General features: G+C 72.0%; 42 protein-coding genes and 1 pseudogene (1 of these 43 cut by a window edge). 26 read left to right on the forward strand and 17 right to left on the reverse strand.

The genetic code is table 11. The features are described 5' to 3' along the window. The 4 genes from APR04_RS17550 to APR04_RS17565 all read left to right on the forward strand — a co-directional run. Window positions 1–3,959, forward strand: the 3' portion of a protein-coding gene (locus tag APR04_RS17550) for a hypothetical protein (RefSeq protein ID WP_253872379.1). It extends 385 nt beyond the left edge of the window; 3,959 of the gene's 4,344 nt are visible here — the last part of the coding sequence; the start codon falls outside the window, past its left edge; its stop codon occupies window positions 3,957–3,959. Between the two features lie 10 nt (window positions 3,960–3,969). Further along, the gene (gene serS / locus APR04_RS17555; RefSeq protein WP_253872381.1) at window positions 3,970–5,241 is read left to right on the forward strand and encodes a serine--tRNA ligase; all 1,272 of its coding nucleotides are present in this window, start codon (window positions 3,970–3,972) and stop codon (window positions 5,239–5,241) included. A gap of 126 nt (window positions 5,242–5,367) precedes the next feature. Beyond that, entirely contained in the window at window positions 5,368–6,171 is an 804-nt protein-coding gene (locus APR04_RS17560; RefSeq protein ID WP_253872383.1) for an HAD family hydrolase, read from the forward strand. A 103-nt stretch (window positions 6,172–6,274) separates the two neighbouring features. Further along, on the forward strand, window positions 6,275–7,126 hold the full coding sequence (locus tag APR04_RS17565; protein WP_253872385.1) for an HAD family hydrolase: 852 nt from the start codon (window positions 6,275–6,277) through the stop codon (window positions 7,124–7,126). 93 nt (window positions 7,127–7,219) lie between these two features. On the opposite strand, the gene map is transcribed toward APR04_RS17565, so the two are convergent. Continuing rightward, window positions 7,220–7,999 (reverse strand): type I methionyl aminopeptidase, encoded by a 780-nt coding sequence (gene map, locus APR04_RS17570; RefSeq protein WP_253872387.1) that lies wholly within the window; start codon window positions 7,997–7,999, stop codon window positions 7,220–7,222. Between the two features lie 286 nt (window positions 8,000–8,285). Here map and APR04_RS17575 point away from each other — a divergent pair, with 286 nt between their 5' ends. From APR04_RS17575 to APR04_RS17585, 3 genes are all read left to right on the forward strand, one after another. Further along, window positions 8,286–9,686, forward strand: coding sequence for an ABC transporter substrate-binding protein (locus APR04_RS17575; RefSeq protein ID WP_253872388.1), 1,401 nt, complete (start codon window positions 8,286–8,288; stop codon window positions 9,684–9,686). A 129-nt stretch (window positions 9,687–9,815) separates the two neighbouring features. Continuing rightward, on the forward strand, window positions 9,816–10,802 hold the full coding sequence (locus APR04_RS17580; protein WP_372496126.1) for a carbohydrate ABC transporter permease: 987 nt from the start codon (window positions 9,816–9,818) through the stop codon (window positions 10,800–10,802). Next, window positions 10,799–11,725, forward strand: coding sequence for a carbohydrate ABC transporter permease (locus APR04_RS17585; protein WP_253872389.1), 927 nt, complete (start codon window positions 10,799–10,801; stop codon window positions 11,723–11,725). The genes APR04_RS17580 and APR04_RS17585 overlap by 4 nt, the downstream gene beginning before the upstream one ends. Window positions 11,726–11,824: 99 nt before the next feature. Here the strand turns inward: APR04_RS17585 and APR04_RS17590 are convergent, their stop codons facing one another. Next, on the reverse strand, window positions 11,825–12,376 hold the full coding sequence (locus APR04_RS17590) for a methylated-DNA--[protein]-cysteine S-methyltransferase (RefSeq protein WP_253872390.1): 552 nt from the start codon (window positions 12,374–12,376) through the stop codon (window positions 11,825–11,827). Between the two features lie 68 nt (window positions 12,377–12,444). Then, entirely contained in the window at window positions 12,445–14,115 is a 1,671-nt protein-coding gene (locus tag APR04_RS17595; RefSeq protein WP_253872391.1) for a DNA-3-methyladenine glycosylase 2 family protein, read from the reverse strand. Window positions 14,116–14,264: 149 nt separating this feature from the next. On the opposite strand from APR04_RS17595, the gene APR04_RS17600 reads away from it, so the two are divergent. After that, the gene (locus APR04_RS17600; protein ID WP_253872392.1) at window positions 14,265–20,033 is read left to right on the forward strand and encodes a zinc ribbon domain-containing protein; all 5,769 of its coding nucleotides are present in this window, start codon (window positions 14,265–14,267) and stop codon (window positions 20,031–20,033) included. Between the two features lie 9 nt (window positions 20,034–20,042). On the opposite strand, the gene APR04_RS17605 is transcribed toward APR04_RS17600, so the two are convergent. The 6 genes from APR04_RS17605 to APR04_RS17630 all read right to left on the reverse strand — a co-directional run bounded on the left by APR04_RS17605 (window position 20,043) and on the right by APR04_RS17630 (window position 26,054). Then, window positions 20,043–21,077, reverse strand: coding sequence for an alpha/beta hydrolase (locus tag APR04_RS17605; RefSeq protein WP_253872393.1), 1,035 nt, complete (start codon window positions 21,075–21,077; stop codon window positions 20,043–20,045). Between the two features lie 96 nt (window positions 21,078–21,173). After that, on the reverse strand, window positions 21,174–22,079 hold the full coding sequence (locus APR04_RS17610) for an LppM family (lipo)protein (protein WP_253872394.1): 906 nt from the start codon (window positions 22,077–22,079) through the stop codon (window positions 21,174–21,176). 105 nt (window positions 22,080–22,184) lie between these two features. Further along, complete coding sequence (locus APR04_RS17615) at window positions 22,185–23,543, reverse strand: MFS transporter (RefSeq protein WP_253872396.1); 1,359 nt, start codon at window positions 23,541–23,543, stop codon at window positions 22,185–22,187. Beyond that, a complete protein-coding gene (locus tag APR04_RS17620; RefSeq protein WP_253872398.1) occupies window positions 23,540–24,166 on the reverse strand; it encodes a winged helix-turn-helix domain-containing protein in 627 nt (208 codons plus the stop codon). The genes APR04_RS17615 and APR04_RS17620 overlap by 4 nt, the downstream gene beginning before the upstream one ends. Window positions 24,167–24,582: 416 nt before the next feature. Further along, window positions 24,583–25,344, reverse strand: coding sequence for a sulfite exporter TauE/SafE family protein (locus APR04_RS17625; RefSeq protein ID WP_253872400.1), 762 nt, complete (start codon window positions 25,342–25,344; stop codon window positions 24,583–24,585). Further along, a complete protein-coding gene (locus tag APR04_RS17630; protein ID WP_253872403.1) occupies window positions 25,341–26,054 on the reverse strand; it encodes a FadR/GntR family transcriptional regulator in 714 nt (237 codons plus the stop codon). The genes APR04_RS17625 and APR04_RS17630 overlap by 4 nt, the downstream gene beginning before the upstream one ends. 107 nt (window positions 26,055–26,161) lie before the next feature. Here APR04_RS17630 and APR04_RS17635 point away from each other — a divergent pair, with 107 nt between their 5' ends. From APR04_RS17635 to APR04_RS17645, 3 genes are read left to right on the forward strand one after another with little or no spacing between them, the layout of a single operon-like run. Continuing rightward, entirely contained in the window at window positions 26,162–27,493 is a 1,332-nt protein-coding gene (locus tag APR04_RS17635) for an SLC13 family permease (protein ID WP_253872404.1), read from the forward strand. A 5-nt stretch (window positions 27,494–27,498) separates the two neighbouring features. Continuing rightward, window positions 27,499–28,695, forward strand: coding sequence for a CaiB/BaiF CoA transferase family protein (locus APR04_RS17640; RefSeq protein WP_253872406.1), 1,197 nt, complete (start codon window positions 27,499–27,501; stop codon window positions 28,693–28,695). After that, complete coding sequence (locus APR04_RS17645; RefSeq protein WP_253872408.1) at window positions 28,692–30,140, forward strand: carboxyl transferase domain-containing protein; 1,449 nt, start codon at window positions 28,692–28,694, stop codon at window positions 30,138–30,140. Before APR04_RS17640 ends, APR04_RS17645 begins: the two co-directional genes overlap by 4 nt. Before the next feature lie 75 nt (window positions 30,141–30,215). Here the strand turns inward: APR04_RS17645 and APR04_RS17650 are convergent, their stop codons facing one another. Further along, window positions 30,216–31,010: a sulfite exporter TauE/SafE family protein gene (locus APR04_RS17650; RefSeq protein WP_253872410.1), complete on the reverse strand. Its 795-nt coding sequence runs from the start codon at window positions 31,008–31,010 to the stop codon at window positions 30,216–30,218. Further along, complete coding sequence (gene cpt / locus APR04_RS17655) at window positions 30,994–31,551, reverse strand: chloramphenicol phosphotransferase CPT (protein WP_253872412.1); 558 nt, start codon at window positions 31,549–31,551, stop codon at window positions 30,994–30,996. The genes APR04_RS17650 and cpt overlap by 17 nt, the downstream gene beginning before the upstream one ends. 118 nt (window positions 31,552–31,669) lie before the next feature. Here cpt and clpB point away from each other — a divergent pair, with 118 nt between their 5' ends. Further along, window positions 31,670–34,297 (forward strand): ATP-dependent chaperone ClpB, encoded by a 2,628-nt coding sequence (gene clpB, locus APR04_RS17660; protein WP_253872414.1) that lies wholly within the window; start codon window positions 31,670–31,672, stop codon window positions 34,295–34,297. Window positions 34,298–34,447: 150 nt separating this feature from the next. Further along, the gene (locus tag APR04_RS17665; protein ID WP_253872416.1) at window positions 34,448–35,470 is read left to right on the forward strand and encodes an ArsR/SmtB family transcription factor; all 1,023 of its coding nucleotides are present in this window, start codon (window positions 34,448–34,450) and stop codon (window positions 35,468–35,470) included. Here APR04_RS17665 and APR04_RS17670 read toward each other — a convergent pair. Beyond that, window positions 35,448–37,331 (reverse strand): septum formation family protein, encoded by a 1,884-nt coding sequence (locus APR04_RS17670; RefSeq protein ID WP_253872418.1) that lies wholly within the window; start codon window positions 37,329–37,331, stop codon window positions 35,448–35,450. The two genes, APR04_RS17665 and APR04_RS17670, sit on opposite strands and share 23 nt — an antisense overlap. 145 nt (window positions 37,332–37,476) lie before the next feature. Then, window positions 37,477–38,301: an exodeoxyribonuclease III gene (locus tag APR04_RS17675; RefSeq protein ID WP_253872419.1), complete on the reverse strand. Its 825-nt coding sequence runs from the start codon at window positions 38,299–38,301 to the stop codon at window positions 37,477–37,479. A gap of 327 nt (window positions 38,302–38,628) precedes the next feature. On the opposite strand from APR04_RS17675, the gene APR04_RS17680 reads away from it, so the two are divergent. From APR04_RS17680 to APR04_RS17710, 7 genes are all read left to right on the forward strand, one after another. Next, window positions 38,629–40,149 (forward strand): ABC transporter substrate-binding protein, encoded by a 1,521-nt coding sequence (locus tag APR04_RS17680; RefSeq protein WP_253872422.1) that lies wholly within the window; start codon window positions 38,629–38,631, stop codon window positions 40,147–40,149. Between the two features lie 25 nt (window positions 40,150–40,174). Further along, window positions 40,175–41,122: an ABC transporter permease gene (locus tag APR04_RS17685; RefSeq protein WP_253872425.1), complete on the forward strand. Its 948-nt coding sequence runs from the start codon at window positions 40,175–40,177 to the stop codon at window positions 41,120–41,122. Next, entirely contained in the window at window positions 41,119–43,665 is a 2,547-nt protein-coding gene (locus APR04_RS17690) for an ABC transporter ATP-binding protein/permease (RefSeq protein WP_253872428.1), read from the forward strand. Before APR04_RS17685 ends, APR04_RS17690 begins: the two co-directional genes overlap by 4 nt. A gap of 104 nt (window positions 43,666–43,769) precedes the next feature. Further along, complete coding sequence (locus APR04_RS17695; protein WP_253872431.1) at window positions 43,770–47,201, forward strand: S8 family serine peptidase; 3,432 nt, start codon at window positions 43,770–43,772, stop codon at window positions 47,199–47,201. Between the two features lie 85 nt (window positions 47,202–47,286). Next, window positions 47,287–47,964: an alpha/beta hydrolase family protein gene (locus APR04_RS17700; RefSeq protein WP_253872434.1), complete on the forward strand. Its 678-nt coding sequence runs from the start codon at window positions 47,287–47,289 to the stop codon at window positions 47,962–47,964. A gap of 68 nt (window positions 47,965–48,032) precedes the next feature. After that, window positions 48,033–48,260, forward strand: coding sequence for a hypothetical protein (locus tag APR04_RS17705; RefSeq protein ID WP_253872436.1), 228 nt, complete (start codon window positions 48,033–48,035; stop codon window positions 48,258–48,260). An 84-nt stretch (window positions 48,261–48,344) separates the two neighbouring features. Next, entirely contained in the window at window positions 48,345–48,764 is a 420-nt protein-coding gene (locus APR04_RS17710) for a rhodanese-like domain-containing protein (protein ID WP_253872439.1), read from the forward strand. A gap of 105 nt (window positions 48,765–48,869) precedes the next feature. Here APR04_RS17710 and APR04_RS17715 read toward each other — a convergent pair whose 3' ends face one another. Beyond that, window positions 48,870–49,625, reverse strand: a complete 756-nt coding sequence (locus APR04_RS17715) for a response regulator (RefSeq protein WP_253872441.1) — start codon at window positions 49,623–49,625, stop codon at window positions 48,870–48,872. Further along, the gene (locus APR04_RS17720; RefSeq protein WP_253872444.1) at window positions 49,622–50,998 is read right to left on the reverse strand and encodes a sensor histidine kinase; all 1,377 of its coding nucleotides are present in this window, start codon (window positions 50,996–50,998) and stop codon (window positions 49,622–49,624) included. Before APR04_RS17720 ends, APR04_RS17715 begins: the two co-directional genes overlap by 4 nt. A 195-nt stretch (window positions 50,999–51,193) precedes the next feature. On the opposite strand from APR04_RS17720, the gene APR04_RS17725 reads away from it, so the two are divergent. From APR04_RS17725 to APR04_RS17740, 4 genes are read left to right on the forward strand one after another with little or no spacing between them, the layout of a single operon-like run. Then, entirely contained in the window at window positions 51,194–52,195 is a 1,002-nt protein-coding gene (locus APR04_RS17725; RefSeq protein WP_253872447.1) for a Bug family tripartite tricarboxylate transporter substrate binding protein, read from the forward strand. After that, window positions 52,192–52,797 (forward strand): tripartite tricarboxylate transporter TctB family protein, encoded by a 606-nt coding sequence (locus APR04_RS17730; protein ID WP_253872450.1) that lies wholly within the window; start codon window positions 52,192–52,194, stop codon window positions 52,795–52,797. Before APR04_RS17725 ends, APR04_RS17730 begins: the two co-directional genes overlap by 4 nt. Beyond that, on the forward strand, window positions 52,790–54,292 hold the full coding sequence (locus tag APR04_RS17735; RefSeq protein WP_253872453.1) for a tripartite tricarboxylate transporter permease: 1,503 nt from the start codon (window positions 52,790–52,792) through the stop codon (window positions 54,290–54,292). The genes APR04_RS17730 and APR04_RS17735 overlap by 8 nt, the downstream gene beginning before the upstream one ends. A 9-nt stretch (window positions 54,293–54,301) precedes the next feature. After that, window positions 54,302–55,078, forward strand: a complete 777-nt coding sequence (locus APR04_RS17740; RefSeq protein ID WP_253872455.1) for an SDR family NAD(P)-dependent oxidoreductase — start codon at window positions 54,302–54,304, stop codon at window positions 55,076–55,078. 43 nt (window positions 55,079–55,121) lie between these two features. On the opposite strand, the pseudogene APR04_RS17745 reads toward APR04_RS17740, so the two are convergent. Beyond that, window positions 55,122–55,328: pseudogene (locus APR04_RS17745) on the reverse strand (CorA family divalent cation transporter); the annotation flags it as partial. A 101-nt stretch (window positions 55,329–55,429) separates the two neighbouring features. Here APR04_RS17745 and pyrE point away from each other — a divergent pair. Together pyrE and APR04_RS17755 are read left to right on the forward strand one after the other, a co-directional pair. Next, complete coding sequence (gene pyrE / locus APR04_RS17750) at window positions 55,430–56,005, forward strand: orotate phosphoribosyltransferase (RefSeq protein ID WP_253872458.1); 576 nt, start codon at window positions 55,430–55,432, stop codon at window positions 56,003–56,005. Window positions 56,006–56,086: 81 nt separating this feature from the next. Next, window positions 56,087–56,815, forward strand: a complete 729-nt coding sequence (locus APR04_RS17755) for a type III secretion system chaperone family protein (protein WP_253872461.1) — start codon at window positions 56,087–56,089, stop codon at window positions 56,813–56,815. 24 nt (window positions 56,816–56,839) lie between these two features. Here APR04_RS17755 and APR04_RS17760 read toward each other — a convergent pair whose 3' ends face one another. Next, a complete protein-coding gene (locus APR04_RS17760; protein WP_253872463.1) occupies window positions 56,840–57,616 on the reverse strand; it encodes an HAD-IIA family hydrolase in 777 nt (258 codons plus the stop codon). Between the last annotated feature and the right edge of the window lie 55 nt (window positions 57,617–57,671).

The raw sequence follows: 57,671 nt of genomic DNA on the forward strand, positions 1-57,671 counted from the left end.
AGCGCGCGGACGCGCCCGCCCCCGAGCAGCGGGACGGCCAGCCGCCCGAGGCGCGCGGGGCGACGTCGTGCACCCCGGTGCCAGAGGCGGTCGGAAGGGCCGGCGACGAGCCGACCACCGCCGCGACGGTGGACGGCTGGGCCCAGCTTCCGGAGCAGGAGGAGGACCCGGAGGAGGGCGAGGAGCCTGTCGGCCTCGCGGAGGTTCCGGCCCCGGGCCTCCTCGGCGAGATGCTCGCCGAGGCCGACACCTGCTCGACGGCGGTCGGACCCGGCGCCGCCGTGATGCTCGCCAGGGAGGACGGGACGGTCGAGCGCTACGTCCCCTCGCTCGAGGCGCTGCAGGCGACGGCAACCTCTGCGTCGACGGACACGGCAGGGTCGAGCGACACCGGCTGGAGCGACGTCCTGGCCGAGTGCCCAGTGACGGTCGTCGACGCAGGCAGCCTGCCCGAGGGCCCGGAGCGGGCCGATGCGCTCGACGAGCTCGACAGCACCCTGAGCACCCTGCGGACCGGCCTGCCGGACGGCACCCGGGTGCTCGTGGCGGGTATCGCGGACACGCCGCTCACGCAGCAGGGGCTGCAGGTGGTCGTCGACTGGGTGGTCGACGTGCCGCGCGTGCGCTGGCTGACGTCGGACGCGTCGCGCAGCACCGGGTTCGTCCAGCTCACGGACCTGACCGCTACCGCGGCCGAGGCGGGCGGTGCCCTCCCTGGTCCCGAGGTGGAGGAGCCCGGTCTCGGACCGGTCGTCGAGGAGCCGGCGATCGACGGCATGCCGATCGAGGTGGGTGAGCCGCGCCGGACCACCGTCGCCCGCACCGTCGAGAACCGGCAGTACATCAACGTGCTGGCCGGCACGATCCCCGCGGAGGCACCCGCGTTCGCCGGCGCGATAGCTCTGTTCCTGCTGATCGCCGTGCTGGTGCTCGTGCTGCCGCGACGTACGGGGCGTCCGCGCAGGGGCCCTGGCCCCTACCGGCAGCGGATCGCGCTCGGCGCGGCGCTCCTCGCGGTCTCGGCCCCGGCGGCGGCGAGCCTGGCGACCCTGACCCACTGGTGGGTCTGGCCGGCGCCCGACTTCGGCCTGGCCCTGTCGCTGACCGCAGCCACGGTTCTCGTCGCACTCGTCGTGCGGGGCGTGTCCCGCCTGCTCCCCGCGGCCCCCTGGCGCAACGCCGTCGCCGCTGCGGGGGTCACCTGGCTGGTGTTCGTCGTCGACGGGGTCACCGGGTTCACGCTGCTGCAGGGGTCGCTGCTGGGCTCGTCGCTCGCCACCGCCGACCGGTTCTACGGGTTCTCCGACGTGGCCTTCCTGGTCTACGCAGTGGCCGGGCTCGTGCTCGCGGGCGGCCTCGCGGCCTACGTGGTGCGCGGCCGCACGCGCGCCGGCGCCGGCCTGGGCGACGGCGCGCGTCGTCCCGATCCTGAGGAGTCGGCCCGGCCGGTGTGGCTCGCGGGCGGTGTCGTCGCGTCCGTCGCGCTCGTGACCGTCGGGGTGGATGCCGCGCCGTTCCTCGGGGACCGCCTGCGCGGGCTCCTCCTGTTCGTGCCGTTCGCCGTCGTCGCGCTGTTCGCGATCCGGTCCGACCTGGTCGTCCGGCTCCTCGACGCCCGCGGCTGGCTGCGCGCCTCGCCCCGCGAGCTGTCCGCGCTCCCCCCGGGGACCTCGCGGAGGGCTCGTGGCGCAGGCAGGCTCACCGAGCCGGTGCGTGGTGTGCCGTCCGCCGTGCTGGCCCTGTCGGGCGCACTGCTGCTCAGCCTCCTGTTCGCGGCGGCGGTGCTGCCTGCGCCCGGCGCCGACGCGGCGGGCGAGGAGTCCGGCTCGCTCAGCACCGCGGACCCGGTGGTGCCGCCGGGCGGCAGCGTCGTGGTGATCGGCACCCAGGGCCTGCGCTGGACCGACGTCCAGCCGTCCTTGGACACCGGCACGGCACCCGCACCGACGCTGTACGGCCTCCTGACCGACGGCGCGGACGCCGCAGGCCTCACCCTGCCCAACGGGCGCGCGGCACGCTGCCCGGAGAGCGGCTGGCTCAGCCTGTCGGCGGGACGCCTCGCCGAGGTGGCCGACGAGCGCGACGCCGACAACCACTGGATCTGCTCCGACATCTCCGTGACGCCGGCCAAGGGCGACCGGCCCGCCGTCGTCGACCAGTGGGACCGGTTCATCGAGCTGCAGCGCGGGTCCGGCTACGCCGCGCACCTCGGCACGCTCGGCACGGCCCTCGCGGACGAGTGCGCGACGGCAGTCGGCCCAGGTGCCGCGGTGGCGCTCGCCGAGCGGGACGGTAGCGTCGGCAGGTACTTCGACTTCGACACGGCGGTGGCCCAGGGGTCGGGCGCGTGGGACTGCCCCGTCACGTTCGTGGACGCGGGGTCCGCGCTGCTGGACGTCACGCAGCGCGCGGAGCTGGAGAAGGAACCGGACGGTGCGGAGCAGATCGAGGCACTCCGGGCCGATCTCGTCTCCGCCGTGGACCTCGCGGTGTGGCGCGTGCTCGACGCCGCCCCGGCGGACACCACGGTGCTGGTGATCGACGTCGCGACCGTGCCGGAGCACCCGCTCGAGCTGGGCCTTGCGATGACGCGCCCGTCCGCTGCGAACGAAGGCCTGCCGCGCTACCTGGCCAGCACGGCGACCCGTACGGAGGGCGTGGCCCGCCTGATGGACGTCCCGGCGGCCGTGCTCGACGCCGCCGACGTGGCGCTGCCCGCCGACATCGACGCGACGCCGCTGCTGCGCGGTGGGCTGCGTCCCGCCTCGGCATGGCTCACCGCCGACGAGCTCGCGGACATGACCGCCCGGGACCACGTGCGCCGCGACGCGTACATCTGGCTCGTGGACATGCCGTTCTGGCTGGGCCTCGGTCTGGCGGCGGTCTGCTGGTGGGTGCAGCGCCGGCTACGGGCACGAGGTCGTGGCGACGTGCCGAGCGGATGGCGCCGCGTCGCGGAGGTCGCCGCGACAGCGCTGGCCGCGCTCCCTGCCGGAGGGTTCCTCGCCTCGCTGACGGGCTGGTGGCGGTTCGACCTGCCGGTGCTCGCGATCGTGGGTGCCACGGTGCTCGCGACGGCGGCCGTGGCCGGGCTGAGCCTCCTCGCTCCACGCCGGCCGCTGTGGGCGGCACCCGCTGTGGTCGCAGGCATCACGTTCGCCGCGCTCACGCTGGACGCACTGTTCGGCACGCCCCTGAACCGGGCCGCGCCGCTCGGCTCGGCGCCGACGTTCGGGGCTCGGTTCTACGGCTTCGGCAATCCCACGTTCTCGGTGTACGCGGTGGCGGCGATCGTGCTCGCGGCGGCGCTGGCCCAGCTGCTCGTCACCCGCGGACGCCGGGTCCTGGCCGCCCTCGCCGTGACGGTCGTCGGCGTGGTCTCGATGGCGGTCGTCGTGTGGCCGACGCTCGGCGCAGACCTTGGCGGCGGACTGGTGCTGGTCCCGGCGTTCGTGGTGATCGGCACCGCGGCCGCGGGGCTACGGCTGACGTTCTGGCGGTTCGTCGGGGTGGCCGCGGCCGGCGTCGGGCTGGTGGCGCTCGTCGGGGTCCTGGACTGGATGCGACCACCCGACTCCCGGTCGCACCTCGGCCGGTTCGTCGGCCAGGTGATCGACGGCGAGGCGGTCTCCACGGTGCTGCGCAAGGCCCTGTACGCGCTGAACTCGATCACCGGCGGTCCGGCGGTGTGGGTCACCGTGCTGGTGCTCGTGGTGGTAGGGCTGGCCCTGTTCGGCCCGGCCACCTGGCGAGCGCGGCTGAGTCCTGCCTGGTTCGACCGTGCGCAGGAGCGCTGGGAGTTCCTGCGACCGGCTCTCGTCGCGATGTGGGTGATGGCCGTCCTGGGCTCCCTGGTCAACGACTTCGGCCTCCGGATCGCGATGATCGCGCTCATCCCGGCCGTGCCGCTCCTCACGATGGTCGCGCTGCGGGCCACGCCGACAGGGCGGCGCCGATAGGCTCACCTCCGTGATCGATCTCCGACTTCTGCGCGACAACCCAGACGTCGTCCGCGCGAGCCAGGTGGCCCGCGGCGACGACCCCGACCTCGTGGACAGGGCGCTCGACGCCGATGCGCGCCGCCGCTCCTCCCTGTCGGAGTTCGAGAGCCTGCGCGCGGAGCAGAAGGCCAAGGGCAAGCAGGTGGCCAAGGCGCAGGGCGACGAGAAGCAGGCACTGCTGGCGCACACCAAGCAGCTCGCCCAGGACGTCAAGAGCCACCAGGCTGCCGCGACGGAGGCCGAGCAGGACCTCGACCGGGTCCTGTACTCCATCTCGAACGTGATCGAGGGAGCGCCGGCGGGCGGTGAGGACGACTTCATCGAGCTCAAGCAGGTGGGCGAGCGCCGCGACTTCGCGGCCGAGGGCTTCGAGCCGAAGGACCACCTGGAGCTCGGCGAGGGCCTGCGTGCGATCGACACCAAGCGCGGGGCCAAGGTCTCCGGGGCGCGGTTCTACTTCCTCACCGGTATCGGCGCGCGCCTGGAGCTGGCGCTGCTGAACATGGCGATGGACCAGGCGGTGCAGGAGGGCTTCACGCCCATGATCACGCCGACCCTCGTCAAGCCGGAGACCATGCAGGGCACCGGGTTCCTCGGGGCGCACGCCGACGAGATCTACCGCCTGGAGAAGGACGACCTGTACCTGGTCGGCACCTCCGAGGTGGCCCTCGCAGGCTTCCACAGCGACGAGATCGTCGACCTGTCCGACGGGCCCATGCGCTACGCCGGCTGGAGCGCCTGCTACCGCCGCGAGGCCGGCTCGGCGGGCCGCGACACGCGCGGGATCATCCGCGTGCACCAGTTCCACAAGGTGGAGATGTTCAGCTACTGCGCTCCCGAGGACGCGGAGGCAGAGCACCAGCGCCTGCTGGGCTGGGAGGAGGCCATGATGGCCAAGGTGGAGCTGCCGTACCGGGTCATCGACACGGCGGCGGGCGACCTCGGCTCGTCGGCGGCCCGGAAGTTCGACTGCGAGGCGTGGCTGCCCACCCAGGAGCGGTGGCTGGAGCTCACCTCGACGTCGAACTGCACCACCTTCCAGGCTCGCCGCCTCGGCGTCCGTCAGCGGACGGAGGACGGCTCCACGCGGAACGTCGCCACCCTGAACGGCACGCTCGGCACCACGCGCTGGATCGTCGCCATCCTCGAGAACCACCAGCAGCCGGACGGCTCGGTCTATGTCCCGGAGGCCTTGCGCCCCTACCTCGGCGGCCTGGCCCTCCTGGAGCCCACCGCCTGACCCCTTGGCTGTGGGTGTGACCGTTGCGCCTATGACGGACACATAAGCGCAACGGTCACGCCCACAACCAGGTTTCGATCACGGGTGGACGGTTGGCGTTCATGTTCCTGTCGGTAGGCTGCCGGTGTGCCCAGCGACATCGATCCAAAGCTCGTAGCCCTCGACATCGACGGCACGCTCGTCACCTATGACGATGTGCTCTCCGATGCCGCCCGAGACGCGGTAGCCGCCGTCCGGGCGGCAGGGCACCACGTCGTGCTGGCTTCGGGCAGGTCACTCATCGCCATGACGCCCGTCGCGGCGGAGCTGAAGATCGAGGAGTCCTGGATCGTCGCGTCGAACGGCGCGGTCACGGCGCGCCTCGATACGACTGCGGACATGGGGTACACCCTGGAGCGGGTCGAGACGTTCGACCCGCAACCGGTGCTCCGCATGCTCAAGGAGGAGCTCCCGCACGCGCGCTACGCGGTCGAGGACGTCGGTGTGGGCTTCCGGATGACCGAGCTCTTCCCGGACGGTGAGCTGAACGGGGAGCACCGCGTGGTCGACTTCGAGGAGCTCTGGGCCGGCCACGTCACACGCGTGGTGGTGCGCAGCCCTGGCGAGACCAGCGCGGAGTTCCACGAGATCGCCGCGCGGCTCGGGTTCGACGACGTCACCTACGCCGTCGGCTGGTCCGCCTGGATGGATATCGCGCCGCAGGGCGTGACCAAGGCGTCCGCGCTGGAAGAGGTACGCAAGGAGCTCGGCATAGCGGCCAAGAACACCGTCGCCGTGGGTGATGGCAGCAACGACATAGACATGCTGCGCTGGGCCGGTCGGGGTGTGGCCATGGGGCACGCGTCGGACACCGTGCGGGCCGCGGCCGATGAGGTGACCGCCTCGATCGAGGACGACGGTGTTGTGGAAGTGCTCAGATCCCTGCTTTGAGGGTAAAAATGACCAGCGACCGAAGTCGCAGGTGAAAGTTATCCGTGCAAAGGTATGGATCACTCGGCGAGTGCCTGTACATTTGGGCTCGATCCGTCGATGAGTGACGGCGCTCACGGTGCCATGGGGGTACGTGATGATCCTGGACGACCAACCGGTGTCCATGCGGGTGCGCAACGACGCGCCTTACCTGGTCGCCCTCGACATCGACGGGACCCTGCTGGTCACCGGGCAGCGAGTGCCCGAACCGACGGTTCTGGCCGTTCAGCTGGTGCGTAGCCAGAAGCACCACGTGGTCCTGGCGTCGGGCCGGTCGCTGACGGGCATCCTGCCGGTCGCCAAGGAGCTGGGCATCACCGACGGCTGGGTCGTCGCGTCCAACGGCGCTGTGACGGCGCGGCTGTGCGACACCTGCACCAACGGCTACATGCTCGAGGACGTGCTGACGTTCGACGTCGGGCCGGTGGCCCGGATGGCGCTGAGCCGCTTCCCGGACGTGCAGATCGGCGTCGAGGAGATCGGCGTCGGCTACCGCGTGAACCGCACGTTCGAGCCCCACGAGGTCAACGGAGCGCAGCGGGTGGTGGCGGTCGACGGGCTGGGGGCGCTGCCCGCTTCGCGTGCGATCCTCCGCGGCCCGGGCGTGCTCGAGCTGCTGGAGCCGCTCCGCCGGCACGGCGTCACCGCCACGCAGGCCGCGGCGGACTGGATCGACGTGACACCGCGGCACCTGAGCAAGGCGACGTCGCTGGAGAACGTCCGCTCCGCGCTCGGCGTCCCGCAGCTCAACACGTTCGCCGTCGGCGACGGTCTGAACGACATCGAGATGCTGAGCTGGGCCGCACGCGCCGTCGCGATGGGGCACGCCCCCGACGAGGTGAAGGCGATCGCCAACGAGACCGTCGGCGACATCACCCAGCACGGCGTGATCCAGGCGCTGAAGACCCTTATCTGACACCGCTGGTCAGACGCTGCCGCTGGTCGAGCGGGACCTGGACGGGCCCTGACCGGCTCGACCTGCGGCAGGCGGGCGTGACCGGCCCGGAGGTCAGTCCCGAGCCGTCAGGATCAGCGGGCCGTCCTCCGTGATCGCGATCGTGTGCTCCGAGTGGGCCCCTCTGGACCCGTCCGCAGAGCGCAGCGTCCAGCCGTCGGCGTCGGTGTAGATCTCGTCGGTGGTCTCGAGGAACCACGGCTCGACGGCGATCACGAGGCCTGGCTTGAGCGGGAAGCCCCGGCCCGCGCGTCCGTCGTTCGGCACGTGCGGGTCGCCGTGCATGGTGCGGCCCACGCCGTGCCCGCCGAAGTCGGTGTTGATCGAGTATCCGGCGGCGTGCGCGACCTCGGCGATCGCAGCGGAGATGTCGCCGACCTTCTTGCCCGGCTGCGCTGCGGCGATGCCGGCGTCGAGGGCGAGCTCGGTCGTGCGGATCAGCTTCGCGTCCGCCTCGGCGCGGCCCGGCGCGGGCGTACCCACCACGAACGACAGCGCGGAGTCGGAGACCCAGCCGTTCACCGACGCGGCGAAGTCGATGGACAGCAGGTCGCCGTCCTTGAGCCTGTAGTCGAACGGCAGGCCGTGCAGCACGCCGTCGTTCACCGAGGTGCAGATGGTCTTGCCGAAGGGCATGGCGCCGAACGACGGGTGGTAGTCGATGTAGCACGACTCCGCGCCGCGGTCGCGGATCATCTTGTGCGCGATCTCGTCGAGCTCGAGCAGGTTCGCCCCCGTCCCGGCGGCAGCACGGACGGCGAGCAGCACGTCCGCGACGAAGCGTCCCGCCGGGCGCATCTCCTCGATCTCGCGCGGCGTCCTCAGCTCGATCATGTCCGTCCTTCCGTAGGGGAACCAGTGATCTGGCGGCACAAGCCTACGTCCCGCCACCCACGGCCGTTCCGGGACGTGAGCCCGCGTTGCACGAAGGCGACCCTGGGTTTCACCCGACATGGGTCGTACGGGTTATTGCAACGATTTCGTAATGCAAGGTGATGCTGTATGGGCTTGCATTGGGCGGTAAACCACGGTTGCGTTGAGGAAGGGCAACCTGGCAGTCTGCCGGGCCGTACCCGCACGTCAGAGGGTTTCAGCCCACGAAGCAGTGGAGGAGCACGAGATGAGTATCCGGATGGCTTCCAAGCGCCGCACGGTCGCCCTTGCGGCGGCCGGCGCGAGCCTGGCCCTGATCCTGTCGGCCTGTGCCGACACCGATGATGGTGGGGGCAGCGGCGACGGCGGAGGCAGCGACGCCGCGGCACCCGCGCTCGACTGCAGCGTCTATGAGGAGTTCGGCGACCTCGAAGGCAAGACGGTCTCCGTATACACCACGATCGTCGAGCCCGAGGCGGAGACGCAGGTGGCGTCCTACGAGCCGTTCGAGGAGTGCACGGGCGTCACCGTCGAGTACGAGGCGTCCCGCGAGATGGAGGCGCAGCTCCCCGTGCGCGTCCAGGCAGGCAACCCGCCGGACATCGCGATCCTGCCGCAGCCCGGGCTGCTGAACACCCTGGTGTCGCAGTACGACGCCGTCCTCCCCGCACCGGAGCAGGTCGAGGCCAACGTCGACGAGTTCTGGTCCGAGGAATGGAAGGAGTACGGCACCGTCGACGGCACGTTCTACGCCGCGCCGCTGGGCTCGAACGTGAAGTCCTACGTCTGGTACTCGCCGTCCATGTTCGAGGAGGCCGGCTACGAGGTCCCGGAGACCTGGGACGACATGATGGCGCTCACCGAGGAGATCGCCTCGACCAACGAAGGCGCGACCCGGCCGTGGTGCGCGGGCGTGGAGTCCGGTGACGCCACCGGCTGGCCGGGCACCGACTGGATCGAGGACGTGGTGCTCCGCACTGCGGGCCCCGAGGTCTACGACCAGTGGTACCAGCACGAGATCCCGTTCAACGACCCGCAGATCGTCGAGGCGTGGGACACCGCGGGCGAGATCCTCAAGAACCCGGACCACGTCAACGGCGGCCTGGGCGGGGTCGACTCGATCGCAACGGCTCCCTGGACGGACGCCGGCTACCCGATCCTCGACCGCAGCTGCTGGATGCACCGCGCCGCGAACTTCTACGCGACGCAGTGGCCGGAGGGCACCGAGGTGGCACCCGACGGCGACGTCTACGCCTTCTACCTGCCGTCGATGAGCACTGACGAGCGCCCGACCCTGGTGGCCGGCGAGTTCATCGGCGCGTTCACCGACCGCCCCGAGGTGCAGGCCTTCCAGACCTACCTGTCGAGCCCGGACTGGGCCAACGCCAAGGCGGCGGCGACACCGGCCGGCGGCTGGGTGAGCGCGAACAACGCGCTGGACCCGGAGCTTCTCGCGACGGACTTCGACCGCCTGTCCGCGGAGATCCTGGCCGACCCGGCGACGGTCGCCCGGTTCGACGCGTCCGACCTGATGCCGTCCGAGGTGGGCACGGGCTCCTTCTGGGCCGGTATCACCGAGTGGTTCGCCTCCGACGCCAGCAGCCAGGAGGTCACGGACACGATCGAAGAGTCCTGGCCCAAGAACTGACACACGGTTCTCGGTCGTGAGTGACGCGCGGAGGCGCGGGACCTCGTGTCCCGCGCCTCCGTCGCCCGCGGACCGCGAACGGGCCCGGGCGGCGACGACCGGAGCCGACAACCAGGATCTGGAGGATCCGTGGACTGGTTTCTGAGTGCCGGGGACGACCCGGTACACAAGCTGTTGCTGATGGTCATCGCGATCGCGCTCTTCGTCGTGGTGATGGCACTGATCCTCTTCGTGGTGGACCGGCGGCGGAACCCGTCGAAGTGGTTCATCGCAGGCGGATTCGTGGGGCCCGCGTTGATCCTGCTCACGTTGGGTCTGCTCCTGCCTGCCGGCGGGACGATCGTGAACTCGTTCCAGAACCGCAACGGTTCCGAGTTCATCGGTCTCGACAACTACATCAGGGCGTTCAGCGAGCCGGCGTTCCTGCTCGTCCTTGGCAACACCGCCCTGTGGGTGCTGGTGGCCCCGCTCCTGGCCACGTTCATCGGCCTGGTCTACGCGGTGGTCGTGGACCGCAGCCGGTTCGAGAAGTTCGCGAAGGCGCTCGTGTTCCTGCCCATGGCCATCTCGATGGTCGGCGCGAGCATCATCTGGCGGTTCGTCTACGAGTTCAAGCCCGCGAGCGTCGAGCAGACAGGCTTGCTCAACCAGCTGGTCGTCTGGCTGGGCGGCGAGCCCGTGCAGTTCCTGCTGGAGCGGCCAGGTAACACGTTCCTGCTCATGGTGGTGCTCATCTGGATCCAGACCGGGTTCTCGATGACGCTGCTCTCGGCCTCGATCCGTGCCATCCCGACCGACATCGTCGAGGCGGCCCGCCTGGACGGCCTGTCCGGATTCGGCATGTTCTGGCGCATCACGATCCCGAGCATCCGCCCGGCGCTCGTCGTCGTGCTGACCACCATCGCGATGACGACCCTGAAGGTCTTCGACATCGTCCGCACGATGACCGCCGGCCGGTACGGCACCTCGGTCGTGGCGAACGAGTTCTACGAGCAGAGCTTCCGGCAGAACAACGCGGGCCTGGGCGCCGCACTCGCTGTGCTCCTGTTCGTCATCGTCATTCCGGTGATCATCTACAACGTGCGCCAGATGCGCCTGGCCGAGGAGGTCCGATGAGTACCACCACGCCGGCCGTGGCGCCCAAGGCGGTCCCTCCGCCGTCAGGCCTTCAGGAGCGGGCGCGCAAGGCGAAGAAGAAGCTCACCTCACCGTGGGCCAGCATGATCGCCGTCGTGATCGCGCTGGCCTGGACGGTGCCGACGTTCGGCCTGCTGGTCACGTCGTTCCGGCCCGAGCTCGACATCCGGCAGAGCGGCTGGTGGACCGTCTTCGGCGACGCTCTCGCAGGCGAGGGCGTGTTCTCGCTGCGCAACTACGAGGCTGCGCTGTTCAGCCGCTCGACCAGCCTGATCGACTTCTTCGTGAACTCGTTCGTGATCACGCTGCCGGCGGTGTTCATCCCGATCACCATCGCGCTGCTCGCGGCCTACGGGTTCGCGTGGATCGACTTCAAGGGGCGGGACATCCTGTTCGTCGCGGTCTTCGCACTGCAGATCGTGCCCATCCAGATCACGCTCATCCCACTCTTGCGTGCGTACGTGGACACGGGGATCAACGGCACGTTCTGGCCCATCTGGCTGTCGCACTCGATGTTCGCCCTGCCGCTGGCGATCTTCCTGCTGCACAACTTCATGCGGGACATCCCGAAGTCCCTCGTCGAGGCAGCTCGTGTGGACGGCGCGGGGCACGTGAAGATCTTCTTCCAGGTCATCCTGCCGCTGCTCGTTCCAGCGATCGCGGCGTTCGCGATCTTCCAGTTCCTGTGGGTGTGGAACGACCTGCTCGTCGCCCTGGTGATGGGTGGTACCGATACGTTCCCGCTCACGGTGCGCGTGGCCGAGCTGGCGGGCTCGCGTGGTGGTGACTGGCACGTGCTCTCAGCGGGCGCCTTCATCTCGATCCTGGTGCCGCTGATCGTGTTCCTCGCGCTGCAGCGCTACTTCGTCCGTGGCCTGCTGGCAGGTTCCGTCAAGGGCTGATCCCCCGGCGGGTCCGGTGGTCGACTCGATCCGGTGGTCGAGCTTGTCGAGACGTAGCGAGGGTCTCGACGGGCTCGACCACCGGCCTGTCTCACGGAGTCACCGTTCCCGGGCCAGCAGGCTCTCCTTGACCGGCAGCCCGTAGCGGAACCCGCCCAGCGTGCCGTCGGTGCGCAGGATGCGGTGGCACGGCACGAACAGTGCTGCCGCGTTCATCGCGCACGCTCCGGCCGCCGCGCGGACCGCGGCGGGCCGGCCCGCCCGCGCCGCGTACTCGGTGTACGTCAGGCGCTCGCCGGCCTTCACCTCGCGCAGCACGTCCCACGCGTGCGCCCGGAACGGGCCGCTCGCCTGCCGTACGGGTACCCGCCCGGGTGCCCCGTGGTCGCCGTCGTAGTAGGCGCGGACGGCGTCGGTGGCCTCGGCGAGCACACCGTCCGACGACGACGGCCGGGCGAGCTGCCCCGGACCTGTGACTGGCCGGAGGGTGGGATGGACGAGGGCGAGCAGCGCGTCGACGTCGGCGGTCCAGCCTGCGGCGAGCACCGCCTCCTGGGCCGAGGTGCCGTCGGTGCCGTCGGTGGGGTCCGGCCCGGCGCCGACGAGGATGCTGAAGGCGCCGTCCGGGGTGGTGAGAGTCGTGGCGTACATGGTGCTCCTTCGGTGAGATGGGCTGTCAGCCGCACAGGCCACAGAGGGTGGCCCAGGTGGCTGACACGTCAGGCAGAGCGCCAGAGGTGCATGGCGGCGTACGAGCGCCAGGGCGCCCACACCGCGCCGCGCCGGGCGAGCTCCTTGAACTGGTGGGGCCGGGGCGCCTCGGCGGAGACCAGGCCGAGGTTGCGTGCGCCGGCGAGCAGCGCGACGTCGCCGTCCATGAGGACGTCCGGGTCACCGAGCACCCGCAGCGCGACGTATCCGGCGGTCCAGGGGCCGATGCCGGGCCGGGACACGAGACGTCGGCGCAGGTCGTCGGGGTCGTCACCGACGCTGAGGGTGAGGGTGCCGTCCGCGAGGTCGCGACCGGCGTCGAGCACGGTCGCCAGGGTGCGGGCGGGCAGGCGGAGGTATGCGTCGGCGCCGCTCGCGCCGTGCGAGGCGTCCTCGTCGTGCTGCGCTCCCTCGCGGGGCCGCGGTGGTCCCGCCACCTGGGCAGGTGTGGGGAAGAGGCGGGTGAGCCCCTCGAACGCGGAGACATAGGTGGTACCGACGCCCTTCGCCAGGCGGGACAGGTGGGTACGCGCTGCGGCGACGCTGATCTGCTGGCCGACTATCGCGCGGACCAGGAGCTCTGCCGGGTCGAGCGTGCCAGGTACCCGGATTCCCGGGACCGCGGCGACCGACGGTGCGAGCACGGGGTCCGCGGCGAGGGCCGAGTCGACGGCCACCGGGTCGGCGTCGAGATCCAGCAGCCGCCGCACCCGGGCGACGGCGACCGGGGCGTCGGCCAGGTCGGCGAGCTCGAGGTCCAGGTCGACCCGGCCGCTGCCCGGCCTGGGCACTCGCACCTCGAACGCGCCGGGGCCGTGCGGCAGGGCGACAGTCCGGGCATACCGGGGCAGAGCCGAACCGTCGGGCGAGCCGGTGCTCAGGTCCGCCGCCTCGACACCCTCCACCGCGCGGACCGCCAGGAACTCCAGCACGCCGTGCGCGTCGAACGGCTCCCGGACGGGCAGGGTGAGGGAGATCCGCACGGGCTGGTCCTCCGGAGCCGGGTCACCGGGGTCGGCACCTTGCATCGAGGTCGGTACAGGCCTGGACCGACCTCGATGCAAGGTGCCGACCTCGACGCGGCCGGACGGGCCGGAGCGCCGCGCCTTCGCGCGCAGCTCCGTCGGTGTGGTGCCGAAGACCTCGGCCACGGTGTCGTTGAACTGCCGGATCGAGCCGAACCCCGCGGCGAAGGCGACGTCGGCCAGCCGCAGGGAGGTGCCGACCAGCAGCGCACGCGCCGTCTGGGCACGCTGGGCGCGGGCCAGCGCCAGTGGGCCTGCGCCCAGCTGGCCGACCAGCAGCCGGTGCAGCTGCCGCTCGGAGTAGCCCAGACGGGTCGCCAGGCCGGGCACCCCCTCGCGGTCCACCACGCCGTCCGCCACGAGGCGCATCGCGCGGCCGGTGAGGTCGCGGCGCAGGTCCCAGGCGGGGGTGCCGGGGGCGGCCTCGGGCAGGCAGCGCTTGCACGCGCGGAACCCGGCCTCGTGCGCGGCCGCCGAGGTGAGGTAGAACGAGACGTTCTCAGCCTTCGGCGTGCGGGCCGGACAGGACGGCCGGCAGTAGATGCCGGTGGTCCGGACCGCGGTGTAGAACTGCCCGTCGAAGCGGGAGTCGCGTGCGGCGATCGCGCGGTAACGCTCGGTGAACGCGGGATCGCGGAGCTCGACGTCGGTCATGACCACCATCCTGCGCCCCGTCCGGACGCATCGGCTAGCGGGATTCGGACACGGCGGTGGGAGGTGCGGACCGTGCGCACAGGATCCCCGCCGTCCTCACCCTGTGGATACATAGCGCCCACGACGCACACTCCGCCAGGATGGCGGTCATGCCAGCGACCTGGGCCGGCGACGTCGTCGCCCGTCTTACCGACACCACGAGGTGTCCCTCCTGCGGGGAACAGCTCGCAGCCATCGTCTGCTCCGCCTGCGGACTCGACATCTCCGGGCGGCGTGCGCAGGAGGTGTGGCGCTTGTCCCTCTCCGCTGCGGACACGCTCCGGGAGCGGGACAAGGTCCTCGACGCGATGCGCCGGGCGCAGGCTGTGGTGACCGGCGCTGGGACCGGTGCGGGCACGCGGACGCCGGAGAGCCAGGCGCGTCCGGTGCGGGCAGGTGGCGGCTTGCCGGCACCAGCCTCGCGGGCGGCTGTGACGCCGCCCGTTCCGGCTCCGGCTCCGGCTTCGACGCCTGCTCCGGCGACGCCACCGGCCCCGGCGTCGGAACCGGCGCAGGCACCGGCGCCGTCGGCCCCGAACCCTCCGGCCCCCGTGCCGCCGGCCGGCGGCACGGAGGCGGCACGGCCGTCCGCGCGGGAGGTCGCACGCCCCTTCGCACCGCCCGTCGACGTCCGCCAGGAGAAGGCAGCTGCTCGGCGCGCGTCCGGTCCGGGCGTCTCCCTGCAGCCGATCCTCGCGGGTGCCGGCGCCACGCTGCTGGCGGTGTCGGCTGTCGTGTTCGTGTTCTTCACGTTCGGCGACAACCTGCTGCTGCGTGCCGTCGTCACCGGGATCGTCACCGTCGCGGCGGTGACCGTCGGGGCACTGCTGCGACGGGCGGGGCTGCGCACGACGAGCGAGGCCGTGGCGGCGCTCGCGGTGGTCCTCGCGTGGGTCGACGTCGAGCTCGGTCTGCAGGCGGGCCTGCTCGGACAGCTCGACCCCGCGATGGCGCGGGCCGTGGTGCTCGCGGTCCTGGCCCCCGGATTCGTCGCGATCGGGTCCTGGCTGCGGGTGCGGTCCTGGGTGTCGGCGGGTCTGCTGTCGGCTCCTGTGGTGCCGGTGCTGGTGGCGGCAGGTCTGCCGTGGTCGGCGTGGTCGGTGTGGTGGTGGGTGCCTGCGCTGATGCTGGTCGGCGTCGTGGCGTGGGCGGCGATGCGGACGGTGCCCCTGGTCGAGAAGCGGTCCGGTACGCGGCTCGGCACCGAGACGGCGGTGCTGCGGAGGGTGCGGGCCGCCGGGCCGCCGTTCGCCCTGTTCGCCGCGCTCGGGGCCGAGCCGCTCGGGGCCGAGACGCTGCCGTTCACGGCGGTGGGGGCGACGGCGGTCCTGTGGTCCGGGGTCATGGTGTGCTCTGTGGTGCTCGGGTCCTGGCTGCGGGTGCGGTCCTGGACGTCGACGGGCCTGGTGTCGGCTCCGGTCGTACCGCTGCTCATCGTGCTCAGCCTCCCAGCGGCCGCGGGGTCCGTGGGGTGGTGGGTCCTCGCGCTGGTGCTGGTCGCGGTCGTGGCCTGGGCAGCGATGCGACTGCTCCCGGCGGTCGCCCGCCGGCTCGGCGGTACCGCGACGTTCGAGCTCGAGACGGGGGTGCTGGAGGTGCTGCGAGCCGCTGGGCCGCCCCTTGCCCTGCTCGTCTCGCTGGGCGCCCAGGCGGTGCCGCCGCTGACGAGCTCGGGCGCGAGGACGGCGCTGTGGTCCGGGGTGGTCCTGTTCTCGGCAGCGCTGGGCTACCGCCTCCGGGTGCGCCCCTGGGTGTCGACCGCCCTGCTCGCCGCACCGGTGGTGCCGGTGCTGGTGGTGCTCAGCGTGCCCGGATCAGCGTGGTCGGTGTGGTGGTGGGTGCTCGCGCTGGTGCTGGTCGCCCTCATCGGCTGGGTGGCCGGACGAGCCGTTCCGGCGCTCGCGGAGCGGTTCGGCACGCCGTTCGCCATCGAGGCGAGGACGCTGCGCGTGGTGCGGGCGGCAGGATTCCCGCTCGCGCTGGCGGCGTCCTGCGTGGCTGGGCCGGTGCTGTCGCTCACTGGCCTCGGTGCGACGACGCTGCTGTGGTCGGCCCTGGTGGCGCTCTCGGCACTGTTCGGGTACGGCCTGCGGGTGCGCTCCTGGTCGTCCGTCGCGGTGCTCGCCGCGCCGGTGGTGCCGGTGCTGGTCGCGCTGAGCCTGCCCGAGTCGGTGTGGTCGGCGTGGTGGTGGGTGCTCGCACTGGTGCTGGTGGCGGTCGTGGCGTGGGCCGCGATGCGTCTGCTCCCGACGTTCGACCGGCGCCTCGACCCCAGCGGCGAACCGCTGTTCGTCGTCGAGGCGGGAATGCTGCGGGTGGTGCGTGCGACCGGCCTGCCGGTCGCCCTCGCGGCGTCGGTCCTGGCGCTCTTCGCCGCACCGGTCGGGGCCATGACGCAGGAGGGGACCACCGTCGTCCTCTGGTCAGCCGTGGTGGTCACCGGTCTGGTGCTCGGTCATGCGCTGCGGGTTCGGGCGTGGTCGTCCGCCGGAGTGCTCGCGGCGCCGGCGATCCCGCTGTTGCTGCTCGGCGCCGCGGAACTGCCAGACGGCTCGTGGCTGCCCACGGTGGCGGTCCTCGCCGTAGCCCTCACCACGCTCCTCGCGCGTGCTGTCGGCATCGTCTCCGGGCCCCGCATCGGGTCCGGACTGCGGGCCGAGACCACCGGGCTCGACATCGTGGCCGTCGTCGCGATGCCGATCGCCGTTCTCCTGTCGTTCGGGGTACGACAGCCGGACGCGCTGCCAGGCCTCGGCGGCACCGCGGTGCTCACAGCCCTGGCGGCAGCGACCGTGACGGTCCTGCGGCGGGTCACCCACCACCGGCACTGGACGATCATCGGCGGTGTGCTCGTGGTTGCCGCCGGTGGTCTGCTGGGTGGGGTCGACGAATGGTCGGGGGCGGGCTGGGTCCCGTTCGGCGCCGCGTGCGTGTGGGCGGCGCTCGCGCTCCTGACCGCTCCGCGTCTGCTGGCGGCGACCCGCCTCGGCTCCGTCCGTGGGGCGCTGCACCCGAGCACCCGGGACGACCTGTTGCTCAGCGGCTGGATCGCCGTCGCTGCCGCTGCGGTACCGGCCTTGATGCTGGTCCCGGTGCGCGCGACGGACGCATGGGTCGCTGCCTGGTCCACGTCAGGTGCCGGATGGACCCTGCCCGCCGGTGCGCTGGTCAGCCCGGCGCCGGTCGGCCCGACGGTCGGGGAGGCCGAGGCCCTGGTGAGCCTGAACCTCCCCTGGACCCACCTGGGGACCGTCGCCCTCGCGGTCGTCACGCTGCTGGCGGCGAGGCTCGCCCGGCGCGGACGGCGGGTCGAGGCCGTCGTGGCCCCGGTGGTCGTGCTGCTCGCGGTGATCGGCCTCGCGCTCGATCCTCGCCTCCTCACCGCGGTCTCGCTGGCCGCCCTGGCCCTGCTCGCGTTCGTGCTCGTCGCGGCGACAGCGGACCGGGCGGCAGCCTGGCGTGGGCTGCGCCCCGCTGTCGCGGCCGTGCAGGGCGCGGCCAGGGCGCTGGTCCGCGCGTCGTGGCGCCTCCGCGTGATCGGCGGGACCGGGGTCACCGGCGCCGACCTGCGGCTCGCCCGCGCCACCGCGCTCACCGGTGCCTTCGTGGCGACCGGGATGCTGCTCGTCCTCTCCTGGGCCTCGCGTCCCACGGCCGCCGCGGGGGCCCTCGTCGTCTGTGCGCTGCTGCTGTCGCTGCGTGGCGTGCTGCGGTCGACGGCCCGTCCCTGGCTGGTGGGCGCCGGGTACGTCTACCCGCTGGCCGTGCTGGGTGTCGTGCTCGGGTGGCTCGACCTGTCCACCGTCGCGGCGATCTGCACGGTCTCGGCCGTCGCTTCGTTGGTGACGATCGTGGTGACGCTCGGGGCACGCACCTCGCGGGCCGAGTGGTACGTGGTGCTCTGCGTGACCACAGGGCCGTTCGCCGCGGGTGTGGTCACCGTGGTGTTCGAACGCACCTGGTGGTCCGCGGGCGCCGCTGCGGCCATGCTGGCCCTCGAGCTGGTGCTGCTGCTCACCGCCCGTGCGGGCCTGTCGGGCCTGCTCCGGTCGGGAGCGGCGTTCCTCCTGCTGCCGACGGCGTCCGTCATGGTCACCAGTGCGGGCGCCATGATCCTGGAGGTCTCGGGATCGCCGTACGTCCTGCCGGCCACCGCCCTGGTCGTCTCGGCGGTCGCGGGCGGTGCGGCTCGGGTGGCGGAACGGATAGCCGCACGGGTGCCCGACGGCGGGCCGGGGCTCGCGTCGGGTGTCCACCGAAGCCTGGAGCGGTCCGCGCTGCTCACGGGCGCCATCACGATCCTCCTCGCCTACGCCCGGCCGGCAGCCGGGCCGGACGTCGCGGTAGCCGTGCTGCTGCTCCTGATGGCCGGTACCGCGCTCGTCGCCAGGGAGCCCGGGCGCCGGCGCGTCTGGCTTCTCGTCGCCGCGCTGGGTCTCGCCGCGCTGTGGACGGCGCTGGCCGGCGGCGATGTGATGCTGATCGAGGCCTACACGCTTCCGCCCGCGCTGGGCGCGGTCACCGTGGGCGTGCTCCTGGCCTGGCGCCTGGGACGCGCTGGGGCAGGCACCGAGGGCGCGGGCCGACCGGCCCGACAGACGACCCGACCGGCTCGACCGACCGGGGCCGGCCGCGCGCCGGCTACGGCGGTGACGCATGCGTGGCGCCTTGCCGCGGTCGGTGCGGGGCTCGCCGTGGTGCCGAGCCTCCTGGTCCACCTGACCCGTACCGAGCCGGCCGACTGGCGGGCGTTCGCCCTCGTGGGTGGTGCTGTGATCGCTCTCGGGGTGGCGTACGCCCTGGGGTTGCCGGCCGTGCGCGGGCGGTTCGCCGTTCTGCGCGAGTCGTGGACGCACCCGGCGAGGCGGGGGCTGACCGCCCTGGCGGCGCTGGCCGGCCTCGCCGGAGTCATCGAGTCCCTCCAGGTCGCGCGCGAGCCGGTGTCCTGGCTGGCCTTCGACCGGGAGACGTCGCCTGGCCTGCCCCGCCTGACGTGGTACGACGGCGCCCCGCTCGGTGCGCCGGTCGAGGCAGGCTGGGTGTTCGCGGTCGGTCTCGGCTGGGCGCTCCTCGCGGGAGCGCTGCTGATCGCAGCGGCAGCGGTGGCCCGGCGCGCGGCGGACGGCCGACCGTCACCGTGGCTCGACCGCTGGGGCATGGCGCCGGGCCTGGTCCTCGGGACGCTCGGCGCGGTGGCGAACACCCGGCCGGTGTGGGGGTCGATCGTGGCGCTCCTCGCGCTGGAGCTCGTGCTGCTCGCGGTGCTCGTCCTGGTCACGCGGCGTGCGGGGCGTGCAGGACAGGCGGGGCAGACGGGCGTCGGCGCACCGCCGTGGCTGGTCTGGCTGTGCGCAACGGCGGTCGCGATCGCTGCCTGGTCACCGCGCGAGCTGCGGGTCGAGGCGTTCTCGGTGATGCTGGGTGCCGGCTTGATCTGGTCGGGTGCCGCTGCCCTGCGCCGCTGGGTGGCGGCGGGCGAGCCGGCGGGTGCCACGGGCACCCTCATGACCTGGCCGGTCGGCTACCACGGCTCCTGGCGCACCATCGGCTGGGGTATCGCGGCCCTGGTCGGTCCCTCGGTGCTGTCCACCGTCACCGACCCGCTGACGATCCGCGCGTCCTGGGTGGTGCTGGCCGCCCTGGCTGCGGTCCTCGTCGGGTCACGCCTGCGTCTTTCGGCGCCGTTCTGGATCGGCGTGTGGACCCTGGCCGTCGAGGTCGTCATCGTGTTCGCCAAGCTGGGTGTCGGCGTCTCACCGCTGCCATGGATCCTCACCCTCGTCCCAGCCGCCGTCGTCCTGCTCATCATCGCGACGCTCGACGAACGGAGGACAGCCGCCTCCGGCGGCACCGCCGCCTACCTGCGTGACCTGCGCTGACGCCCGCCGTCAGACCTTCGTGTCCAGCCAGTCCAGCACCGTGGACAGGTACTTCTCCCTGGCCGGCCTGGGGGACAGCGCCAGGTCGTGGGCGCCGCCCTCGATGATCGCTACGTCGACAGCGGCACCCACCTGCGGTGCACGAGCGTGCATGTGCGCGACGTCGAGGATGGCGTCGGTGCTGAGCATGACCGCGGCGGCCCCGCCGTCGGGCCCGGTCGTGTCGCTGGTGCACAGAAGGGTGGGGCACCGCACGGTGAGGCCACGCGCGAGCCTGCGGTGGCCGCGCCGGATCGAGGCCAGCCACCCCGCCCGGACGGGGAAGCCTGCGTAGGGCTTCCACCGCAGGTCGTACTCCCACTCGCCGCCCGTGGCGTGGTGCAGGGCACGGCCGTAGTCCTCGCCGAGATGGGTCAGGACCGTGTTCGGCGCGACCCGTCCGAGCAGGTACACCAGCTGGGTGACCAGTCTTCGGTCCGACCAGCTGCCCCTCAGGTCGAACCAGGGGCTGTTGAGCACCAGGGCCGTCACCTGGTCCGGGCGCGCGTGCGCGTACATCGAGGTGATGAGCCCGCCCATCGAATGTCCCATGAGCACCAGCCCGCTGTGGCCGTCCGCTGCGATCGCCTCGGCGGCCGCGTCCAGGTCCTGCTGGTAGAGCCGCAGGCTGTTGACCATGTTGGCGTCGGCGCCGGCCGCGGCCCACGCCTCGATGGAGCGCCCGTAGCCACGCAGGTCGATCGCGTAGAACGGGTAGCCCCGCCCGGCGATCGCCTCGGCGAGGTGCCGCTGGAAGAAGTAGTCCGTGTAGCCGTGCACGTACAGCACGGGTGGGCGCCCGGCGTCGGGACGGCCCTCGGGCGTGTAGCGGACCAGGGTCGCCTCGGCGCTGTCGTCCGCCACGGGACGGCGTCGCCGACCCGCGGGGACCCGCAGCGACCCCGAGGGCCCCGGCAGCCGCAAGGTGCGAGCCTCGAAGCCAGCGCCCAGCACGTCCTCGGTCCACTCGTTCCCGCTGTCGTCCATGTCGCTCCTGTGCGTCATGCCTGCTTCTGGTCGGCCTGCCGTGTGCGCTGCCGTCGGCTGACGATATAGGCAACGAGCCCCCTGACGACGGTTACCAGGAACGCGGCGAGGCTGTCAGTATCCCGGAGGGAAGCTCGGCGGCCGGCTCGGGTCCGGAGGGGTGGCCTGCTCCTGCGGGTGCGGGGGTGCCGCGCCGTAGGGGCTCTTGGCGGCACCGTACGGCTGGGGCGCAGGTCGGGCGGGAGTCGGCTGCGGCACCTGCTGACCCGGGAACGGCGGGCCGGTAGCCACCTCCGGCCGGCGGTCGCGCACGCGCAGCATGGCCTGCCACACGATGACGCCGATGAGCAGCAGGATGACCAGCCCGCTCAGGCCGAGCGCCAGGACCATCCACTCCGGGACGACGGGTAGCGTGACCACCTCGGAGGCCCCGGCCGCCTCGTCGGCAGACCCGTCCATCGGGGCGACGGCCGATCCCCGGGCACTGATCTCGACGGCCTCGCCCACCGTCGGTTCCCAGCGCACCGAGTTGCCGTCGATGGTCCCGTTCGAGTCCTTCACCGTGCCCGGGAACGTGATGTCGACGGTGACGCTCAGGTCGTCGACGGATGCGCCGCCGCGGCTCCCGAGGCCTTGTTCGGTGAGGTCGAGCGTGCCGGACACCACGTAGTCGCCGCCCTTGCGGACCACCTTGATGGGCCAGCCCACCCGGGCGCCGACGCCACCGATCTTCTCCTCGGGATAGACGTACCGCGTGCCGGTGTAGCCGTCCTGCTGAAAGTCCTCGGTGCGGGCCGCGTCCTGTGCCGGGTCACCCTGGCCCTCGGTGAGCGTGTCGATGACGTCGTCAGGGGACTGCCCGGTCTGGTCGAGGTACCTGTCCTCGATGGCGAGCACCACGCTCGACACCGCCGTGTCGTCCGGCTTCAGCTCCACCTCGACACCCAGGCGTACGCACCCGGACAGAGTCAGGGTCAGTACGGCGAGGGAGGCGACTGCCACGAGGCGGGAGCGGAGCACTGAGACAGCATGCCGGTCGTCCCCCGGAATCGAGAAGCCTGATCGAGGGGAGTTGTCCCCATGGGCGGGACCCCAGGTGCGCGGTATGGGCGCGGTCGGCCGTCGTCAGCCGACGGCGGCAGGAACGGTCGCCTTGGCGCTCGCGGCGAGCATCCGCTCCCGGCGCAGCGCGGGCAGGAAGCAGGCGGCGCCAAGGGTGCTGAACGTACCGGCCAGCACCATCGCCGCCGACGTGGAGAGCACGTCAGACGTCCAGCCGAGGACCGGGCCGGCCAAGGAGAACGACGCGAACGAGAGCATCGAGGCCATCGACAGGACCGTCGAGCGGTTCCGTGACTCGGCTTCGCGGTGCAGGAGCGCCTGGTACGCGGGCCCGCAGGCGCCGTGCAGCCCGTACGTCACGAGGTAGGCGGCGACCAGGCCGACGGGACCGAGAGCCAGACCCATCCAGACGGCCCCGAGCCCGTTGAGCACGCGGGCCAGGATCGCCGTGCGGGCGACCCCGATCCGGGGCGTGGCCAGGCCGGTCAGCGCCGCCCCGCCGGCGAACACCGCCCAGCCGGCCGCAGCGGCCGGTCCCGCGACCGCGGCACCGGCCGCGGTTCCGCCCAGCATCTCGGAGAGCCGGATCGGCTGGAACGTCTCGAACACCACCATGCCGACGCTCCAGAACACCTCGACGAGGAGCAGCCAGCGCAGCACGCGGTTGTCGCGGGCGAGCCGGAGCCCATCGCGGATGACGCCGGGAGCCTGTCGCGCGGACTGGAGCACCCGGCCCGCCACCCGTGTGCTCCCGGTGCCCGACGGCGGTAGGGCCGGCGCAGCGCCTGGGCCGCCAGTGCCGGTGCCGTCGGCCTCGGGAGCCGAGACCCTTGGCACCTCCCGGACGAGGATCGTCACGGCGACGAGGTGCGCCAGCGCGAGCGTGGCGTACACCGCGTAGGGCAGCGTCAGTGCGGACCAGGCATCGAGCGGGTGCCACCAGACGAGCCCGCCCGAGATGAGCGCACCGGCGGCGATCGACACACCCATCACGGTGCCGTGCGCCGCCAGCGGCCGGTCGACGTCGGCGCCGGGCTCGGTGGCGTGCACGGTGTCGACGAACCAGGCCTCCAGCGGTCCGGAGTCGAGCGCCCTGAAGGCGCCCGCTACGCCCGCGGCCAGGGCGAACGCCCAGAAGCTCTGTGCGGTGAGGAACAGGACGGCTGCCGCCACCTGCAGTACGGCGGCCATGACGAGCAGGGGGCGACGGCCGAGGGTGTCGGCGAGGCCGCTGGTGGGCAGCTCCAGGAAGAACACGGTGAGTCCCGTGATGGACAGCGCCGTCAGAGCCTGCGTGACCGAGAGCCCGCGTTCGAGCGGGAGCAGCGTGGTGACGGTGACGACCAGCCCGACGGGGAACCACCTGGTCGCGGTCAGCAGCAGGAAGACCTTCCGGGCCCGGGCGGGCGTCAGGGGAGTCATGGCCGGTCCGATCCGGGGTTGTCGTCCGTGTCCGTGTCTGTGTCGGCGGCGCCGGGGATGTCGTCCGGTTCCAGCGGGAAGGCCGCTGCCCACAGGGTCACGCGGCGCCCGTCCGGGGCGGGGTCGACGTCCCGGTAGCGCTCGATGACCTCGTCCAGGTCTCGCCGCAGCGCCTGGAGCTGCTCCGGGTTGACCGTGACCCAGGAGTCACCCATGCCCGCCGCGTCCTGCCACTTGTCGGGCCACGCCTCGGCGACGTCGAGCCAGTGGCCGAAGTCGGTGCTGAACAGGCGCAGGTAGTCCCGCTCCAGCCAGCCGAGCGCGGTGGCGGCGTCCTCGTCGTGAGCCAGCTCCGTGCGCTCCCAGCTGTGGGAGCTTGTGGCGGCCCGCCACAACCGCTGCTTGCCTGTGCCCTCGCCCGTGTCCGCCACGAGGCCGACGGACTCGAGCTTGCGCAGGTGATAGCTGGTGGCGCCTGAGTTGGTGGTCAGCGCCGTCGCGAGCGTGGTCGCCGTCGCGGGCCCACCGCGCCGCAGGGTGCCGAGCAGGCGTGAGCGCAGCGGGTGGGCGAGGACCTTGACGGCCTCGGGAGTGAGTCGAAAGTTGTCCTGGGGAGCGGCCATGTATGCACAATAACCATGCACAGACTCTGTGCACAATAGTTATGCACGATAGTGTGCACCGGACTGCTTCGATCCGTTGGTGTGCTCGGTGTTGAACCGCAGGTCAGAAGTCCGTCGACCGCCCCACCTGTGCCGAACCGCAACCTTCGAGTCCTCCGGCCGCCGATCGGCGTCGGACCGCAGATCAACGTCGAACCGCAGGTTAGAAGCCCATTAGCCCGCCCACCGGCGTCGAGCCGCAAGTTGGTCGTCGTGGGACGCGCCGAGCCGCAACCTTCGAGTCGATGCGGGAACTCGTGGACGTGTCTGCTGCGGTTCGGCACGCCGGGCAGCGTTCAGGTTGCGGTTCGACGCCGGTGGGCGGGCCGGCGGACGCGCAACTTGCGGTTCGACGCCCGGCCCGGCGCCAAGCCCGGTCAGAAAAGCATGAACAGCGCTGTCCCGCCGCCCGCTATCACCACGAGAACGCGGAACACGACGGGCGACATCTTGCGTCCGAGGCGTGCCCCGACGTACCCGCCCACCACCGATCCAGCGGCCAGCAGCCCGATCGCCAGCCAGTCCAGGTCGGCGACCGCCACGAAGATGACGGTGGCCACGACGTTCGCGGCCAGTACGGCCAGCGTCTTGAGCGCGTTCACGATCCGCACCGGAAAGTCCGTCCCGAGCCCGAGCACCGCGGCCATCATGACGCCGGAGCCGGCCCCGAAGTAGCCGCCGTACGTGCCCGTGAGGACGGCGAGCACCACGGTTGCCGGTGACATCTCGTGGCGCAGGCGGGTCGGCTCGTTGCGGGTACGGCGCAGCCATCGGCTGATCCACGGCTGCGCGCCGACGAGCAGGCAGGAGAGCAGGATCAGCCACGGCACCACTGCCTCGAACACGCCGGGCGGCAGCGCGAGCAGCAGGATCGCTCCGCCGACGGAACCGACCCCGCAGGCGGCGAGCACGACGATGACCGTCCGGGGGTGCTCGCGCAGCTCCTGGCGGTAGCCGAACGCGCCGCTCAGCGCTCCGGGGACGAGGCCGACCGTGTTCGACGCGTTGGCGACGACGGGCGGCAGGCCGATGGCGAGCAGCACGGGGAAGCTCAGGAGCGACGCGACGCCGACCGTCGAGGTGAGGATCCCTGCCCCGAGCCCGGCGCCGAGGACGGCGAGCTGTTCCCAGCCGGTCACTGTTCCTCGTCCCGCAGGAGCGCCACGTCGCTCACCATCTCGACGTGGGCGTGCATGGCGTCCGCTGCGGCCTCGGGCTTGCCCGCCCGGATGGCTTCCGCGATGGCGCGGTGCCCGTTGAGGGAGTTGCGAGGGCGGCCCGGCTGCGAGAGCGACTCGATCCGGCTCTCCCGGACCAGGCTCGCGATCTCCCGCATGGTCTGGGCCAGGAGGTCGGAGTGCGCGGCGGCGGTGACGGCCGCGTGGAACTGCTCGTCGGCGTCCACGCCCCGGTCCCCGTGCGTGATGGCCGCCTCCATCGTGTCCAGGGCCGCGTCGATCGCCCGGAGGTCGTCCTCCGTGCGCCGCTGTGCGGCCAGGGCGGCGATCTTGGTCTCGAGCGCGTCCCGGATGTCGATGATCTCGGGCATCCGGTCGGCGTGCGCGCGGATCGCCTCGACGATGCGGCTCTCGCTGAGCTTGCCGGTCAGCACGGTGCCGTCCCCGTGCCGCACCACGACGACGCCGACCACCTCGAGCGCGACGAGGGCCTGGCTGAGGGTCGCGCGGCTGACGCCGAGCCGCGCGGCGAGCTCACGTTCGGGCGGCAGTCGATCGCCGGTCTTGAGCCCGTTCTGCCGGATCCAGGTGGTGATCTGCTCCGCCACCTGCTCGTACAGGCGCGTGCGGGCCAGCGGTGTCGGCAGTTCGGCGGAAGCCTTGGGGGTCACCTGACCGAGAATACTTGACAGATGGACCAGTGGACTATTGGCTAGGCCACTGATCCATCGTGCCTCGTCGGTCAAAGGTGTCCGCCACGATGGGAAGAGGAGTTCTCATGGGTCCTGAGTGGATCGCGATCATCGCGCTCGTCGCGTTGTTCGTCGTCGGGACAGTTCTACCGATCAACATGGGCGCGCTCGCCTATGTCGCGGCCTGGTTCGTCGGCGTCTTCGCGCTGGGCATGGACGACGGCGACGTGCTCGGCGGGATCAGCGCCAGCCTCGTCCTGACGCTCATCGGCGTCACCTACCTGTTCGCCATAGCCAGGAACAACGGCACGGTCGACCTCATCGTCGCGCAATCGATCAAGATGGTCGGCGGCCGAGTGGCCCTGATCCCCTGGGTCATGTTCGCCGTCACCGCGGTGCTGACCGCCATCGGTGCGGCCAGCCCCGCGGCGTGCGCCATCATCGGCCCGGTGGCGCTCGGCTTCGCCCGTCGTTACAAGATCAACCCGCTCATGATGGGCATGTTCGTGGTGCACGGCGCCCAGGGCGGCGGGTTCTCCCCGATCAGCATCTACGGAACCATCACCAACTCGATCATGGCCGACGTCGGCTACGAGGGCACCGAGATGGCCGTGTTCATCGCGTCGCTCGGATTCAACTTCGCGATGGCCGTCATCCTGTTCTTCGCGCTCGGCGGGCGTCGCCTGATGAGCGAGCGGGTCGACCCCGCTGACGCCGCCGGCCACGCCGCCGACCGCAGCGTCGACGGCCTGAACCCGGGCGGAACGCCGGCACCCGCCGGCGGTCAGGGTGCCCTCGCGACCGTCACGCGGACCGTCGGCGTGCGCCGCGACCACGTGCTGACGCTCGTCGCCTTCGCAGCGGTCGCCGTGACGGCCCTCGCGTACGACCAGGACATCGGCTTCGTCTCGATCACGGCAGCGGTCTTCCTCGCCATGCTCTCCCCGCGCCAGAACAAGGACGCCGTCAAGCAGATCGCGTGGCCCACCGTGCTGCTGGTGGCCGGCGTGACCACCTACGCGACGGTCTTCACCGAGGCCGGCGCGCCCGAGTACATCGGCCTCTGGGCGGCGGGCCTCGGCATCGTCACCATCGGCGCGCTCGTGCTCTGCTACGTCGGCGGCGTCGTCTCGGCGTTCGCGTCCTCCACGGCTCTGCTGCCGGTCATCATCCCGATCGCCGTGCCGCTCATCGCCACCGGCGGCGTCAGCGCCTGGTCCATGGCGGCGGCCCTGGCCGTCTCGTCGACGATCGTCGACGTCAGCCCCTTCTCGACGAACGGAGCCCTGATGCTCGCCAACCGGCCCGACACGATCTCGGAGCAGGCGTACTACAAGCAGATCCTCGGCTACGCAGGCATCGTCACTCTCGTGGGGCCGCTGCTGGTGTGGGCCATCCTCGTCCTGCCGGGCTGGTGAGCGCCATGACCGGACCGCTGGACGACGTCGTCGTCGTCGACCTCTCCCGTGCCCTCGCCGGGCCGCACGCCACGATGATGCTGGGCGATCTCGGCGCACGCGTCGTCAAGGTGGAGGTGCCCGACCGAGGCGACGACACGCGAGGCTGGGGCCCGCCGTTCGTCGGGGAGGAGGGGGCGCGCGAGTCGACGTACTTCCTGTCCGCGAACCGGAACAAGGAGTCGATAGCGCTCGACCTCAAGGCCGACGCCGACCGGGCCACCCTCCTGGAGCTCGTCGACCGCGCCGACGTGCTCGTGGAGAACTTCCGGACCGGGGTGCTGGAGCGGCTCGGTCTCGGCGTCGACACGCTGCTCGAGCGCAACCCCCGCCTGATCGTGCTCTCGATCACCGGGTTCGGGCACGACGGTCCGGAGGGCGGCCGCGCCGGGTACGACCAGATCGCCCAGGGCGAGGCCGGCCTGATGTCCCTGACCGGGTCCGGCCCGGACGACCCGCAGCGCGTCGGCGTGCCGATCGGAGACCTGCTCGCGGGGATCTACGGCGCGTACGGCGTGCTCGCGGCGCTGCACGAGCGGCACAGCACCGGCGTCGGCCAGGTGGTCCGGACGTCGCTGCTGGCCGCGGTAACCGGCGTGCACGCGTTCCAGGGCACGCGGTGGACCGTCGCGGGGGAGGTGGGGCACGCGCAGGGCAACCACCACCCTTCCATAGCGCCGTACGGCCTGTTCCGCTGCCGTGACGGCGCCATCCAGATCGCCGTCGGGTCCGAGGTGCTGTGGCAGCGGTTCTGCCGGGCCTTCGGGCTCGACGCCGACGCAGAGGGCATGCGGAGCAACGCCGAGCGGGTGGCCCACCGCGACCAGATCATCGAGGCGATCGAGGCGGCCTTCGCCGACCTCGACGCGGGACCGCTGCTGATGCAGCTCGCCGACGCCGGGATACCCGCCGGCCGGGTGCGTACGCTCGACGAGGTGTACGCATGGGAGCAGACGGCGAGCCAGGGACTGCTCGTGGACGTGCAGCACGCAAGCCTCGGCACGGTGACGCTGCCTGGACCGCCGCTGCGGTTCTTCGACCCGTCCGGCGACGAGGTCACCCGGCGGGACCACCAGGCGCCTCCCGTCCTGGACGAGCACGCCGCCCGGATCCGGGCCTGGCTCGACGAGCCGGTGGTGCCCGAGCCGGAGCCGGGCGCATGACCCGCCGGTGGTCGGCGCGCGAGCTGCTCGACCTCGTCCTCGACGCGGACAGCTTCGAGTCCTGGGACGAGCCGGTCGACGTCTCCGGGCACCCGGCCGAGTACCGCGCGGTGCTGGCCGCCGCCGCCGAGAAGGCAGGCACCGACGAGTCGGTGCTCACCGGCCGCGGCCGCGTCCGCGGGCGCCCCGTCGTGGTCGTCGTCAACGAGTTCAGGTTCCTCGGCGGCTCCATCGGGCGTGCCGCCGCCCAGCGGATCGCCGCAGCCGTCCGGCGCGCGACGGCGGAGCGGCTGCCTCTCCTCGCGACGACGGCGTCCGGCGGCACCCGGATGCAGGAAGGCACCCCAGCTTTCCTCCGGATGGTCGAGATCTCCCGCGCCGTCATGGACCACCGCGACGCCGGCCTGCCCTACCTCGTCTATCTGCGGCACCCCACGACCGGCGGCGTGTACGCCTCCTGGGGCTCGCTCGCGCACCTCACCGTCGCCGAGCCAGGAGCCCTGATCGGGTTCCTCGGCCCGCGCGTGGTCGAGGCGCTGACCGGCGAGGCCCTGCCGGACGGCGTGCAGTCCGCCGAGAACCTCGCCGCCAAGGGCGTGCTCGACGGCGTCGTCGCCCCCGAGAACCTGCCGGCGCTCGTCGAGCGGGCGCTCGCGGTGCTCGTCGACCCGCCGTCGCCGTCGGCCCTCCCGCGCAGGCAGGGAGAGCCCTCCGGGACGACGTCGGCCTGGGACTCCGTGCTGCGGACCCGTGCCGCCGACCGGGTGGGGGTGCGGGACCTGCTGCGCTACGGCGCCTCGGGAACGGTGCGGCTGTCCGGCACGGACGAGGGCGAGCGCGACGAGTCGATGCTGGTGGCGCTCACGCGGCTGGACGGCGTGCCGTGCCTCGTCGTCGGGCAGGACCGGACCCGGCAGACCGAGAGCACCCCGATGGGACCCGCCGCGCTGCGCGTCGCCCGGCGCGCGATGGGGCTCGCCGAGGAGCTGCGGCTGCCCCTGGTCGCGGTGATCGACACCCCGGGAGCAGAGCTCTCGCAGGACGCCGAGGAGGGCGCGCTCGCCGGCGAGATCGCGCGCTGCATGGCCGCGCTGACCCGGCTGACGGTGCCGACGCTGTCGGTCATCCTCGGCCAGGGCTGCGGCGGAGGGGCGCTCGCCCTGCTTCCCGCGCAGGTCGTAATCGCGGCCGAGCATGCCTGGCTGTCCCCGCTGCCGCCCGAGGGCGCGAGCGTCATCGTGCACGGGGACACCACGCACGCCGCGCAGCTGGCGGAGGCACAGCACATCCGCGCCGTCGACCTGCTGGCCGAGGGCGCGGTGCAGCGGGTGGTCCCCGAGCACGACGGCGACACGGCGCGGGACGTCGCGGTCGCGGTCGCCGCGGAGTGCGCGGCGCTCCTGCGTGGTGCCGCCCGAAATGCCGACCACCTCGATGATCGGTAGTTCGTCAGGTAGTCGGCACCTCGGATTGCCGACTACCTGACGAATTACCGATCACCGGCACGGGGCACGGGCACGCTAGTGCTTCTGCAGGGCCTTGCGGATCTGCTGCGCCAGCGCGAACACGAGCAGCGCGGCGAACGCGATCGACGCGATCCTGGGCGGCAGCACCACCGAGAGGCTCGCGCCGCCGAACGAGAACACGGACGCCACCAGGCCGATGATCGCCGCCGACCTCAGGTGGACCAGGCGGTTGCGGGCATTGACCCACGTTCCCGAGACGGCGGTGGGGATCATCGCGACCAGGGACGTGCCCTTGGCGAGCGCGGGTGCGAAGTCGAACAGGGCGGACAGGCCCGGGACGGCGAGCTGGCCGCCCCCGATGCCGAGCAGGCCGGACGCGACCCCCATGACGAGACCCAGCCCGATCATCCCCGCGCCGTCGAGCAGGCTGGGGATCCCCTGGGCGGAGTCGACCGACGGCGGCTCCCCGAACCCGTCCAGCAGGGAGCGCACGACCCCCGCGACGAGCACCGCGACGAACAGCCAGCGCAGCAGGGTCTCCGGGACGCGGGCGAGCAGCCGCGCGCCGACCACCGCGCCGACCACGGCTCCCACGACGAGCAGTCCTGCGGCGATCAGGTCGACGGCGTCGTGCGTCAGGTACGGGATGGACCCGACGATCGCCGCGGGCAGGATCGCCGCGAGCGAGTAGGCGCTGGCCCGGCGCTGCGTGAGGCCGCCGAGCGAGGTCAGGAGCGGCACCATCACGATGCCGCCACCCAGGCCGAACAGCCCCGAGAACGCGCCGCCGACGATCCCGACGACGGCGGCACGGGGTGGAGTCAGGGAGTCGTCAGTCTGCTCGGTCACCCCGCGATGATCTCAGGCGTGCGGCGATGACCCGCGCGCAGTCCGCCGACGCGGTGCTCGTGGTGTCCACCTCCAGGTCGTAGGCCACGCCCTCGTGGACGACGACCGCCTGCTTCGCGGCCATGCCCGCCACGCGATCGCCGCGGGCTGCCTCGCGGGCCTCCGCGACCGCAGCGGCGCAGCGCACGCCGACCCAGAGGGTCGGCACGTCGCCCAGCGCGTCCAGCCAGCGCCGCTGGGACGCGGCGCCCCCGAGGAACACGTCGTCGACCACGACGTGTGCACCCGCGCGCGCCATGGCGGCCAGCCCGGCGATCCAGGCGTCCTGCAGCACCATGAACTCCTGCCCGACGTCGACGCCGCCGTCGTCCGCGAAGCCGATCCCGTCGCCGCCGGACGTCAGGCGGGCGGGCATCGCGTCGACGAGGGTGTCGATGCTGAGCGAGAGCCAGGCGTCGGGCAGGACTGCCTGCAGGCTGTGCGCGATGCCGGACTTCCCGGAGCTCGAACCGCCGTTGAGAACGATGACCTGGGTGTTCATGCGCCAACGGTACGAGTGTGGGTGGTGCACGCTACAGTGAGTTCCAAGGTTGAGTGGAGTAGGCTCAACTTTGACCCCTTTTGATCCCGTAGACACTTCAGCATCCCTGGGAGGCCTCATGGACACCAAGTTCACGACCATGTCGCAGCAGGCGATCGGCGACGCGATCCAGTCGGCGTCGGCAGCCGGCAACCCGCAGCTCGAGCCGGTCCACCTGCTCGCGTCGCTGCTGCAGCAGGAGCGCGGTGTCGCGACCGGGTTGCTCGACGCGGTCGGGGCGAGCACGCAGACCATCGGCCAGCAGGTGCGTGCAGCTCTCGTCGCGCTGCCCCAGGCGAGCGGCGCGAGCACCGCCCAGCCGAGCGCGAGCCGCGCCATGGCGACGGTCCTCGACCTGGCGTCCAAGGAGGCGCAGGGGCTGGGTGACGAGTACGTCTCCACCGAGCACCTGCTCGTCGCCGTAGCGGCCGGGCAGTCACCCGCTGCCCAGATCCTGACCGCCGCCGGTGCCACGGCCGACGCCCTGCGCGCGGCACTGCCCGCCGTCCGGGGATCCGGCCGGGTCACGAGCCCCAACCCCGAGGGCACGTACAAGGCGCTCGAGCAGTACGGCACGGACCTGACGCAGCGCGCCCGGGACGGAAAGCTCGACCCGGTGATCGGCCGCGACTCGGAGATCCGCCGCGTGATCCAGGTCCTGAGCCGCCGCACCAAGAACAACCCGGTGCTCATCGGCGAGCCCGGCGTCGGCAAGACCGCCGTCGTGGAAGGGCTGGCCCAGCGGGTCGTGGCGGGCGACGTGCCCGAGTCCCTCAAGGGCAAGCGCCTCGTGGCGCTGGACCTGGCCTCGATGGTGGCCGGGGCGAAGTACCGCGGTGAGTTCGAGGAGCGCCTCAAGGCGGTCCTGGAGGAGATCACGGCGTCGGACGGTGAGGTGGTCACCTTCATCGACGAGCTGCACACGGTGGTCGGCGCTGGTGCAGGGGGCGAGGGCGCCATGGACGCGGGCAACATGCTCAAGCCGATGCTCGCGCGAGGTGAGCTGCGCATGGTGGGCGCCACCACGCTCGACGAGTACCGCGAGCACATCGAGAAGGACCCCGCGCTGGAGCGCCGGTTCCAGCAGGTCTTCGTTGGCGAGCCCTCGGTGGAGGACACGGTGGCCATCCTGCGCGGGCTCAAGGAGCGTTACGAGGCGCACCACAAGGTGACCATCGCGGACTCCGCCCTCGTGGCCGCGGCGTCGCTCTCCGACCGGTACATCTCCGGGCGGCAGCTGCCCGACAAGGCGATCGACCTGGTCGACGAGGCCGCGTCGCGGCTGCGCATGGAGCTCGACTCCTCCCCGGTGGAGGTCGACGAGCTGCAGCGCGCCGTCACGCGGCTCGAGATGGAGGAGGTGGTGCTGTCCGAGTCGGAGGACGCCGCCTCCAAGGAGCGGCTGCAGCGCCTGCGTGCCGACCTCGCCGACCGCCGCGAGGCTCTGGCCGCGCTCACCGCACGGTGGGAGTCCGAGAAGGCGGGGCACAACCGGGTCGGTGACCTGCGTGCGCGCCTCGACGGGCTGCGCACCGACGCCGAGCGCAAGCTGCGCGAGGGGGACCTGGAGGGGGCCGCACGCATCCAGTACGGCGAGATCCCGGTGGTCGAGAAGGAGCTCGTGGCCGCGGAGGAGGCGGAGGCAGGTTCGGACGACGACCTGCAGGGCACGGGCCCGGAGCACGACGAGCCGCCGATGATCGCCGACAAGGTGGGCGCGGACGAGGTCGCCGAGGTGGTCGCCGCGTGGACCGGCATCCCCGCCGGACGGCTGCTGCAGGGTGAGTCCGAGAAGCTCCTGCACATGGAGGAGGTTCTCGGGGAACGGCTCATCGGGCAGCAGGCAGCGGTCGCCGCGGTGTCCGACGCCGTGCGCCGTACGAGGGCAGGCGTCTCGGACCCCGACCGGCCCACCGGTTCCTTCCTGTTCCTCGGTCCCACGGGCGTGGGCAAGACCGAGCTCGCCAAGGCGCTGGCGGACTTCCTGTTCGACGACGAGCGCGCCATGGTGCGCGTCGACATGTCCGAGTACGGCGAGAAGCACTCGGTCGCCCGGCTCGTCGGCGCGCCTCCCGGCTATGTCGGGTACGAGGAGGGCGGCCAGCTCACGGAGGCGGTCCGGCGTCGGCCCTACTCGGTGGTGCTGCTGGACGAGGTGGAGAAGGCGCACCCCGAGGTCTTCGACGTCCTGCTCCAGGTGCTCGACGACGGCCGCCTCACCGACGGCCAGGGCCGCACCGTCGACTTCCGCAACACGATCCTGGTCCTGACCTCGAACCTCGGCTCCCAGTTCCTCGTGGAACCGATGCTGTCGGACGAGGAGCGGCGCGAGTCCGTGATGACGGCCGTGCGCGCCTCGTTCAAGCCGGAGTTCCTCAACCGGCTCGACGACGTGGTGGTCTTCGACGCGCTGACTCTTGCCGAGCTCGGCAGCATCGTGGAGCTGCAGGTCGGTGCCTTCGCGAAGCGGCTGGAGGACCGTCGCATCACGCTCGACGTCACGGAGGCGGCGCGGGAGTGGCTCGCGCTCGAGGGCTTCGACCCGGCGTACGGCGCCCGTCCGCTGCGCCGTCTGGTGCAGCGGGAGATCGGCGACCGCCTGGCGCGGCTGCTGCTCGCAGGTGAGGTGTCCGATGGGGACACGGTGGTCGTGGACCGCGCGGACGGCGAGGGCCTGACCCTCGACCGCAAGGTGCTGACCGCCTGATCAAGCGGTCCCGTGTACGTCGTTCGGCGTACGCGGGGTCACGCAGCTCGGCCGATGTGGTGGTGTTGTGAAGGTGGCAGTCCGATCGTCCAGAACTGGAAATCTCCTACGTCCCTCTGTGTGTGCGGGACGAAAACCGGGGAGGGCCTGATGCTGCGGTTTCATTTCACTTCGGACGATCTTGCCCGGGTCCGGATAGCTCCGGTCCCGGACCCCATGTGGGAGGTGCTGCTCAGCGCTCATGTGGTGAACCAGCGTTCGGGCAGCGTGCTGTTCGGGCCCTGGCGGCAGCGGGTGCTGTCCGGCCTGGGCCCCGCTGCCCGGATGCTGCTGCGCCTGATGCCGCCGCGGGGGTGCTCGCCGGACTTCCTCACGCCCGTGACCGGTACCGATGATTTCGAGACCGGGCTCGACGCGGTGCTGTCCACCTCCAGGGTGCGGCTGGGCAACGACATCTCGATGCTGCCGCGCGGACACACGTCGCACGCCTGGATGCGCGACCTCGCCGACGGTTCCGCACCGGCGGTGCGTGGGCTCGGCGTCGCGATGCGTTCCTACTACGAGCAGGCGGTGGCCCCGTACTGGAGCGGGATCCGCGCCACCGTCGACATCGACCGAGCAGCGCGCACAAGGGCCTGGGTGGCGGGCGGCACCGAGCATGCGCTGCGGACGCTGCACCCCTCGGTCCGGTGGCAGCACCCGGTCCTGTCGGTGGCGACCGCCGCCGAGCGGGACGTCTATCTGGCGGGACGCGGCCTGTTGGTCATCCCGTCGTACTTCTGCGTTCGTGCGCCGATCACGTTGGCCGACTCCGAGCTGCCACCCGTGCTGGTCTATCCGATCGCGCGCGAACCCGCCGGGGCGGACCGAGGTCTCGAGGCCCGGTCCGACGGCGGACGTCAGCTCACCGCACTCCTCGGCCGCACCAGGGCCGCGGTGCTACGTGTGCTCGGCACCGGGGCCACGACCAGCGAGATCGCGCAGCGGCTGGCGATCTCCCCGGCGTCGGCGTCCGAGCACGCCACGGTGCTGCGCAACGCCGGTCTCATCACCAGCGGACGCGAGCGCAACACGGTGATCCACGCGCTGACCCCGCTGGGTCAGACCCTGCTGGACGGCTGTGGCGGTCAGGCCCCGACGATGCTCTCGGTCACTGCAGGAGATCCCGCGTGATCGGTTCGGCGGTGGTCGCGAGACACAGGCCGACACGATCCCCGTCGTCCCAAGAATCCGCACTGGGGCCCCAGACCACGTAGCTCACGGAGTCGACGACGGCGCTCGTCCGTGCGACGGGGCCGAGCTGCTTGGTACCGCACACGAGAGCCACCCGCTTGTCGACCGCGTCCCGTCCTGGCCAGACCGCGGCGTCGGCGAAATCGGTGCGGCCCACCACCTGCGCGGTGTGCGAGGCGTCGCAGGGCACCGCGAGAACCTCGGAGACCTCGCCGTCCGCGGGGACCGTCTCCACGCACGACCCGAGGACCAGCTGCAGCGGGTGTACCTCACGAGGCTCGGCGATCATCGCTTCGATCGGTTCCCACTGCTGCTCGTTCGCCACGTTCACGATGGTGGCGATGCCGACCACCACAGCGACGACTGCCGCGACGGCGCCGCCGATCATGCCGAACCGGCGCCGTCTGGCGGTCGCGTCGGCCTCCGTCGGCGGGCGCCAGCCGGCATAGGAAGCCTCGGGCGCGTAGCCGTGCACCGCCGGGAACGAGTGCGCAGAACCGTCGCGCGTGGCAGGGAACGGCGACGGCGGCTGCTGCGGCCCGGAGCCCGCGCCGTGCCCCGGTGCGTCGGGCCGGTGCTGCGGCGGCGCTGCGGGCGTCGGGAACGGGCTCGGTGGCGCGGCGGGCGGTGGGCTGTACGCAGCGGGTGGCGCGAAGAGCTCTGCCGGCTCGGCGTGCGTCTCGTCCGCGGCCGCCGGTTCCGCCTCGGCAGGTGCTTGCTCGCCAGGCGCCTCCGCCGGGACCGCGGCGGGCGCGTCCTCGGCAGCGGCCTGCTCGTCGGCCTCCTGGTCCTTTGCCTCCTGGTCGTCGGCCGGCTCCGGTTCGCCGGCGACGGTGCGTGGCCCGAGCTCCTTCTTGTGTGCCGCGGTGATCGCGGCGAAGGAGAGCGCCTTGAAGTCGAACGACTCCTCGACGACCGGCGCAGCCGCGCTGTCCGACGGCGTCCGGGTGCCGGACCCGCTCGCACCGGCGGACGTCGACGTGCCTGCCTCGTCGGTGTCGGTGTCGGTGTCGGTGTCGGTGTCGGTGTCGTCCGAGTCGGCCTCGACCGCGTCATCGGCCCGCGCAGCGTCCGGGGCCGCTGCGTCCTGGACGGCCGGCGTCGGCTCCGGCGTGGCGGTGGGCACGGGCGCCGGCACGACAGTGATCTCCTCCGTGGGCGCCTCGGTGCGCTTCGGGAGGGTCTGGGGTTCAGAGCTGGTCCCGGACTCACCGGACTCACCAGGCACCTCTGTAGCGGCACTCTCTGCGTCCGGCGTCCCTGCAGTGGCCTCCTCGGCAGCGGGCTCTGCGGGTTCGACGGGCTCAGCCGGGGCCGGCTCGGAACCAGCAGCGCCTTCCACGGTCGGCGCCACGGGTTCGACCGCTACGGGTTCGACCGGTGCGGCAGGCTCGACGTCGTCCGTCCCGGAACCGGCCACGGACGAGGGCTCCGAGGTCGGCGGGGCGTCCGCCGTCGGCTCGTCCGTGCCGTCCTCGGCAGCCTCAGAAGCCTCGGCCTCAGAGGCCGCAGCCTCAGAGGCCTCGGCCTCAGCAGCCTCGGCCGCTCCAGCGGCCTCCGTCGCAGCGGCCTCGGCAGCCGCGCTCGGGGCAGCACCGTCCGTCGGCGCCGCGTCGTCGTCCGGCGCGTCCGCGCCCACCTGCCCGGACGTCGCCGCACCGTTCGAGAGGGGCGCGCTCTCGGCGGTGTCGGGTGCCGGATCCTGCTCCACCTCGACCACGGACGCCGTCTCGACAGGGTCCGTGGCAGGGACCTTGGAGACTTCAGTGGCGGCCGGGGACTGGTCGGGCGTCGACGTCATGCAGTTAACTTACCGACATTCGGCAACGACCTTGGCACCGGGACGACGCCCGCTCCGACTGCGCTCCATTTATGGACAACGTCACCCGCTGATTTCCCCATCGCGGGTGGAACCTCTGCGTGCTCTGCCGCGTACAGGGGGTGCATCAGTCGGTCAGGTCGACGATCACGGGGACGTGGTCGGAAGCGCCCTTGCCCTTGCGCTCCTCCCGGTCGATCGCGGCGGCCGACGCACGGCCGGCGAGCGCGGGCGACGCCCAGCAGAAGTCGATCCGCAGCCCCTTGTTCCGGGGGAAGGCGAGCTGCTGATAGTCCCAGTACGTGTAGGTGCGCTCCTCCGGGAGGAACTTCCTCGTCAGCTCCGTGTACCTGGCTTCGCCGAAGGCGTCGAACGCGGCCCGTTCCGGCAGGGACACGTGCGTCTTCCCCTCGAACGCCGTGGCGTCGTACACGTCGGTGTCGAGCGGGATCACGTTCCAGTCGCCCATGAGCGCGACGGCGTCACCGGCGTCGGCCCAGCCCTGCGCGGCGGTACGCAGAGTGTCGAGCCAGGCCAGCTTGTAGGTGTAGTGCGGGTCGCCGAGCGCGCGGCCGTGGGGCACGTACAGGCTCCACACCCGGACTCCGCCGCAGGTCGCGCCGATCGCACGTGCCTCGATCGGCGGCACGACGTCGAGCAGCGGGTCCGGGCCGTCCTCGATGATCGTCTTCGCGAATCCTGGCTGCTCCGGGAAGTGGGTGGCGACGTCGGCGAGGCCCACGCGCGACGCGATCGCCACGCCGTTCCACTGCGAGAGCCCGAAGTGCGCCACCTCGTACCCGGCGGCCTCGAACGCCGCCGTCGGGAACTGGTCGTCCCGGCACTTGGTCTCCTGGATCGCCAGGACGTCGGTCTGCGACCGGTCGAGAAAGGCGAGCACGCGGTCGACCCGCGTTCGGATGGAGTTGACGTTCCAGGTGACGAGGCGCACGAAGACAGCGTACGTGCGGGGCGCCGGAGCGCTGGCTGTTCAGTGGCGGGTGAAGCGGGCGACCGGTAGCGATCCTTTGTTCCGCTCCTCGCGTGAACGAACATTGCTGCGGTCACGAGATGGTGCGCACGCGGTGGAGTGGAAGGTGCGCAAAACGTGTAGTAGCGGATGTGGGGCAGTCAACGCCCGGCTGCTGCTGAGGAGAGAAAGGGGCCGTCATCACCACCGGCAAGTACGCCTACCGCCGTCAGGACGGCGTCGCTGTGATTCCCGCCGCACTTCTCGGGCCCTGACCAGCGACAGGTTCACCCCGACTACCCTTGCTTCGTGCAGACCCTCACCAGGCGCCGCGCCGTCGGCGCAGTCGCCGCCCTCACCTCCGTGGCGCTCGTGGGGGCGTGCTCTGCCGGGAGCTCCTCCGGTGAGGCCGAAGGAGCACGCACCGACGTCGTCGTCGGCCTGACCGGGGAGCCGACCAACCTCGACTTCACGACCACGTCGGGCTCGGCCATCCCGCAGCTGCTGATGAACAACGTGTACGAGGGCCTGGTCACGATCGACCAGGAGGGCGCGGTCCAGCCGCAGCTCGCCGAGTCGTGGGAGGTCAACGCCGACCGCACCGTCTACACGTTCATGCTGCACGACGGCGTGACGTTCTCCGACGGCTCGCCGTTCACCGCTGACGACGTCGTGGCGTCGATCGAGCGGGTCCAGGAGGACTGGACGCTGAGCCTGAAGTCCAAGATGGACGTGGTGGCGAAGGCCGAGGCGACGAGCGACACCGAGGTCGCGGTGACGCTGAGGCGCCCGAGCAACGCGTGGCTGTTCGACATGGGCACCTCCGTGGGAGCCATGTTCCCGGACGACCTGTCCGCGGACCTGGCGACCGAGGCGGTCGGCACCGGCCCCTACACGGTCGAGGAGGTCGCCCCCGGCGAGCACATCACGCTCGCCGCCCGCGACGACTACTGGGGGGCGGCACCTGCCATCACGGACGTCACCGTCCGCTACTTCGCGGACGCCAACGCGCAGGCGAACGCGGTCCGCGCCGGAGAAATCGACATGGCGTACAACCTGCAGACCCCCGACCTGCTGGCAGGCCTCGAGCAGAACGAGGAGCTGCAGGTCATCGACGGCACGTCGACGGGCGAGGTCCTGCTCGCGCTGAACAACGCCGAGCCGCCCTTCGACGACCTCCAGGTGCGCCGAGCGATCATGTACGCGATCGACCGGCAGGCCGTCCTCGATACCGCGTGGGCCGGGCACGGGGAGCTCATCGGCTCGATGGTCCCGCCCACCGACCCTTACTACCAGGACCTGACCGACGCCTACCCGTACGACCCGGACAAGGCAAGGGAGCTGCTGGAGGAAGCCGGCGCCGAGGACCTGAGCATCACCTTCGACGTCCCGACCCGCCCCTACGCGGAGGCCGTCGCCCAGGTGGTCGTGTCACAGCTCCAGGACGTCGGCATCGACGCAAAGATCGTCCCGGCGGAGTTCCCCGCCGTCTGGCTGGACAAGGTGTTCACCAAGCACGACTACCAGATGTCCGTGATCCTCCACACCGAGGCCCGGGACCTGCTGACGATCTTCGGCGACCCCGACTACTACATCGGCTACGACAACCCACGGCTCACCGAGGTCGCCCAGCAGGCCGACCGGGGCAGCCCGGACGAGTACGTCGCAGGCATGCAGCAGGTCGCCCGGATGATCGTCGACGACGCGGCGAGCAACCCGCTGTTCCTCTTCCCCAACACGGTGGTGGCGGACGCCCGCCTGACGGGCATCGCCGCGAACGCGACCACGGAGTCGATGGACCTGACCGGCCTGCGCTGGTCCGACGGCTGACGCGGCCCGACGCCGGACACCACCCGTGGCCAGACACCTCGCCTCCCACCTCGCCCAGCTCGTCGCCACCCTCCTCGTGGCGACGGCGGCGATCTTCGTGCTGCTGCGAGTGCTTCCCGGTGACCCCGCCGTCGTGGCGCTCGGGATCGAGGCGTCCCCCGAGGCGCTCGCGGCCTGGCGCGCCGAGCACGGCACGGACGGGCCGCTCGTCGCCCAGTACCTGGAGTGGGTCGGCGGGCTGCTCACGGGGGACCTCGGTACGAGCTACGTGACCTCGCAGGACCTCACACCGCTGATCGCCGACCGGGTACAGGTGACGGGCATCCTCGTGCTGCTCGGCATGCTGGTCGCCCTGGTCGTAGCGATACCGGTGGGCACGCTGGCCGCCGTCTGGCACCGGAACGCGGGCGGCGTGACCCTGTCCGCGGTCAGCCAGGTGGGCGTGGCCGTGCCGAACTTCCTCGTGGGTGTGCTGCTCGTGGCGGTGTTCGCCGTGCGGCTCGGGTGGCTGCCCTCGGGCGGCTGGACGGCGCCCGCCGAGGGGCTCGGGGAGTTCTGGCGGCACGTGCTGCTGCCCGCCGTCGCGCTGGGTTCCGTGCAGGCCGCGATCATCACCCGGTACGTGCGGAGCGCCGTGCTGGAGATCATGCGCGAGGACTTTCTCCGCACCGCCCGCGCCAAGGGGCTCACGTTCACGGGCGCGCTCGTGCGACACGGGCTGCGGAACGCCGGCGTGCCGATCGTGACCGTCGTGGGCGTGCAGATCGCGTCGATGCTGATCGGCGCCGTCGTGATCGAGCGGGTGTTCGCCGTGCCAGGCCTCGGCAGCCTGCTGCTGGACTCGGTGGGCAACCGCGACCTGCTCGCCGTGCAGTCGATCGTGGCGGTGCTCGTGGTGCTGGTGGTCCTGCTGAACTTCCTGGTCGACCTCGCGTACACGCTGCTGGACCCCCGGCTCAGGAGAGCGTCATGAGCGACCCGACCACGGCCGCCGTCGGCCCGCCGCCGCCGGACCTCGGGCCTGCCACAGAGCCCCGCCGCTCCGGCAGGCACCCCCAGCTCGTGATCGGCGCGACGCTGGTGGGGCTGGTCGTGGTCACGGCCTTGGTGTCGCTGGTCTGGACGCCGTACGACCCGGAGCACGCGGGCGCCGAGCGCCTCCTGCCGCCGGGCGCCGAGCACTGGTTCGGGACGGACCGGTTCGGCCGCGACCTGTTCTCCCAGGTCATGGCGGGTGCGCAGATCACGTTGCTGGTGGGCGTCGTCGCGGTGGGGATCGCAGCGGTGGTGGGCGTACCGCTCGGCGTGCTCGCGGGGATGCGGGGCGGGCGCCTCGGCGCCCTCCTGATGCGGGGCAGCGACCTCCTCCTCGCGTTCCCGGGCCTGCTGCTCGCGATCGTGCTGGGAGCCGTCTACGGCGCGGGCACGGTGACGGCGATGGTCGCGCTCGGCATCGGCTCGATCCCGGCCTTCGCCCGCGTGGCCCGCAGCGGGACGCTCCAGGTCATGCGGTCCGACTACGTGCTCGCCGCCCGGGCGGCGAACCGCGGGGAGGCCGCGATAGCGCTGCGGCACGTGCTGCCCAACATCGCGGGCACCGTGCTGGTGCAGTGCTCGGTGAACTTCGCGATAGCCGTGCTCGCGGAGGCAGGCCTGTCCTTCCTCGGCCTCGGCACACCCCCGCCGACGCCGTCGTGGGGCCGCATGCTGCAGGAGTCGCAGCAGTTCCTCGGCGTCTCCGACCACCTCGCGATCGTGCCCGGCGTCGCCATCGCGGTGGCCGTGCTCGGGTTCAACCTGCTGGGCGACGGGTTGCGCGACGTGCTCGACCCGAGGCTCTCGGCGGTCTCCCCGACCGAGCGCGACCCGCTGGCCGAGCCGGTCGACACCCCGTCGGCCGGGCCCGGGACGTCGGCCGGGCCCGCCGAGACCTCCGCCCTCGACCTCCGCGACCTCACCGTCCGCACGGACGGTGGTCGCACGCTCCTGTCCGGCGTGTCCCTCCGGGTCGCCCCGGGCGAGCGCGTCGGCCTGATCGGCGAGTCCGGCTCCGGCAAGACCATGACAGCCCTCGCGGCGCTCGGCCTGCTGCCCGACGGCGTGGCGGCGACCGGGCACGTCGCCCTCCACCAGGTGCCGGGAAACCTCCTGGACCGGGGCGAGCGCGCTCTGGCGCGGCTGCGCGGCGAGGCGATCTCGATGGTGTTCCAGGAGCCGATGACCGCCCTCAACCCGCTGATGCGGGTCGGCAGGCAGGTCGCCGAGGCGATGACGGTGCACGGCGCCGCGCACGCGGCCGCGGCGGCGCGCACCGCGGAGCTGCTGGCCGAGGTGGGCCTGCCGGACGGTGCCGCCCGGCGCTACCCGCACGAGCTGTCGGGCGGGCAGCGGCAGCGGGTGGTGCTGGCGATGGCACTGGCCAACGACCCGGCGGTGCTGGTGGCGGACGAGCCGACGACGGCCCTCGACGTCACCGTGCAGCGCCAGGTGCTCGACCTCATGGTGCGCCTCGTCGAGGACCGGGGGGCCGGCCTCCTGTTCATCACGCACGACCTCGCGGTGGTGTCCCAGGTCTGCGAGCGGGTGGTGGTGCTGCTCGACGGCGTGGTGGTCGAGGAAGGGCCGGTCGCCCAGGTGTTCGCGCAGCCGCGGCACGAGTACACGAGACGGTTGCTGGCGGCGTCGACCCTGCGGCCACGGGCCGGGACCGGGCCGGCTGCCGTGGTCCCGGGACCCGCGCTCATCCGCGTCGAGGACGTGACCCGTACGTACCCGGGCGGGGGCCGACCGGTGCACGCGCTGCGCGGTGTCTCCCTGGAGGTCCGCGAGGGACAGCGGCTCGGCATCGTGGGGGAGTCCGGATCGGGCAAGTCGACGCTGCTGCGGATCGTGGCGGGCCTGGACCGTGCGACGTCGGGCCGGGTGACCAGCGCGGGCGTCGACCTGCCTGCTGCGCCGCACGAGCTGGGCGACCTGCGCGCCGCCCTGCAGCTCGTGTTCCAGGACCCGTACGGCTCGCTCGACCCGCGCATGACCGTCGGTGCCATCGTGGCCGAGCCGCTCCTGAACCCGGCGAACGTGCGCGAGGGCGGCCCGCGGACGGCCTCGGCCCGGCGCGACGCCGTGCGCGAGATGCTGGACGCCGTCGGCCTGCCGCTCGATGCCACGGAGCGGTACCCGCACCAGTTCTCGGGCGGGCAGCGGCAGCGCATAGCCATCGCACGGGCCCTGGTGTGCCGGCCGCGGATCCTCGTGGCGGACGAGCCGGTCAGCGCGCTCGACGTCTCCGTCCGGCGGCAGGTGCTCGACCTGCTCGGGCGGCTGGCGGACGAGCACGCCCTGACGCTGCTGCTCGTGTCGCACGACCTGGGCGTGGTGCGGCACGTCTGCGACCACGTGGCGGTGATGCGCGACGGACGGATCGTGGAGCAGGGGCCCGTCGGCCAGGTGTACGACGACCCGCAGCACGAGTACACCCGCAGCCTCCGCGAGGCGACGCCCGTTTTGAGGCGCTGAGCAGGCACGACGCCGGATCTGCTGCCCAACCTTCTCAGCTCCCCGGGCGTCATCCCCCGTGAGGTGGCACTCCTGCCGCCGGCTTCTCACGAAGGAGACAGCAGATGCGTGCCAGAGCAGGCGCAGCAGCAGCGGCGATCGCCGTAGCGGTCGCGACGGGGGCGGGAGTACCGGCGTTGACGCTCGGTGCCGTCGCGGCGGGACCGGACGGTGACGGCGCCGCCGTCGCGCCGGTGGTCCTGACGAGGTCGGGCCCCCCGTCGACCGCGACCGTCACCCTGATCACCGGCGACCGGGTCACACTCACCCGGCATGCCGACGGTCGCAGCTCGGCGGCCGTCACGCCAGGGGCTGGGCGGGAGGGCATCGCGTTCCAGCGGATCACGGAGGGCGACCGGCTGCACGTGATCCCCGCCGACGTCGCCGGCCTCGTGCCGGACCGGATGGACAGCGCGTTGTTCGACGTCTCCGGCCTGGTCGCGGCCGGGTATGACGACGCGAACCGGGGCACCGTCCCGGTCATCGTGCAGGACGCCGCCGTGGCGCACGAAGCGGCCGCCGGGTCCGACATGTCCGCCCGGGGCGACCGGACGGCGTCGGGCGCCGGGAAGCCGCAGGACCGGCGCCAGCCCGACTGGGCGGCGCTCGGTCTGGAGCCCGAGCGGACGCTCGAGTCGGCCGGGGCGATCTCGGCGGACCTGGACCGCGAGGCAGCGGCCGACCTGCTCGCAGGACTACGACGCGACACGTCGAGGTCGGCGGCCCGGTCGACCACGCCCGAGGTCAAGGTGTGGCTGGACGCACCCGTCCAGGCGCTCGACGAGGACTCGATGCCTCAGATCGGCGCCCCCGCGGCCTGGGAAGCTGGCTACACCGGTGAAGGTGTGACGGTGGCGGTGCTCGACTCGGGCGTAGACCGCACGCACCCGGACCTGGACGATGTCGTGGTCGGGGCCAAGGACTTCACCGGTTCAGGGAACACCAAGGACCACTACGGCCACGGCACGCACGTCGCCTCGATCGCGCTGGGCTCCGGCGACGCGTCGGGCGGCGAGAACCGTGGCGTCGCGCCGGGGGCCGATCTGCTCGTCGGCAAGGTGCTCGACGAGTTCGGCGGCGGCGAGATGTCGTCGGTCGTCGACGGTATGGAGTGGGCCGCCGGCGAGGGCGCCGACGTCGTGAACCTGAGCCTCGGCGAGTCCGAGAACTACACGGACGGCACTGATCCGACCTCCGTGGCCCTCGACACGCTGAGTGCCCGGCACGGGACCCTCTTCGTCGTCGCGGCGGGCAACGACGGCGAGTACGGGACGGTGGCCACGCCCGGGGCCGCGAGCTCCGCCCTGACGGTGGGCGCCGTGGACGACGCCGACGACGTCGCCACCTTCTCCAGCCGCGGCCCGCGAGCGCTCGACCAGGCGATCAAGCCGGACGTCACCGCACCGGGGGTAGAGATCGTCGCGGCCCGCGCCGCCGGCACGAAGCCAGGTTCGGGCACCGGCAAGTACGTCGCCTGGAGCGGCACCTCGATGGCGGCTCCGCACGTGGCGGGGGCGGCGGCGGTCCTCAAGCAGGCACGCCCCGACCTGTCGGCGCAGCAGCTCAAGGCAGTGCTCATGGGTTCCGCCCAGCACACGAGCGGCGGCGTGTTCGACGAGGGCGCCGGGCGCATCTACCTGCCCGCCGCGCTGGAGCTGCCGGTCATGGCGTCTCCCGACTCGCTGTCGTTCGGCGCGCTGGAGTTCCCGCAGCAGGGCAGGGTGAAGCGGACGCTCACCTACGAGAACGACACCGACACGGCGGTCACGCTTGACCTCGCGGTCACGGCGACCCGCCAGGACGGCAAGCCCCTGCCGGCCCGCGCCGTCACGCTCGGCTCGAGCACGCTGACCGTCCCGGCGCAAGGCACCGCAACCGTCGACGTCCGTGTGAACACGACGGTCGGTGCCGTCGAGCGCCGCTACTCGGGCGCCGTCACCGCCACCGGACCGGACGGCCAGGAGGTCCGTACCCCGCTCGGCTACTACAAGGAGCCCGACCTCGCCGACCTCAAAATCGACGCGGTCGGGCGCGACGGGAAGCCGCATGCCGGCTCGTCCACCGTCCGTGTCGTGAACGTCGACGACCCCGCCCTGTTCAGCGAGCACCTGGAGATCGGCGCGGAGGGCGCCGACCTGCGGGTACCGCCGGGCAGCTACTCGGTAACGGGCTTCCTGTGGACCGCGGACGAGGAGTTCGTGGTGTCCGAGGCGACCGCCGTGCTGCACCCCGAGGTCAAGGTGGCCGACGACACGGCGCTGGTCCTCGACGCGCGGACGGCACGGGAGCTGACGGTGACCACCCAGCGGCCCGCGGGCCTCGCCTCGCTCGCGCTGGATGACACCCGGACCGCGGCCGACGGTGAGCCCTACGGCTTCGGGCTCGTGGTCACCGGCGAGGCGACGGCCTACGCGACGCCCACCAAGGCAGCGGTCACCACCGGTACGCACGACCTGCAGACCCATTTCGTCCTGACGGGCCCGTCGGGTGCGAGCCGTGCGCCGTCGTACACCTATGACCTCCTGTACGCGCAGGAGGTGGTGGACACGTTCAAGTTCCGGGCGACGGAGCGGAACACGGCGCCGCTCACCACGGGATACGCGGCGCTCGGCACAGACCACCGGAACGCGAGCGCGCGAGTCGGCTTCGCGGCCGATCATCTCTGGGGCTCGGCGGTGTCCAGCCCGGTCGCGACTCCTGGCCGGCGCACCGAGTACGTGAGCGCGAACGGCGTCGCGTGGGGCCACGAGGTGTACGTGGGTTCGGCCGAGTCCGACCAGGGCTATTTCCAGGGTGAGCCTCGCACGTACGCGCCGCGTGAGAAGGCGCGGACGACCGTCGGTGGCGCCGTGCTGGGCACCCGGCTCGACGAGGGGGCGATCACCGCCGAAGGGCGCACGCTCGCCCTCGGCCTCGTGCCCTGGAGCGATGCGGACAGACATCCGTTCGATTCGTTCGGCGGGGACACCACGCGGCTCCGCGTCTGGCAGGACGGCGCTGCCGTCGCCGACAACACGTACCCGTCGGCGCAGGTGCGCATCCCCGCCGGGGGCGCCGACCACCGTGTGGTGCTCGGCGCGGCGTGGGAAGCGCCCTGGTGGGACAGGTCCACGCGGGTGCGCACGGAGTGGACGTTCCACGCGGAGCCTGGCGGGTCCAAGGCAGGGTCGGTCGACCTGCCCGTCCTCGACGTCGCCTACGCCGTCAAGGGCATGAGCCTCGCCAACAAGGCTCCGCGGCAGACCACCGCCACGGTGACGGTCGGTCACCAGGCTGGTAGCTCTGGAGGCAAGGTGACCGGGGCGCGTCTGTGGTGGTCGCCCGATGACGGCGTCACCTGGCACAAGGCGGCGCTGCGCCGGACCGGCGCAGGTGTCTACACCAGCGGTCTCAAGGTGCCGACCGGCACCGAGCATGTCTCCGTCCGCGTCGAGGCACGGGACGCAGCAGGCGGCACCATCGAGCAGACGGTGATCCGGGCGTACGGCGTCCGCTGACGCCTGACCCGAGTGTCAGACCCCCAGGTCAGCACGGCGACCTGGGGGTCTGACACGTACCTGTGCCGTGTAGCCTCTGCGCGACATGATCGAGCAGACGACCAGCGGCGACAGCGACCTCCCCGCGCTCGACGGCGCCGTCCGGCACGCCGTCGGACAGCCGGGCAAGGCCCCGCTCCGCGTGATCTTCGTGCCCGGGCTGGGCGACCGGCTGCCGCCCCTTGTGCACCTCCAGCGCGAGGCGCTGCGCACGTGGCGCGCCCTGGGCGTTCACACCACGATGTTCCGCGTCCGCTGGTCGTCCGACGCGTCGTTCCAGGACCGGCTCGACCGGCTCGACGAGATGGTCGAGCGCTACGAGCAGCGCGGAGAACGGGTGGCGCTCATGGGCGCGTCCGCCGGAGCGGGGGCCGTCCTCGCGGCGTACGCCCGACGCCGCTCGATCGTCGCGGTCGTGATCATCGCAGGGAAGTGGCTCGAACCCGAGGACATCATCAAGCCCGTGCTCGAACGCAACGCGCCGTTCGCGCAGTCCCTGTCGGCGGTGCCGAAGCTGCTGGAGGAGCTGGGCCCGGACGACCGGGCCAAGATCCTCAGCCTGCGCTCTGCCCGGGACGGTGTGGTCGACGACGAGGACACGCTCCTCGAGGGTGCCGTGAACGAGACGATGCGCGTGGTGGGCCACGTCATCGCCATCGGCTACGCGCTGATGTTCCGGGCTCGGCGCGTGGTGCGGTTCCTGCGCGAGGCAACGAGCGACTGAATCCATTCGCCCATGAAAGCAAGTTCAACTTGGCATGTTGTAGTTGCCAACTTAGGAGGTGAAACCCTATGTCCGAACTTAAGCCGAAGGAACTGGCCGAGATCGAGCGCGACTTCGAGAACTTCGACATCGACACGGCCGAGGTCTACGACGTCGGAGTCGACGAGCTGCCCCCGCAGGTAGTGCTCACCCGGGCCATGGCTGAGCGCGAACTCCTCCTGCGGCAGGCCGACGAGGTGATGCACGACGCGATAGGCACGGCCCGTGCGGCAACCAAGGGTCGCATCAGCGCCTGACAAGTAGCGGGCCTTACCGACACTTCAGGAACCGTGGTGCTCCCGGCGCTTGCCGTGGCGGCTCAGCCTCCGCAGACTCTGGCTATGACGACCTCCCAGGACACCTCCGCCGCCGTCGCGCACTTCACCGAGCGGCTCACCTTCGAGACCGACGTCGCCGACGTCCACGCCGATCTTGCCGCCGGCGTCCCGTTCACCCTCGTCGACGCGCGGTCCCAGGAGTCGTGGGACCAGGGGCACATCCCCGGCGCGGTGCACCTGCCCGGCGGCAAGGTCCGGCTGCGGGCCGAGCAGCTCGTCGACCGGGACCTGCCGGTCGTCACCTACTGCTGGGGCCCCGGCTGCAACGCCGCGACCAAGGCCGCGCTCGAGTTCGCGAAGCTCGGCTATCAGGTCAGGGAGATGCTCGGCGGGTTCGAGTACTGGGTGCGCGAGGGCTTCGCGTACGAGACGGCGACGGGCCGGACCCAGCCGAACCCGGACCCGCTGGCCTCGCCGGTCTGATCGCTGTCGCGGCTTCTACCCCGCGATTGCGCCCGGAACAGGGGCGAGATCTAGGCGCAATCACGGGGTACGCGCGCAGCACGGCCGAGGGCGGATCGGCGCCGGTCACGTCGGCCGGTAGCGGTTCTCCGGGCGGCCCGTCGCCCCGTAGCGCGGGCTGACCCGCGCATGGCCCTCGGCGACCAGGTGCTCCAGGTAGCGGCGAGCACTCACGCGTGACATCCCGACCGCCTCGGCGACCTCGACCGCCGACGCGTCCCTGATGCCGGACCCGCCCCGCCCGTCCGGCGCCCCCGGGCCGGTCGGCCCCTCCGGCCCGCCCGTGCTCGGGTCCGCGCACAGCCGGACCAGCGCCTCGTGGACCAGGGTGCGGCTCCGCTCGGAGAGTCCCTTCGGTGGCAGGGCCGTGGCCGACCGCGGACCGGCGAGGAGCTGGTCCACCTCGTCCTGACCGAGCGTGTCCTGGGCCCGTCGCACGTCCTCGCGCCGCTGCCACACCTCATCGAGGCGTTCGCGCAGGGCGGCGGCGCTGAAGGGCTTGACCAGGTAGGCGACGACGCCGCCGGCCATGGCCTGGCGCACGCTGTCGAGCTCCCGGGCAGCGGTGGTGGCGACGACGTCGACGGGCGGGCCGGGCAGCAGCCGCAGCCGGCGGAGCACGTCGAGCCCACCGATGTCCGGCAGGTGCAGGTCGAGCAGCACCAGGTCGGGCCGCAGCGCGGCTGCCAGCCGCAGCGCGTCCGCGCCGTTCCGGGCCTCGCCCACCACGACGAACCGGGGATGGCTCTCCACGAACTCCCGGTGCACGACGGCGACGGCAGGGTCGTCCTCGACGACGAGCGTCCGTGCGCGTTCCGTCATGGTGCCGCCTCCCCGGCCCCGGCCCTGGCCCGGACCCCGGCACCGACGCCGGCGCCGACCTCGGCCCCGGCCGCCCGGAAGAGCCCGCCCGACACCGGCACCCGGACCGGCAGCTCGACGGTCATCCGCGCCCCGCCGAGGTCGCCGGTCCCGATGGCCACCTCGCCGTCGCGCCGGTCCACCACCCGCCTGACCAGGGCAAGGCCGATGCCGCGGCTGTGCTCCCTCATCCCGGGCACCTTCGTGGAGAACCCGGCCTTGAAGACCTGGTGGTGCAGGTGGGTGGGCACGCCGGGGCCGTCGTCGTCGACCTGCAGGCGCAGGTGCGTGCCGTCGGAGGCCAGCAGCACCCGGACCCGTCCGTCGGGCGCAGTCGCGTCGACCGCGTTGTCGATCAGGTTCCCGAGCACGATGAGCGCGTCCGTGTGCAGCGACGAGGCGTCCGGCGTGGCCGGGGCGTCGAGGGTGGACGAGTCGTCGACATCGAGGAGCACGCCGCGCTCACGCGCCGTGACGGCCTTGACCAGGAGCAGCGCCGCGACCTCGGGGGACCGCACGCCCGGCGCGACCGCCGCCGAGGTGAACAGCCCCCCATAGCCCGACCGCTCGATGAACGCGACGGCATCCTCGGTGCGGCCCAGCTCCAGCAGCCCCGAGATCACGTGCACGGTGTTGGCGAACTCGTGCGACTGGGAGCGCAGGGCGTCGGTGAGGCCGCGGGTCTCCAGGAGGCCGGCGATGTCCTCGGGCTCGAGCAGGTAGATGCGGCGGCGTACCAGGCGGGTCAGCCACGCCGCGCAGAGCACGCCGACCGCCGCGGCGGCCGCGAGCGAGCCGAGCAGCCAGCCCCGGTCGTCGGTCAGGTCGGCGCGCAGCTCTGACTCGAGGATCCCGACGCTGGCGGTGCCGATGACGGGGGCGGTCGAGGCGTCGTCGGCCGCGTCCCCGTAGACGGGCACCTTGACGCGCCACGACGTGCCGAGCGTGCCGGTCTGCGTGCCCGTCCACACCCGCCCCGACAGGGGTACGGAGGGGTCGGTCGAGACCCGCCGCCCGATCTGCTCGGGGTCGGGATGGGAATAGCGCATGCCGGCGTCGTCGGTGACGACCACGTAGGTCACCTCGGACGCCTCACGGATGACCTCCGCGATCGGCTGGATCGTGGCGGAGGGGTCGTCGTCGTCGAACGCGTCCTGGATGGCGGGCAGCCGCGCCACCGACTGTGCCACCCCTGCCATCCGGTCGACGTAGGCCTCGCGGAGCTGGCGCTCCTGCAGGGCCGAGGCCACCAACCCGGTGGTGCACACCAGCACGAGCACGATCACGACCTGCAGCACCAACAGTTGCGCCCGGAGCGTCATCGCTCTTCTCACGGACGCCAGTGTGCACCGGTTGACGGCCGGTGCGGTAGCCGAGCGGTGCGACCGAAACGACCACAACCTTCGTTGCGACCACAACCAGGCCCCCGAGGCGTGCGCTCCCTACGCTCACGCCGAGGTAGACCGAGGGCCGTCGACGTAGCCGGCTCCGGGTACCCGCATCCGCCGCATCCACTCAAAGGAGAAGACATGCGCATCATGCGAACCGGGGCTGCCCCGGTCGGAATCGTCCTTGCACTGGCCCTGGCCGGCTGCTCCAGCCTTGAAGCGGGCGGTGGCGGCAGCGACGCCGCCATCGACGAGCTCAGCATCGTGGTCCCGGCGGGTCCGGGCGGCGGTTGGGACCAGACCGGCCGTGCCATGCAGGCCAACCTGCAGGACGAAGGCCTGGTCGGCAGCGCGACGGTGACCAACGTCGACGGAGCGGGCGGCACGGTCGGCCTGGCGAACATCGCCAACGCCTCCGACCCGAACACCCTCCTCGTGATGGGCCTGGTCATGGTGGGGGCCGTCGAGACCAACCAGTCGCAGGCACGGATCGAGCACACCACCCCGATCGCGCGCCTCACCGAGGAGCAGGAGGTCATCGTGGTTCCGGCGGAGTCGCCGTACGAGACCATCGACGACCTCCTGGCCGACATCGAGAAGAACGGCAAGGACGTGTCCATCACCGGCGGGTCCGCGGGCGGTACCGACCACATCCTCGCCGGGATGCTGCTCAAGGCCGCGGGGATGCCGCCGTCCAACATCGGGAACAAGCTCAACTACATTGCCTACTCCGGTGGCGGCGAGTCCCTGGCGGCGCTGCTCGGCAACAATGTCAACGCGGGCATCTCGGGCATCAGCGAGTACGCGGAGCAGGTCCAGGCCGGCGAGCTGCGGGCGCTCGCGGTCTCCGGCGAGGAGCGCGTCGATGCGCTCCCGGACACGCCGACCCTCACCGAGGCCGGGTACGACGTCGTCCTGACGAACTGGCGCGGTGTGGTCGCTCCCGGCTCCATCGACGACGAGGAGCGGGAGGCGCTGACCACCGCTGTCACGAAGCTCGCCGAGTCCGACGCGTGGCAGGCCACGCTCGAGGAGAAGGACTGGGACGACGCGTTCCTCGCCGGTGAGGAGTTCGACACCTACCTCGACGGCAACATCGCAGAGTCCTTGACGGTGCTCAAGGACATCGGTCTCATCCGGTGACGCCCGACGGCGCGGCGCCCGAGGCGCCCATAGCACCTGGTGCACCGACGGACGAGGCGGGCCCTCCGCCGTCGGACGCCCTGGAGCCGAGGGCGGCGCAGAAGCCGCGCCGCCGGTGGGGCGAGCTCGTGCTGGCCCTCGCCACCACGGCGCTCGGCACGTACGTCCTCGTGGCCGCCGGGAGCATCACCGTCCCTGGTTCGACCAACACGCTGGGACCGCGCGCCTTTCCCTACCTGGTGGGCGGCATGCTCGTCGTCGCGGGAGTGGTGCTGGTCGTCCTGGTCCTGAGCGGCCGGGGCGGCGAGGAGGAGGGCGGCGAGGACGTCGACCCGAACGTCCGGACCGACTGGCTGACCGTGGTGCTGATCGTGGCCATCCTGGTCGTCCACGTGTTCGCGATCAACGTCATCGGCTGGCCGTTCGCCGCCGCGATCCTGTTCGCGGGTGCCGCGGTCGTCCTCGGCGCGCGCCCGTGGTGGCGCGCCGCCGTGGCCGGGCTCGTGCTGGGCCTGATCATCCAAGTGATCTTCGGCGGGCTGCTGGGGCTGTCGCTCCCGGCCGGCCCGCTCCTGGAAGGGGTGCCGTTCCTCCGTGGATAACTTCTCCGCACTGCTCGACGGGTTCTCCACCGTCCTGCACCCCACCTACCTGCTGTGGGCGCTGTTCGGCGTGTTCATCGGGACGGCGGTCGGTGTGCTGCCGGGCATCGGCCCGGCCATGACGATCGCCCTGCTCCTGCCGCTGACCTACTCCCTCGAGCCGACGGCGGCGATCATCGTCTTCGCCGGCATCTACTACGGCGGCATGTACGGCGGGTCGACGACGTCGATCCTGCTCAACACGCCCGGCGAGTCCGCCTCGATCGTGACGGCGATCGAGGGCAACAAGATGGCGCGCGCCGGGAGGGGCGCTGCGGCGCTCGCCACCGCAGCCATCGGCTCGTTCGTGGCGGGGACCCTCGCCACGGTGGCGCTCACCTTCCTGGCGCCCGTGATCGCCCGCTGGGCGGTCCAGCTCGGCGAGCCCGACTACTTCGCCCTCATGGTGGTCGCGTTCATCACCGTGGGCGCCCTGCTCGGCTCGTCGGTCCCGCGCGGCCTCGCCGCGCTCTCCCTCGGCCTCTTCCTCGGGCTGGTCGGCACGGACACCCTGACCGGCCAGCAGCGCTTCACGTTCGGTGTGCCCAACCTTGCGGACGGGATCGACGTCGTGATCGTCGCCGTCGGCCTGTTCGCCGTCGGTGAGGCCCTGTACGTAGGTTCCCGGATGCGGCACGGCCCGATCAAGGTCATCCCGATCGAGAAGGGCTGGCGCTCCTGGATGAAGCCGGACGACTGGCGGCGCTCCTGGAAGCCGTGGCTGCGCGGCGCCGCGATCGGTTTCCCGGTGGGCACCATCCCGGCCGGCGGTGCCGACGTCGCGACGTTCCTCTCCTATGCCTCCGAGCGCAGGCTCGCCGGGAAGGAGCGGCGCAAGCAGTTCGGCAAGGGTGCCATCGAGGGCGTTGCCGGCCCGGAGGCCGCGAACAACGCGGCGTCGGCGGGCGTGCTGGTCCCCCTGCTCACCCTCGGCCTGCCCACGACGGCGACCGCGGCCATCATCATCGTCGCGTTCCAGTCCTACGGGATCCAGCCCGGCCCGCTCCTGCTGCAGAACGAGTCAACGCTCGTGTGGGCACTGATCGCGAGCCTGTACATCGGCAACGTCATGCTGGTGGTGCTGAACCTGCCGCTCGTTGGCATGTGGGTACGCGTGCTGCGCATCCCGCGGCACTACCTCTACGCGGGCATCATCCTGTTCGGCGCGCTCGGCTCGTACGCGCTGAACTTCTCGCCCGTCGACGTGCTGCTGCTGGTGCTGATCGGCCTCGCGGGGTTCTTCATGCGGCGGTACGGGTACCCGGTGGCGCCCCTGGTGGTCGGCATGATCCTCGGCCCGATGGCGGAGGACCGGCTGCGCCGTTCGCTCGCGATCAGCCAGGGCGACCTGTCCTACCTCGTGAGCAGCCCGTTCGCCGCGAGCGCGTACGTGGCGATCGTGGTGCTGCTGGCCCTGGGCATCTGGCTGAAGCGCCGGGAGCGTGCGCAGGCCTAGGCTGCGGACATGGGCACAGCACTGATCACCGGAGGCTCCGCCGGCCTGGGGCTCGAGCTCGCGCGGCAGCTCGCGGCGCGAGGCCACGACCTCGTGCTGGTGGCGCGCGACGAGGGCCGGCTGAACAAGGTCGCCGAGGAGCTCCGCTCCGCCCATGGTGCGGCGGTCGAGGTGCTCCCGGCGGACCTCTCGGTGCCCGACGACGTCGCGCGGGTCGCCCAGCGGCTCGCGGTCGTCGGCGGCCGGCCCGAGGACGGCGGCCTGCGCCCCGTCGGGCTGCTCGTCAATAACGCGGGCTTCGCCACCGGGGCGAGCTTCGCGACGGGCCGGGTCACCACGGAGCGCCGTGGGATCGACGTCATGGTGCGGGCGGTCGTGGAGCTGACGCACGCCGCCGTCGGGCAGATGCTCGAACGGGACCGGGGGGCGATCCTCAACGTCGGTTCGGTCGCCGCCCTCACCGCCGGCGGCACGTACGCAGCGGCGAAGGCGTACGTGCGGACCTTCACCGAGTCCCTGGCGGTCGAGCTCAGGGGCACGGGTGTGACGGCCACGCTGCTGTCCCCCGGGTTCACGCACACCGAGTTCCACGAGCGGGCCGGCATCCCCGAGTCGGCGATCCCGGACTGGGGCTGGCTCGACGCCGAGTACGTGGTCCGGACGGCCCTGGCGGACGTGCGCAGCGGCGTCGTGCTGTCCACGCCGTCGGTGCGCTACAAGCTGGCCAGCGCGGTGCTGCGGGCGGCGCCGCGCCGGGCCGTCCGCGCCCTCGGCAAGTACCGCTGACGAGCCGGCCGGCCCGGCGGGCGGACAACGGTGCGTGCGGCCGTCAGAGCCAGCCGACCCGCTTGAAGATCCAGTAGAAGATCCCGCCCAGACCGAGCATCCCGGCGATCGCGAGCGGGTACCCGAACGTCCAGTGCAGCTCGGGCATGTGGTCGAAGTTCATGCCGTAGATGGTGCCGATCAGCGTCGGTGCGAAGAGGATCGCCGCCCAGGCCGAGATCTTCTTGGTCTGCTCGCTCTGCGTCAGGCTCACAGCAGAACCCTCCCAGAGGTCGGCGGCAACCCAGGACGGCGCCCGCGCCACCAGGCAGGCTTCCGCGCGGCGTGCCGGCGCCACGTATTCTTGCCACCGTGAACTCTGACTTCTCCCCGACCCCGCGCGAGCAGCTGGCCGAGCTCATCAAGGAGCTCGCCGTGGTGCACGGCAGGGTGACTCTGTCCTCCGGCAAGGAGGCCGACTACTACGTCGACCTGCGCCGCATTACCCTGCACCACCGGGCCGCTCCGCTCGTCGGCCACGTGCTCCTTGACCATCTCGAGGAGGCAGGGCTCGGCACGGCGGAGATCGACGCCGTCGGTGGCCTCACGCTGGGCGCTGACCCGATCGCGGACGCGCTGCTGCACGCCGCGGCCTCGCGCGGCCAGGACCTGGACGCCTTCGTGGTGCGCAAGGCGGCGAAGGCGCACGGTATGCAGCGCCAGATCGAGGGGCCCGACATCGCAGGGCGCAAGGTGGTCGTCGTCGAGGACACCACCACCACCGGTGGGTCCCCCATCGCGGCGATCGAGGCGGCCCGGGCGGCCGGCGCCGAGGTGCTGGGCGTTGCCACGATCGTGGACCGGGCGACCGGCGCGGGCGAGAAGATCGAGGCCCTCGGGGTGCAGTACCACTACCTCTACGACCTGCAGGACCTCGGGCTCGCCTGAACCCCTCGATACCGTAATCTGGGCATCTCGATATCACTTACCGTGAAGACTTTTGCCTAGCGCTACTGTATCTTTAGATTCATGGGGCCATTTGTCGCTTTAGTCCTGCTCGTTGTCGGCGTAGTGACCTTCACCGTTGCCGCGGCACGGATGATGAGACGCGGCCGTTCGCAAGACGTCGCCCAATGGGCGGAGGCGAACGGCTGGGAGTACGTGGACAAAGATCTGACGCTTGCCCAGCGATGGAGCGGGCGGCCCTTCGGTATCGGCCTCGACCGGGTGGCTCGCGACGTCCTGCGCGGCAACGTCGACGGCCATGACATCGTCTCTTTCACCTATACCTGGCGCGCGGGCACGCCCGGCGCCGACTCGCGTCGTCGTGGTCTGCGGCGCACGGCGCACGTGGTCGCCCTCGACGCGCTGCCCGGCGAGCCGGTGGTCGACCTGTCGCCAGAGGGCTTCCGCGAGAAGTGGCAGAAGCTCTTCGGCGCCCAGGACGTCCAGATCGACAACCCCGCGTTCGACGGGCAGTGGCTCGTGCGGGCCTCCGACGAGGTGTTCGCCCGCCGTGCCCTCGACGCGCGGCTCGCGAACATCGTGATGCTGCCCGACTTCCACGGCTCCCGGCTGCGGATCGAGGGCCCCTCGATCCTGCTGTGGCGGCCCGGCCGCACCGATGTGACGACCCTGGCCGAGCGGGCCAAGCGGGTCGCGGAGGTCGCGCGCATCGTGCTGCCCATGGAGAAGGACAGCCCGCGCTTCGAGACCGGCGGCAAGATCGACGGCTTCGGGATCCCCGGCCTGACCTGACCCTGCGCTGCCCGGGCGGGCGGATCAGACCAGGTCGGCGATGTCCGCTATCGAGTTCACCACGTGGCTGGGGCGGAACGGGTACTTCTCGACCTCGTCGGCCGATGTCGAGCCCGTGAGCACCAGGAACGTCTCCAGGCCGGCCTCCATGCCGCCCAGGATGTCCGTGTCCATGCGGTCGCCCACCATGGCCGTTGACTCCGAGTGCGCGCCGATCAGGTTGAGCGCGGACCGGAACAGCACCGGGTTCGGCTTGCCCACGTAGTAGGGCTGGCGGCCGGTCGCCGCCGCGATCATCGCGGCCACCGACCCGGCAGCAGGCAGCACGCCTTCTTGCGAGGGGCCGGTGACGTCCGGGTTGGTGCAGATGAACCGGGCACCGCCGACGATCAGCCGGATGGCCTTGGTGATGGCCTCGAACGAGTAGGTCCGCGTCTCGCCGAGCACCACGTAGTCCGGGTCGGACTCGGTGAGGGTGAAGCCGGCCTGGTGCAGCGCCGTCGTCAGACCGGCCTCGCCGATCGCGTACGCGCTGCCGTTCGGGATCTGGTCCGCGACGAACTGGGCGGTCGCAAGGGCCGACGTCCAGATGTTCTGCTCCGGCACGTCGATGCCGCTGTAGGCGAGCCGGGCGCGCAGGTCGCGCGGCGTGAAGATCGAGTTGTTCGTCAGGACGAGGAACGGCAGGTCCTTGTCCCGCAGTGCCTTGATGAACTCGGGTCCGCCGGGCAGGGCCGTTCCCTCGTGCACCAGCACGCCGTCCATGTCAGTGAGCCAGGCTTCGGTGGTCCGCTCGATCATGGGCGTCAGCCTAACGCCAGCCACGTCCGGCTCGTGGGCACGCCTCGTGGGTGTG

The sequence above is a fragment of the Promicromonospora umidemergens genome (assembly GCF_024171995.1).
Classification (GTDB): Bacteria; Actinomycetota; Actinomycetes; order Actinomycetales; family Cellulomonadaceae; genus Promicromonospora; species Promicromonospora umidemergens.

What these genes read in the sequence shown, in the direction of transcription:
- map (WP_253872387.1), bottom strand. Translation starts at nt 7,999, where the DNA reads ATGATCGAGCTGAGGACGCCGCGCGAGATCGAGGAGATGCGCCCGGCG.
- APR04_RS17575 (WP_253872388.1), top strand. Translation starts at nt 8,286, where the DNA reads ATGAGTATCCGGATGGCTTCCAAGCGCCGCACGGTCGCCCTTGCGGCG.
- APR04_RS17585 (WP_253872389.1), top strand. Translation starts at nt 10,799, where the DNA reads ATGAGTACCACCACGCCGGCCGTGGCGCCCAAGGCGGTCCCTCCGCCG.
- APR04_RS17590 (WP_253872390.1), bottom strand. Translation starts at nt 12,376, where the DNA reads ATGTACGCCACGACTCTCACCACCCCGGACGGCGCCTTCAGCATCCTC.
- APR04_RS17595 (WP_253872391.1), bottom strand. Translation starts at nt 14,115, where the DNA reads ATGACCGACGTCGAGCTCCGCGATCCCGCGTTCACCGAGCGTTACCGC.
- APR04_RS17600 (WP_253872392.1), top strand. Translation starts at nt 14,265, where the DNA reads ATGCCAGCGACCTGGGCCGGCGACGTCGTCGCCCGTCTTACCGACACC.
- APR04_RS17605 (WP_253872393.1), bottom strand. Translation starts at nt 21,077, where the DNA reads ATGACGCACAGGAGCGACATGGACGACAGCGGGAACGAGTGGACCGAG.
- APR04_RS17615 (WP_253872396.1), bottom strand. Translation starts at nt 23,543, where the DNA reads ATGACTCCCCTGACGCCCGCCCGGGCCCGGAAGGTCTTCCTGCTGCTG.
- APR04_RS17620 (WP_253872398.1), bottom strand. Translation starts at nt 24,166, where the DNA reads ATGGCCGCTCCCCAGGACAACTTTCGACTCACTCCCGAGGCCGTCAAG.
- APR04_RS17635 (WP_253872404.1), top strand. Translation starts at nt 26,162, where the DNA reads ATGGGTCCTGAGTGGATCGCGATCATCGCGCTCGTCGCGTTGTTCGTC.
- APR04_RS17640 (WP_253872406.1), top strand. Translation starts at nt 27,499, where the DNA reads ATGACCGGACCGCTGGACGACGTCGTCGTCGTCGACCTCTCCCGTGCC.
- APR04_RS17645 (WP_253872408.1), top strand. Translation starts at nt 28,692, where the DNA reads ATGACCCGCCGGTGGTCGGCGCGCGAGCTGCTCGACCTCGTCCTCGAC.
- cpt (WP_253872412.1), bottom strand. Translation starts at nt 31,551, where the DNA reads ATGAACACCCAGGTCATCGTTCTCAACGGCGGTTCGAGCTCCGGGAAG.
- clpB (WP_253872414.1), top strand. Translation starts at nt 31,670, where the DNA reads ATGGACACCAAGTTCACGACCATGTCGCAGCAGGCGATCGGCGACGCG.
- APR04_RS17665 (WP_253872416.1), top strand. Translation starts at nt 34,448, where the DNA reads ATGCTGCGGTTTCATTTCACTTCGGACGATCTTGCCCGGGTCCGGATA.
- APR04_RS17670 (WP_253872418.1), bottom strand. Translation starts at nt 37,331, where the DNA reads ATGACGTCGACGCCCGACCAGTCCCCGGCCGCCACTGAAGTCTCCAAG.
- APR04_RS17690 (WP_253872428.1), top strand. Translation starts at nt 41,119, where the DNA reads ATGAGCGACCCGACCACGGCCGCCGTCGGCCCGCCGCCGCCGGACCTC.
- APR04_RS17695 (WP_253872431.1), top strand. Translation starts at nt 43,770, where the DNA reads ATGCGTGCCAGAGCAGGCGCAGCAGCAGCGGCGATCGCCGTAGCGGTC.
- APR04_RS17700 (WP_253872434.1), top strand. Translation starts at nt 47,287, where the DNA reads ATGATCGAGCAGACGACCAGCGGCGACAGCGACCTCCCCGCGCTCGAC.
- APR04_RS17705 (WP_253872436.1), top strand. Translation starts at nt 48,033, where the DNA reads ATGTCCGAACTTAAGCCGAAGGAACTGGCCGAGATCGAGCGCGACTTC.
- APR04_RS17710 (WP_253872439.1), top strand. Translation starts at nt 48,345, where the DNA reads ATGACGACCTCCCAGGACACCTCCGCCGCCGTCGCGCACTTCACCGAG.
- APR04_RS17715 (WP_253872441.1), bottom strand. Translation starts at nt 49,625, where the DNA reads ATGACGGAACGCGCACGGACGCTCGTCGTCGAGGACGACCCTGCCGTC.
- APR04_RS17725 (WP_253872447.1), top strand. Translation starts at nt 51,194, where the DNA reads ATGCGCATCATGCGAACCGGGGCTGCCCCGGTCGGAATCGTCCTTGCA.
- APR04_RS17740 (WP_253872455.1), top strand. Translation starts at nt 54,302, where the DNA reads ATGGGCACAGCACTGATCACCGGAGGCTCCGCCGGCCTGGGGCTCGAG.
- APR04_RS17755 (WP_253872461.1), top strand. Translation starts at nt 56,087, where the DNA reads ATGGGGCCATTTGTCGCTTTAGTCCTGCTCGTTGTCGGCGTAGTGACC.
- APR04_RS17760 (WP_253872463.1), bottom strand. Translation starts at nt 57,616, where the DNA reads ATGATCGAGCGGACCACCGAAGCCTGGCTCACTGACATGGACGGCGTG.